Genomic DNA, 55,260 nt, shown 5'->3' on the forward strand with positions numbered 1-55,260 from the left:
GCGGGCGCCGCCAGCGCGGCCTCCGGCAGCCAGCCGACATAGCCGTCGGCCGCGAGCTGGCCCCAGGCCCAGCCCTCGCCGTTGCGATCATAGATCGTGACGCGCTCGCCCCTCAGCGCCTGCGTCGCCAGCTCGGCGCCGGAGAACGGCTGCTGGCGCAGCGGGGCGATGGAATCGGCGACCACCAGCATCTCGCCCTCGACGAAGCGCGCGGCCGTGACCTGGCCTTCGAGATGCTTCGCAGCGATGTCGCCGCGCGCAGGCGTGAGGCGCGGATCAGCCATAGCGCTCGCTCAGGAGCTTGTAGAGCGCACGCGCCGCCTGGCATTCGCCGCCCTCGGGCCGGCCCGGCTTGGCGGACGGCGTCCAGGCGAAGATGTCGAGATGCAGCCAGCTCTTCGCGTGCTCGACGAAGCGCTGCAGGAACAGCGCGCAGGTGATCGAGCCGGCGAAGCCGCCCGAGGGCGCGTTGTTGATGGTCGCGACCTTGGAGTCGAGCCACGAGTCGTACGGTGCCCACAGCGGCATGCGCCACAGCGGATCGTTCTCGGCGGCAGCGCAGCGCGCGACATCGGCTGCGAGCGCCTCGTCCTGGGTGTAGAATGGCGGCAAATCGGGACCGAGCGCGACGCGCGCCGCGCCGGTCAGCGTGCCCATGTCGATCAGCAGGTCGGGCTTGTCCTCGTCGGCCAGCGCCAGCGCGTCAGCCAGGACCAGCCGGCCCTCGGCATCGGTGTTGCCGATCTCGACCGTGATGCCCTTGCGCGAGGGAAACACGTCGAGCGGACGGAAGGCGTTGCCGGCGACCGCGTTCTCGACCGCTGGAATCAGCACGCGCAGATGCAGCTTGAGCTTGGCATCCATCACCATCTGCGCCAGCGCCAGCACGTTGGCGGCGCCGCCCATGTCCTTCTTCATCAGGAGCATGCTGCTCGACGGCTTCAGGTCGAGCCCGCCGGTGTCGAAGCAGACGCCCTTGCCGACCAGGGTCACCTTGGGATGTGATGGATCGCCCCAGACGAGCTCGATCAGGCGCGGCGCGCGGGTCGAGGCGCGGCCGACGGCATGGATCAGCGGATGGTTCGCTTGCAGCAGGTCGTCGCCGACGATGCTGGTGAAGCGGGCGCCGAAGCGGTCGGCGAGCTGCTTTGCAGCGGCCTCGAGCTCCTCGGGCCCCATGTCGTTGGACGGCGTGTTGACGAGGTCGCGCGCCAATGTCGCCGCGTCGGCAAGTCGGTTCAGCTCGGCGGCGTCGACGCCATCCGGCGGAACGAGGCGAACCTCCGGCGTCTCGGTCTTGCGGTAGCGGCCGAAGCGGTAGCTGCCGAGCGCGAAGGCGAGCGCCGCCAGCCGCGCATCATGGGGAGCATTGGCAAAGCGGTAGGTGCCCGCAGGCAGCAGGCCGGGCAGGGCGCCGGGCCGGAACAGATCGCGGTGCCCGGCGTCGTCGTCCTCGATGCCGAACAGGACCTGCGCGATGCGGCCGTCGGCGGCTGGCAGCGCCAGATAGCTGCCGGGCTTGGCGGTGTAGACGTTGGCCTCGGCGAAGTTGCGCGCTTCAACCGACAGGCTCTCCTTGATCCCCGGCCAGTTCGCCTTCGTCACGAAGGTGATCGGGATGGCGGACGTTGTGGAGGCGGTCTCGAACATCGACGGCATGCCTAATGGTTCCCTAACTGGCGCGCGGCAGCCAGACTTCGCAGAGTTTGGAGGCCGCTGCAATCGCGCCGGCCGCATCGCCTGCAAGCCGACGCAAATGTGACGGCTGCGCCTGGAACACGCCATTAACCGGCTGTTAGCGTTAACAGTTTATTGCTGGCGCGTTCAATTCGCCCGTTCGAGTCCAAGTGACATGCGTCAAGCGCCTCCCATTCCCCGGCTCCTCGCGTCCGTTGCCCTCGCCGCGCTCGTCGCTGCGGGCCTCGGCGGCTGCCAGACTATGTCCGACGTCACGGGCTCGCTGCGCAGCCGGGCCGAGCCGCCGCCGCCCGCGACCCCGCAGCGCGCGGTCGAGGTCTATGGCGAGCGCTACCGCGCCAACCCGAAGGATGCGGCCATCGCGCTCGCCTACGGCCAGGCGCTGCGCAACAACGGCCAGCGCGAGCAGGCGGTCGCCGTGCTCGAGCAGGCCACGCTCGCCAACGCCGGCAACAAGACCGTGCTCGCGGCCTACGGACGGGCGCTCGCCGACAACGGCAATTTCAAGCTGGCGTTCGACGTGCTGTCGCGCGCGCACTCGCCCGACAATCCCGATTGGAAGCTGCTGTCGGTGCAGGGCACCGTCTTGGACCAGATGGGCCGCCACGACGAGGCGCGGCGCTATTACGACAGCGCGCTGAAGATCGTGCCGGGCGAGCCCTCGGTGCTGTCCAATCTCGGCCTATCCTACATGCTGACACGGGAGCTGCCGAAGGCCGAGGAGGTGCTGCGCCAGGCCTACGGCTCGCAGCGGGCGGACGCGCGGGTGCGCCAGAACCTCGCGCTCGTCGTCGGCCTGCAGGGACGCTTCGCGGAGGCCGAGCAGATCGCACGGGCCGATCTGCCGCCGGACGAGGCCGCCGCCAACGTCGCCTATCTCAAGCAGATGATTCAGGGGCAGAGCCAGGGCAAGGGCAAGGCGCGCAACGCGGCGCCGATGGCCGCGCTCAACCCGCCGGACTGACGGCGTGCCCTATCGTGTCGCGCCTGTGAGCAGGCGGCGGCATGTGTCGACGAACACGTCGGCGCCGGTGACGATGTCGGCGTCGGCCGTGTTCTCGGTCCAGTGATGGCTGATGCCGCCGATCGACGGCACGAACAGCATGCCGGCCGGCATGATGGTGGCCAGCACCTGCGCGTCGTGTCCGGCGCCGCTCGGCATCCGCAGCGACTTGCCGCCGGCGAGATCGCGGCTGGCGGCCTCGATCGCATCCTGGAACGTGCCGTCCATCATGGCCGGCGCGCCGGTACGGATGCGTTCGACGGCGACATGGCAGGGACCTGCGTCTGACGCCTGCGCAGCCATCTCACGCAGCAGCTCCTCGAGCCGGTCGACCACGGCGGCATTGTCGTCGCGGATCTGGAACAGCATCTCGGCCTGGCCGGGGATGATGCTCGGTGCGCCCGGATCGAGCGTGATGCGTCCCGTGGTCCACACCGTGCGCGGGCCGCAGGCGGCCGGAAAGCGCGCATCGATCGCGACACAGAACTTGGCGAGCGCGAGCCCGGCATCCTTGCGCACCGCCATCCGCGTCGTGCCGGCATGGTTCTGCTCGCCGGTGAAGGTGATGCGGTATTGCCAGATGCCGACGATCGAGGTGACGACACCGATCTTGAGCCCGCTCGCCTCGAGCGTGTCGCCCTGCTCGATATGAGCTTCGAGATAGCCGATATGCCGGCCGCGCTCGGCCTGCAGGCGCGGCCGTCCGGCGAGGCCCATCTCGGCAAGCGCCTCGCGCATCGTGCGCGGGCTGCTGCGGTCGCGGGCAGCATCGATGTCGGCCTCGCTGACGTCGCCGACATAGGACCGGCTGCCGAGCATGCTGCCGAAGTGGCCCTCCTCGTCGCACCAGGAGGCGACCTCCACCGCACCGTTGATGGACGGGTCTGGATTGAGCACGCGCGCCGCCTCCAGCGCGTAGATGACGCCGAGCGGGCCGTCGAGCCAGCCGGCCCGATTCTGGCTCTCGAGATGCGATCCGGCCAGCAGCTTGGGGCCCGGCTTGGCGCTGGTGCCGAGCACATTGCCGATGCCGTCGATATCAGGCGTGAGCTGCGCGTCGGGCAGGCGCTCGGCGAGCCAGGCCAGCGACTGCCGGTGGGCGTTGGAGAAGGTCGGCCGGTGCACGCCGGTCTTGTAGGTGCCGAAGGCACGCAGCGCGTTCAGATCGGCCAGAACGCGGGCGCCATCGGCGCGGCGGAGCTTGTCGGACATCAGGCGGAGACCTCGATCATGCTCAGCCTAGCTTCCAGGGTAGAGCCGCGACCGCAAGCGAAATTTCTCGCGAGCGGTCTACGTCTACTGCATGGCCGCGACCTTGATGCCGGTCGGTCCCAGAATGACCACGAACAGCACCGGCAGGAAGAACAGGATCATCGGCACCGTCAGCTTCGGCGGCAGCGCCGCGGCCTTCTTCTCGGCCTCGTTCATGCGCATGTCGCGATTTTCCTGCGCCATCACGCGCAGCGACTGCCCAAGCGGCGTGCCGTATCGCTCCGATTGCTGGAGCGCGAGGCAGACCGACTTCACGCCCTCCAGGCCGGTGCGGCGGGCGAGGTTCTCATAGGCGACCTTGCGGTCCTGCAGGTAGGAGAGCTCGGCGGTGGTCAGCGTGAACTCCTCCGACAACGCGATCGACTGGCTCGAGATCTCGATCGCCACCCGGCGGAAGGCGGCCTCGATCGACATGCCGGACTCGATGCAGATCAGCAGCAGGTCGAGCGCGTCGGGAAAAGCGCGCTTGATCGACAACTGGCGCTTGGAGATCGCATTGCTGAGGAACAGCATCGGCGCCTGCAGGCCGAGATAGGCCATGCCGACGCAGATGCCGATCTTGACCGGCATCGACTTCTGCAGATTGGCGATCACGAAGACGTACAGCACGGAGCCGACGAACAGCACCAGCGGTGTCACCATGCGCGCGAACAGGAAAGTGATGTAGGGCGCCTGGCCGCGGTAGCCCGCCATGATGAGCTTCTCGCGGGCCGCTTCCTGGGCGAGCCATTTGGTGAGGTTGAAATCCTCCACGACACGAGAGATGAGCTGCTTCGGCGTCTGCCGCAGCGAGACCTTCTCGCCGGCGTTCAACCGCTCGCGCTCACGCTGCTTGATCCGCTCGCGTTCGCTGGCGACCGCCTTCATGCGCTTGTTCAGGTTTTCGCCCGCGAACAGCGGCATGATCAGCGTATAGACGGTGGCCGTCGCCGCGATGGCGGCGAAGAACATCGTCATGAAGTGCGGGTCGTGCAGCTTGGTGACCAGAAAGTCGACCATGGTCCACCTCAGAAATCGAAATTGATCATCTTCTTCATGACCAGGATGCCCATCGACATCCAGATCACGCAGCCGACCAGCATCAGCTGGCCGGTCGGATGGGTCCAGAGCAGCGAGATGTAGTCGGGCGTGCTCAGATAGACCAGCAGCATCACGATCGGCGGCAGCGATCCGATGATGCCCGCGGAGGCCTTGGCTTCCATCGACATCGCCTGGATCTTCTCGCTCATCTTCTTGCGGTCGCGCAGCACCTTCGAGAGGTTGCCGAGAGCCTCGGAGAGATTGCCGCCCGACTTCTGCTGGATCGCGATGACGATGCCGAAGAAGTTGGCTTCCGGCAGCGGCATACGCTCATACAGCCGCGCACAGGCCTCGCCGAGCGGCATGCCGATCGCCTGGGTCTCGATGATCGCGAGGAACTCGCTGCGCAAGGGCTCCGGCGCATCGGCGGCGACGACCTTGATCGATTCGAACAGCGGCAGGCCCGCCTTGATGCCGCGCACGATCACGTCGACGGCGTCCGGCAATGCTGCCAGGAATTTCTTCTCGCGCCGCTTCTTGAGGTAGCCGAGGATCCAGCGCGGCAAACCGAGACCTGCAGCGAAGCCGAGCCCGAGCGCGCCGAGCGGGCCGCCACCGGCGAAGAAGGCGACCGCGCAGACGACGAAGCCGAGGACGCCGGAAACGATCCAGAACTTCTGCACGGTCCAGTCGAGCCCAGCCTGCGAAATCCGCATATTCAGCGGGACTTTGCTCTGCTTCTGGGCCTTCGCCTCGAGATCCTTCAGCGACGACTCGACCTGCTCGCGGCGCGAGCGCTGACTGCGTTCGGCCTGGCGGACCACCGGCTCGGACTTGGCGACGGTGCTGCGCCGCTGCTCGGCCTTCCGCTCACCCGACAGCAGGGGATAAAGGAACACCCAGGCGATGCCGCCGATGGCGGTGGCGGCGAGGAAGGCAAGGGCGAGAGCCTGAAGCTTCATGGGGTCTCTCCTCAGTCCTTGCTCGCGACTTCGGCGGCGTCGAGTGCAGCCGCAAGCCGCTTCTCTTCGCCGTAGTAGCGCGCACGCTCCCAGAACCGCGGCCGACCGATTCCGGTCGAGCGGTGGCGCCCGATGATCTTGCCGTTCGCGTCCTCGCCGATCATGTCGTAGAGGAAGATGTCCTGGGTGATGATGGTGTCGCCTTCCATGCCCATCACCTCGGTGATGTGCGTGATGCGGCGGGAGCCGTCGCGCAGGCGCGCCGCCTGGACGATGACGTCGATCGAGGCGCAGATCATCTCACGGATGGTCCGCGACGGCAGCGAGAAGCCGCCCATCGTGATCATGGATTCGCAGCGGGACAAGGCTTCGCGCGGGTTGTTGGCGTGCAGCGTGCCCATCGATCCGTCGTGACCGGTGTTCATGGCCTGCAGCAGGTCGAAGGCCTCGGGTCCGCGGACCTCGCCGACGATGATGCGTTCGGGTCGCATACGCAGGCAGTTTCTCACCAGCTCGCGCATCGTCACCTGGCCTTCGCCTTCGATGTTGGGCGGCCGGGTTTCGAGGCGCACCACGTGTGGCTGCTGCAGCTGGAGCTCGGCGGCGTCCTCGCAGGTGATGACGCGCTCGTCGTGATCGATATAGTTGGTCAGGCAGTTCAACAGCGTGGTCTTGCCCGAACCGGTACCGCCGGAGATCAGCACGTTGCAGCGGACGCGGCCGATGATCTGCAGGATTTCTGCGCCCTCCGGCGAGATCGCGCCGAACTTGACCAGCTGATCGAGGGTCAGCTTGTCCTTCTTGAACTTTCGAATGGTGAGCGCGGGGCCGTCGATCGCAAGCGGCGGAACGATGGCGTTGACGCGCGAGCCGTCGGCGAGACGCGCGTCGCAGATCGGCGAGGATTCGTCGACGCGGCGGCCGACCTGGCTGACGATGCGCTGGCAGATGTTCAGGAGCTGCTGGTTGTCGCGGAACCGGATGCCCGTGCGCTGGATCTTGCCGTTGACTTCGATAAAGACCGTACCGGCGCCGTTGACCATGATGTCGGCGATGTCGTCGCGCGACAGCAGCGGCTCCAGCGGGCCATAGCCGAGGACGTCGTTGCAGATATCGTCGAGCAGCTCTTCCTGCTCGGCGATCGACATCACGATATTCTTGATCGCGATGATCTCGTTGACGATGTCGCGGATTTCCTCGCGCGCGGATTCGCCGTCGAGCTTGGCCAGCTGAGCGAGATCGATCGCTTCGATCAGCGCCCCGAAGATCGTCGCCTTGACCTGATAGTAACTGTCCGAACGCCGGGCCTCGACAACCGGTGGCGGCGGCGGCGGAGCCTGCCGGGTCGGAGCCAGAGGTGGCGACGGCACGGCCGGAGACGCCGCGCGTGGTGCGGCCGGCGCCGGCTCGGGCGCTGGCGCAGCCGGCCTGAGGGTCCTGGTATCGTTGTCCAATCCGCTACGCTTACCAAACACGACTTAGAACTCCACGCGTGCCTACTTCGCCCTCAGCTTGTCCAGCAGAGGCGACAGGAAGGAGCCTTTCGGCTTCTTGGTCTCGCTGCGGCCGGTGAGCCGCTGCGCAATCTGGAGAAACATCTCCGTCGTCCGATGACTGGGAGACATTTCCGCAATCATCTGGCCGTTGTTGGCGGCGGCGCCGAAGATCTGCGGCTCGAACGGGATCGTGGCGATCGGCGGGCTTTCGATCGCCTTGGCGAACTCGCTCGCATTGATCTCGGGCCGCTTGGGAACGCCGACCTGGTTCAGGCAGTAGAGCGGCATGCGATCGTTCGGCCGAGCGGCCTTGAGGAGATCGAACATGTTCTTGGTGTTGCGCAGCGAGGCGAGATCCGGCGCCGCCACGATCAGGATGTCGTCCGCGGAGATCAGCGCCCGCTTGGTCCAGCCTGCCCATTGATGCGGAACGTCGAGCACGATGCAGGGCATCGAGGCCCGCAGCGTGTCGAAGACCGCATCGAATGCCTCGGCGCCGAAATCGTAGACCCGGTCGAGCGTCGCGGGCGCGGCCAGCAGGCTCAGATGATCGGTGCATTTCGACAACAGCCGGTCCATGAAGGCGATGTCGATCCGGTCCGGCGAGAACACCGCGTCCGCGATGCCCTGCGCGGGATCCTGGTTGTAGTCGAGGCCGGCGGTGCCGAACGCCAAATCAAGGTCGGCCACGACGGAATCCATCGACAGGTTGCGCGCGATCGCCCAGGCGATGTTATGGGCGAGGGTCGAAGCTCCGACGCCACCCTTGGCGCCGACGACGGCAATGATGCGCCCGACGGCCTTGGCCTCTGGCGCCGAGAACAGGTTGCAGATCGAGCGGACGACGTCGATCGGCGTCACCGGCGACAGCACATAGTCGCTGACGCCGCGCCGCACCAGCTCGCGATACAGCGTGACGTCGTTGACGCGGCCGATCACGACGACGCGCGTGCCCGGGTCGCAAACCGTGGCGAGCTGATCCAGGCCTGCCAGGATGTCGGTGCGCGCATCCGTCTCCAGGATGATGACGTTCGGGGTCGGTGCCGACCGGTAGGCCTCGATCGCCGCCGCCATGCCGCCCATCTGAACCTTCAGATGCGCCTTGCCGAGGCGCCGGTCCTCACCGGCGGCCTGAACCGTCGCGGCGGTTTCCACCGTCTCACAGAACGCCTGCACGGACACGCGCGGCGCGGGCGCGATGTGATCGTCGGCCGGCGGCGGCACGACGTCAGGCTGCTCCTCTTGGGTCTGTCGGGCGTAGCTGATCATTTGCCTGTGTCGCTGAGTTTGGCCTTGTCGGCCTCTGGATACGTGATCGCGGTTGATTGTCCCTTGCGATATTTGTCGAACAACGCCGTGCGCCGGGTGGTATAGGACGGCGTTTCGGATCGCGGCTGCACGAGATCAGACGGGTTTGCGACCATTGCCGCCATGTTGCGCTGGTAGGCGCAGCCGTAGTTCCAGTCAGGCTTGTTGTCGAACCAGTTCTTGTTCTTGATCGACGGCCCGAGGTCGTCCGGCCAGACGCCGCAGGGCCCGACCGTGGCCGACATTTTAGGATAGCTCAGCCGGATCGCGGCCATCTGGCGCGGGTCCTTCGGCTGATAATTGCGTACGGTGATGCCGTGCGGCGGAACGCCGGCGGCGGCAAGCAGGGAGTGGATCTCCCGCATCGAGTCGGCGGCCGCCCGTGCATTGGGGGTGCCGCTCGGCACGTCGGCGCTGATCGCGCCCGTGCCTTGGCGAATCCAGCCCTGGGCCAGTCCCATCACGTCGGCGCGCTGCTCGGCGGTCAGGCCGCCACGGCCCTGGCCGACGAAGACCACCAGGGAGTCCGGGGCCTCCTGGATCGCAATCGGGTGGCGCAGCCGGTAGTCGTCCGGGATGCTCGCCGTGGTGGCAGCGTCTCTGGTGTAGTTGCAGGCGCCGAGCAGGGCTGCGGCTCCGGCGAGCGCTGCGGCAAGGGGCAGGCGGCGGTATCGAGCGGGGCTGGATGTGATGGTCATCGTTGCAGGTCCTTGTCCCGGCTCAGTCCGTGATGAAGCCATAGGTGCCGCGATAGTTGCGTCCGGGTTCGGCCCGGCCGGGTACGCCGTAGATGCGGTTGATGCTGCCCAGGAGATCGGCCTGGGGGTCGGACGCGGCCGCGAAGCCGTCGTCTGGGCGGGAGAGATCCTTCTGTGCCACGGCGCGGACGACGAACGGCGTCACCAGAACCATCAATTCGGTCTGGTTGTTGACGTAGTCGCGGCTGCGGAACAGCGCGCCGAGGACCGGCAGCTGCATCAGGCCCGGCATGCCGCTGATCGCCTGCTTGGTCTGCTGCTGGATCAGGCCGGCCATCGCCATGGCGCCGCCGGAGGGAATTTCCAGCGTGGTCTCGGCGCGCCGGGTCTTGATCGAAGGAACCGTCAACGAGTTGACCGTCGTCGAGCTGACGGCTTGCGACAGCGTGATCGAGTTCTCGTTTGAGAGCTCCGAGACCTCGGTCATCACCCGCATCGAGATCCGGCCCTCGCTGAGCACGACGGGCGTGAAGTTGAGCGAGATGCCGAACTTCTTGAAGCTGATCTGCGTCGTACAGACATGGGTCGTCGGATCGCAGGAGTAGCCGGCAGGAACCGGAAACTCGCCGCCGGCGATGAAGGTCGCGGACTCGCCCGAGATGGCGGTCAGATTGGGTTCCGCGAGGGTACGGATCACGCCCGCGTTCTCCATCGCGCGCAGCGTCGCCTGCACCGTCGGGGCCGCTCCGAACGCTGCGCTCACGGCATTGTTCGAGACCAGATTGCTGCCATAGGCCGTGAACGGATTGGAGTTGGCGAATTTGACGACGGCCGTTCCATAGTTGAGCTGGCCGGAGAGATCGATGCCGAGCTGCTTGACGATCGAGCGCTGCACCTCGGCGACCGTCACCTTCAGCATGACCTGGTCGCGGCCGCGCACGGTGATCGAGTTGACGACCTTGTCGGCGCCGCCGGCGAGCCGGGCGGCGAGTTCGCCGGCCTGCTGGGCTTCGATCTGGCTCGACGCCGAGCCGGTCAGCACGATGCTGTCGGCGAGGCCTTCGATCTGGATATCGGCATTCGGCAGCAACTGCTTCAGCGCCGCCCGCGCGCCGTTCAGGTCGCGCTTGACCGCGATGTCGTAGGCCGCGATCTGCTGGCCCTGCGCGTCGAAGAAGACGATATTGGTCTGGCCGATCGCCGCACCGATGATGTAAGCGCGCTGGGCGGAGCGCACGACGGCATTCGCGATCTTCGGATCGGCGACGAGAACGTCCTTGATGTCGCGCGGCAGATCGATGACGACGGACTTGCCGATGCCGAGCGCAAGGAAGCGTGCATTGATCTGGCCGTCCGCGGCGGCTGCGGTCGCCGGGCGGTAGTCTGCCGCGATCACCGGCGCGATCGCCGGATTGAGGGTCAGCGCAGCGGCGGCCGAAAACGACAGCGCGCGGACCAACAGGGTCCGCATCTTCCGCTGATTTTCGCTGCAGGTCATCTTGGTGGTCCTCTTGCTCACTTCTGCGTCGTCATCGTGCTGGGAATGCCGAAGCGGACGACGGCAACGCTGTCGCTGCGCTTGCGGCTGGTCTCGTCCGTGCGGTGCTCGGCCACGTTGACGTCGGCGATGCTGCGGAGCGCCAGGGACAGCGTTCCGGTTTGACGGGCACGCGCGAGCGTCTCGGCCTGTTCCGGCTTCAGCTCCAGCGTGACGGTCTTGCCGACCACCGTGGTCTGGCCGTCTTTTTCCTTCGGAGCCTGATCGATCGCCAGCACGCGGATGTTCGACAGGATGATATCGGAGCTGACGACGTCGCCCGCGTTGGGCTGATCCGGATTGCGCTCGCGCTTGGACAGGATCACGTCGACGCGGTCGTTCGGCAGGATGAAGCCGCCGGCGCCGGTCTCCGGAGAAATCTCGGTGGAAACGGCGCGCATGCCGGCCGGCAGGATCGCGGCCATGAAGCCCGAGCCGTCGGCCTTGACGAGCTTCTGTTCGCGGATGGGCTCGCCGGCAATGAACGGAGCCCGCGCGATCGTGCCCGTTATCTGCGTCTGTCCTTCGGGCCGCTCGCTGCGCCGGATGAAGCTGGAGCTGGCCGTGGCCGCCGGCCAGCTCTGCCACTGCAGATCTTCGGGCTTGAGCGATTGGCCGAGGGCGATGTCGCCCTTGGCGACGAGAACGTCGACGGTGGGCATCTGCGGCGCGGGCGCGGCAACTTGAGCCGGCCGGTCGTCGGACCCGCTCGCGAGATATGCGGCCACGCCGCCAGCGCCTACAGCGATGGTCAGAACCACAATGCGTGCGGTATTCATACGCTTCACTTTCCACATGACGCCGCGACGTTTCCGCCGCCGTGATGGGAGTTGAGCAGTTATTCGTCAAAGCATGGTTAATGAGGCGTATCTAAATCGCCTTAACACCGCGTTGACACGGTGCTTTCAGAGCAATGCAAGACGCGCAGCGTCGATCGCCTTCACCCAATCGGTCTCCGGATAGACCATCAGAGCGCCCAGGGCGAGCGCGATGCCATAGGGCACGCCGCTCTCCTTGGCGTGCAGGCGTGCAAGCCAGGGTTGCCCCGCCAGCATGTAGGGCAACGGCCATTGCCGGAACTGCATGAGGGCGAGAGTGAGCACGCCGCCGAAGATCGAGGCGTACAACAGGTAGTTCATCAGGTGGGCGAAGCCGAACCACAGCGCGGCGGCGGATGCGACCTTGGCGTCACCGCCGCCGATCCAGCCGAATGCAAAGCAGGTGAAAGCAATCACCAGCAGGGTCGCGCCGGCGCCGAGGTGCATCAGCATGTCAGCCATGCTCATGCCGCTCAGCGGCGCCAGAACCAGAAAGCCGGCGACGAGCGCAAGGGAGACCCGGTTCGAAATGGTCATCGTGAACAAATCGCTCGCCGCGGCAAAGGCCATCAGGGCCGGAAACAGCAGAAGGCGCGCGAGATCGAGGGTCATGGGCTCTCAATGGCATCGACGCGGCGCGTGGGTGCGCCGCTGCGCCAGAGTCTAGCTGCAAGAAATAAACGATCGGGAAACAGCCGGAATGGCCGGTTGGCTGTCGATCTCACCAGACGCTGACGATGCGGGCCGCGAGAGCGAGGATGGACAGGCCGAGGCCGCCGCAGATCCAACGCAAGGCGACGTCGGCCGCCCTGGGCGGGGGCCGGGACGCGGCTGCGGACAAAACGTGGTTACGCATCACTGAACGCCGCGAAGCTGAATGTGGAAATGATAAAGGCCCCGGATGTCCGGGGCCTTCTTTGCTCGGCCGTGACGACCGCTTACTTCAGCGAGGTGTTGATCGCGCCGAACTTGGAGCTCAGGCTGGAGCCGAGACCGTTCACCGCGGCAATGATCGCGAGCGAGATGCCGGCGGCGATCAGACCGTATTCGATCGCGGTCGCGCCGGATTCATCCTTCACGAAGCGAGCAAGAAGATTCTTCATAGGTAACTCCATGTACACGTGGCTGGTCGAACAAACTCTGGTCGTTGCGGCGTTCTCAGCACCGTGACCATGCGGCCACCCTAGGGGGCAGGAATTTCGGCGTAGTTAATTCGGTCGCCGAAACACGGCGACAAATGACTGTTATTGTGCAGAGTAAACATAGGATGAAGCGCGGCGCGATCATTCGAAATGATGCATGGTCGCGCCGCGGTCGGTCTCGTTGAAAAGATGAGCGCAGGGTTTCGGCGATCATGCCCGACCGGTCCATCGCGGGGCCTGCTCCGCATTCCGCACTATATGCATATGGCCGTGTCGACCTGGCTGGCGGAGCATGTGGCTCGATGTCGATCGCGCTGGGCCGATAGGCAGAGCGGTTTTGCCGGCGCCGAGGTTCACGGCTCCTTAAGCGCCAAGGAGTACCCCTCGGAACAGTTCATGAGATGAGGAATGTGATGTCCGGTCTGCCATGGGAAGTCGCGCTGATGCTCGGCCAGACCATCGAGAAGGTGTTGCCGATCACCTTGGTGCTGGCGGTGGTGTTCTCGGTGCTCAGTCACTTCTGGGCCTGCAATCCCGGCAAGCCGTGGTGGCAGAAGCGCGAGCTCGTCACCGACGTGGTCTACTGGTTCTTCGTGCCGGTGTTCGCCCGGGTGCTCCGCATCGGCTTTCTCGTGCTCGGCGCCAGCGTTCTCTTCAAGATCCGCGACGCCGACGAGTTGATCGCCTTCTATGAGAACGGGCACGGCCCGCTGGCGCAGCTTCCCGAATGGCTGCAGGGGATGCTCTTCCTCGTGCTCTCCGACTTCATGCTGTACTGGACGCATCGTCTGTTCCATGGCGGCGAGTTCTGGAAATACCACGCGGTTCACCACTCGTCGGAGGATCTGGAGTGGATTTCGGCTGCCCGCTTCCATCCGATCAACTTGATCCTCGGCACGATCGCGGTCGACGTCATCCTCTTGATGGCCGGCATCTCGCCCAATGTCATGATCTGGGTCGGACCATTCACCACGTTCCATTCGGCCTTCGTGCACGCCAATCTCAACTGGACGCTGGGCCCGCTGAAATATGTCCTCGCCACGCCCATCTTCCACCGCTGGCACCACACGTCGATGGAGCAGGGCGGCAATACCAACTTCGCCGGCACGTTCCCGATCTGGGACATCCTGTTCGGCACGTTCCGGATGCCGGCGGGGCAGTTGCCCATGGCCTACGGCAAGGACGAGGCGACGATGCCCGGTGAGTTCGGCGGCCAGCTCGCGTTTCCGTTCCGGCGATGAGGGGTTTTGCAACCGCCCCAGACCAAATGGCGACGTTTGCAGATCATTCACCAATTGAGCGCAGATTTGCCGCGTCGGGCGCCGTCACCGCTGCGTATCGCTTGAGACGGCTCGTCAATGTCCCGGGGTTTGAGTATGTCGTTCTGTGTATCGCGTCGTCCTAGTGTTTCCTTCGCATTGCGGGCAGCTGTCGCCGCGGTGCTGCTGTGGCCGGCTGCCGCCTTGGCGGAGCCTGATCCCGCCATCGCCGTGAATGTCGACCAGGCCAAGCTGGTCAAGCTGCCCGACCGGGTCGCGACCCTCGTCGTCGGCAATCCGATGATCGCCGATGTGACCTTGCAGAGCGGCGGCATCATCGTCGTCACCGGCAAGAGCTATGGCGCCACCAACTTCATTGCGATGGATCGTGGCGGACAGGTGCTGATCGATCGCCAGATCCAGGTCGCCGGGCCCACCGACCAGCTCGTGACGGTGTATCGCGGCGTCGACCGTGAGACCTATAGCTGCATGCCGATCTGCCAGCGCCGGGTGACCTTGGGCGACGGCGACAACTACTTCAAATCGGTGCTCGACCAGGCTGGAACGATGTCCAGCACGGCGAGCGGTAACGCGGCGGCGGCCTCGAAGACCAACTGAGCGCTGGCCTTGCCACGCCTGCCCGGGTCGATGGCAGCGCCTGACCGCCTCTCCACGCGTGTCCGCGCCGACGATGCGGCGAGCCTTGCCGCTGGTGCTGCGGCTGGGTCGCCCGATTCGTTTGGTTTCTCGTTTGGTTTCGATGATCGGATCGGGCGGTGACGCGCTGTCTCGAAGGGCTGGCTGCGTGCGAACCCCCAAGCACGGTTAGCGGGACGTTGATGCGGCAGGCCATACTGTCCGCATCGTGGGAAACCCTTTCCCAAGGAGTTTCCGCTATTCCTTTCGCTCAGATTGATGTGCCTTTCCAGTCCGGATGAACCCATGCAAGCCCCCGTCTCCTCGACCGCTTCGATGCGCCGGATGCTGCGCCGCTTCCGACGCAACCGGCGGGCGTCGGCCGCGCTCGAATTCGCGCTGGTCGCGCCGGTCTTCTTCGCGCTGCTGTTCGCGATCATCGAAACGGCGCTGATGTTCTTTGCCGGGCAGGTGCTCGAGACGATCACGCAGGACTCGGCGCGCATGATCCTGACCGGACAGGCGCAACAGGGCGCCTATACGCAGGCGCAGTTCGCGAGCTACGTCTGCACCCAGGTTCCCGCGCTGTTCGACTGCAACAAGATCTATATCGACGTGAAGAGCTACTCCTCGTTCGGGAGCGTCTCGATCAGCAACCAGATCGACAACAGCGGCAACTTCGTCAACAACATGACCTACAGCCCGGGTGCCGCCGGAGACATCGTCGTCGTCAGGCTGTTCTATCAATGGCCGATCTTCGTGACGGGGCTCGGCTACAACATCGCCAACCTGAGCGGCAGCAAGCGGCTGCTGGTGGGCACGGCCGCATTCAAGAACGAGCCGTATTCATAAACACGGCTCTCACGACAAGGCTCTCGCGAGCTCCTTCAGAGGGACACCAGGAATTCATCATGCCGTTGGGAAGAATGCCGGGTATGTCTTCGAGCCTGCACCTGTGGCGTCGCATCGACGCCTTTGTCGCCGATCGACGCGGTGTCGCGGCCACCGAATTCGCATTCATCGTGCCGCTGATGCTGGTGATGTTCTTCGGCACGGTCGAATTCTGCTCGGCGATCGCCGTCGACCGCAAGGTCACCTTGATGGCGCGAACCCTGTCGGATCTGACATCGCAATCGACCACGGTCGGCGATAGCGACATGTCGAACTTCTTCGCCGCCTCGACCGGCATCATGTACCCCTATTCCACCACGCCGGTGAATGCGACGATCACCGAGCTCTATGTCGATCCCACCACCAAGCAGGCGACGGTGAAGTGGAGCAAGGGGTCGACACCGCGAACCGTCGGCATGACGGTCGGCGTGCCGGCTGAATTGCTGGTGTCCGGCACCTATCTGATCTTCAGCGAGGTGAACTACCAGTACGTTCCGACGATCGGCTACGTCATGGGCAAGACGGGCGTCAATCTCAGCGACGTCGCCTATACCCGCCCGCGGCAGTCGACCTGTGTGATGTATAGCCCGGCGACCTACTGCTGAGGTGAGGGCTGCCGCAACGGAGCCCGCCCGCGCCGGGGCTGCGGTCGCACGCGCCTGCGAACCGGCGCGACATGCGGTCTTTCGGGCGAGCGGAGCGCGGCGATGGGCATTCAGGCAGCGAAAAGCAGGCAATAAAAAAGGCCGCGCAAGGCGGCCTTTCGTTGTCCAGGCGGGCAATCGCGCAGGCGATTACCCTGGCGTCGCTCAATTGGCGGCGCGGAGATTATCGGCCGACGACTTGCCCGAACGGCGGTCCGCCACGATCTCGTAGGAGATCTTCTGGCCTTCGCGCAGCGTGCCGAGACCAGCGCGCTCGACGGCGCTGATGTGCACGAACACGTCGTTGCCGCCGTCATCCGGCTGAATGAAGCCATAGCCCTTGGTTGCGTTAAACCACTTCACGGTTCCCATGCTCACGGGGGTAGTTCCCTTCTCAGATATCAAATGCGTAACCCAGATTCCTGGGCTGGTTAGATCGAATTTTTGGAAGGGTCGTCAGCGTCTGAACCGGCTGTACCGGTAATAGCTAATCTCGTCCGGCCGAAAATCGATTGCGGGATATACTATTGGAAATGCCCGCGCAAAACAATCCTGAGCTGCGCGAGGGCGCATGATTTTTTGACGCGCCGGCTCGAGGCCGACGCGCTGAATTGTCGCTGATTGCGCAAGAGTTGATCAATTCGCTGGGTTGGGCGGAACCATTGCTCCGCCCAAGGCTCTAGCGCCGCCGGAACTGGCCGCCGCGCTGCGCTGCGCCACGCGGAGGTCCGCCGGTCGAGCTGGGGCGCTCGTCCTTGTGGCGGAAGATCAGCCGGCCCTTTTCCAGATCATAGGGCGACATCTCGACGGTCACGCGGTCTCCCGCGAGCGTCTTGATGCGATTCTTTTTCATCTTGCCGGCGGTGTAGGCGACGATTTCGTGCCCCGCATCGAGTTGTACCCGGTAGCGCGCGTCGGGAAGGATTTCGGTGACCAGCCCTTCGAACTGGATCAGCTCTTCCTTAGCCATGTCTCTCTCCAGATCGATAGACGTCTAGTTTGGCCGTTGGTTGCGGTTGTGAGCGTGGTTTTTGGGTCTGCCCTCGCGATGCAGGAAAGCAACGCCTTGAATCGACCCGGCCTTGCCGCCGCCTTGCGACGGCCGCTGGGGCTCCTGACGATTGCCTGGCAGAGGCGCCATCTTAGCATTGGAACGACGGCGACGGCGAGGGCCTTTTGCGGCGGTGCCACCCTCGTTGGTCCGCGCATTCTGCATGCCAGGACGGCCGCCACGCTGAGGCGGTTTGGCCGGTGCCGCGGCCTCGCGGAGGCCCGGCGTGCGGCGATCGTCGCGCGGCAGCGAGATCTTGATCAGCCGCTCGATGTCGCGAAGGTAGGACAGCTCGTCCGCTCCGGCGACGAGCGAAATCGCGATGCCTTCAGCGCCGGCGCGTGCCGTGCGGCCGATGCGGTGGACGTAGGTCTCCGGCACGTTGGGCAGGTCGAAATTCACGACATGGCTGACGCCGTCGACGTCGATGCCGCGGGCCGCGATGTCGGTTGCGACCAGGGTTCGGATCTCGCCGGTGCGGAACGCTGCGAGGGTGCGCTCGCGGTGGTTCTGTGACTTGTTGCCGTGAATCGCCTGGGCGGGGATGCCGGCCTTTTCCAGGCTCTTCACGACCTTGTCGGCACCGTGCTTGGTACGGGTGAACACCAGCGCGCGGTTGACCGGCTCCTGCTTGAGCAACTGAGCCAGAAGGTTCGGCTTGGCCGAGTGGTCGACGTGGATCACGCGCTGGGCAATGCGCTCGACCGTCGAGGAAACGGGGGTCACCGCGACCCGCGCGGGGTCGCGCAGCATGGCGTCCGCGAGCTCGGCGATGTCCTTCGGCATGGTGGCCGAGAAGAACAGCGTCTGCCGCTTGATCGGCAGCTTGGCGACGATCTTCCGGATGTCGTTGATGAAGCCCATGTCGAGCATGCGGTCGGCTTCGTCGAGCACCAGGAACTCGACCTGGTTCAGCTTCACGGCGTTGCCCTGGACGAGGTCGAGCAGCCGGCCAGGCGTGGCGACCAGCACCTCGAGGCCCGGCATGAGCGCGCGGACCTGGCGTCCCATCGGCACGCCGCCGATCGCGAGCGCCGAGGTCAGGCGGATGTGGCGGCCATAGGTGTTGAAGCTGTCGAGGATCTGGCCGGACAGTTCGCGGGTCGGGCTCAGAACGAGCACGCGCGCCGTCTTCGGCTGCGGCTTGATCCGGTTCTGCAGCAGGCGGTGCAGGATCGGCAGGGCGAACGAGGCGGTCTTGCCGGTTCCCGTCTGGGCGATGCCGATCACGTCGCGGCCTTCGAGGGCGAGCGGGATGGTCTGTGCCTGGATCGGGGTGGGGGTGGTGTAGTTCTCTTCCTTCAGCGCGCGCGTCAGCGCGTCGGCGAGGTTAAAATCCTGAAAGGATGTCAAAAGATTGGGCTTTCCATAAGAGGATGAGGCCCGTGTCGGCAGCCAGCCGGACGCGGGTGGGTGGTTGAAGAGACACCCGCGTGTTTGGAGCGTCGAGATTGGATGGGTGAGAATGCGAAGCCAGAAGCTCTGAACGAGCTAAAGAACACGCGGCTTGCAAAGATCCGGCCGATTCGCCTCGATCTATCAGATATATGGAACAGACTGGCGGCACTTTCAAGGCCGGTGCGCAACGGATCGGCGATTGAGCCGGTACTCTGCTGCTTTAATTTTAGCCATTCAAAACAAAGTGCATAAATCGTGTGCTCGATGCCAGCCGAATGATCACCGTGCCTGCCTAAACCGGCGGCACGAGATTGCGACCTTCCGTCGCGATTGGCCCAAGTTCCAGATTGGGATCAATGGCTTACGAGATGTGAACGGCATGGCATGCTTCTTGCGATTCTTCCGCCGCAGACCGCCGGCCGCCTTGGCTGTGAAGCACGTCTGCGTCAGGGAGATATTACCTCATGCTTACTCGACTCACTCAGGAATTAACGGCGCCATTCAGCCGCCGTCGCTGGCTGGCTGCTGCTGCCGGCCTGGCGCTCGGCGTCGCCGGCTTCGGCCCGGCCATGGCTGCCGACGACACCATCAAGATTGGTGTTCTGCATTCTCTGTCCGGCACCATGGCCATCAGCGAAACCACGCTGAAGGATACGATCCTGTTTCTGATCGACGAACAGAACAAGAAGGGCGGCGTGCTCGGCAAGAAGCTCGAGGCCGTCGTCGTCGATCCCGCGTCGAACTGGCCGCTGTTCGCCGAGAAGGCGCGCGAGCTGATCACCAAGAACAAGGTCGCGGTCGTGTTCGGCTGCTGGACCTCGGTGTCGCGCAAGTCGGTGCTGCCGGTGTTCAAGGAACTCAACAGCATCCTGTTCTACCCGGTCCAGTACGAGGGCGAGGAGAGCGAGCGCAACGTGTTCTACACCGGTGCGGCGCCGAACCAGCAGGCGATCCCGGCGGTCGACTACCTGATGAAGGAAGAGAAGGTGAAGCGTTGGGTGCTGGCCGGCACCGACTACGTCTATCCGCGCACCACCAACAAGATCCTGGAAGCCTACCTGAAGTCGAAGGGCGTGGCTCAGGACGACATCATGATCAACTACACGCCGTTCGGTCACTCCGACTGGCAGACGATCGTGGCCGACATCAAGAAGTTCGGTTCGGCCGGCAAGAAGACCGCGGTGGTCTCGACCATCAACGGCGACGCCAACGTTCCGTTCTACAAGGAGCTCGGCAACCAGGGCATCAAGGCCAAGGACATCCCGGTCGTCGCGTTCTCGGTGGGTGAGGAAGAGCTCGCCGGCATCGACACCAAGCCGCTGATCGGCCATCTCGCCGCCTGGAACTACTTCGAGTCGATCAAGACCCCGGCCAACGAGAAGTTCATCAAGGATTGGCAGGCCTATACCAAGAACCCGAAGCGCGTGACCAACGACCCGATGGAAGCGCACGTCATCGGCTTCAACATGTGGGTGAAGGCGGTCGAGAAGGTGAAGTCGACAGATGCGGACAAGGTCATCGACGCCCTCCCTGGCACCGAGGCCCCGAACCTGACCGGCGGCGTGTCGAAGATGCTGCCGAACCACCACATCACCAAGCCGGTGTTCATCGGCGAGATCAAGGGCGATGGCCAGTTCAGCGTCGTCTACAAGACCAAGGATCTCGTCCCGGGCGACGCCTGGTCGAAGGAGCTCGAGGGCTCCAAGGACCTGATCGGCGACTGGGTCGGCAAGAAGTGCGGCAACTTCAACGTCAAGACCAACAAGTGCCTGGGCTCGGGCAGTTGAGATCGATCTGACGTCCAAGTCACGACTGGAGAAGGCGGTGGATAGCGCCGCCTTCTCACTTCCTCCTGCCGGGGTTGTCCAGTGCCTGCAATTGTTCGCGCGATTCTTCGTCGCATTCTTCTTTCTATTGTCCTGATTGCCGTGGCCGCGCCTGCATTCGCGGCCAGCTTCGAAGAGTCCGTCGCCAAGTTCGCCAATGACGATTTCTCCGACACCGATGATGCGGTGGGCGAGATCGCCGTGTCGGGCAATCCGCTGGCCTATCCGATCATCAGCGCGCTGCAGGATGAGCGGCTGATGTTCGATGCCGACACCAAGAAGGTCTATGTCAAGCAGACCGACGGCAAGATCATCGATGCCGCCACCGGCGCCGCCGTCGACAGGCTGCCCGACAACGCCGCGGCGGTCAGCCTCAACAACCGCCTGCGCCGCAGCGTCGACGCCGCGTTGGGCGGCCTGACCCTGCTGTCGCCGGACGTGAACACGCGCCTGTCGGCCGCCAAGTCGGTGTTCAAATCGCATGACGAGGCGACGCTGCCGACGGTGGAAACGGCGCTCGCCAAGGAAGCCAATCGTTCGGTCAAGCAGGCGCTCGCCGAAGCCCGCGCCGCAATTCTCCTGTTCAAGTCCGATGCCAGCGAGGTCGACAAGCTCGAAGCGGTAGCCACCGTGAAGGCGCGCGGCGACCAGGAGGCGCTGGCGCTGCTCACCGAGATCAGCAGTGGCGATCAGCCCGCAAGCGTCGCCAAGGCCGCGGCAGGTGCCATCGCTTCGATCCAGAGCTCGCTCGCGATCTGGTCCGGCGTGCAGAATGCCTGGTACGGCCTGTCGCTCGGCTCGGTGCTGCTGCTGGCCGCCATCGGGCTTGCCATCACCTTCGGCGTCATGGGCGTCATCAACATGGCCCATGGCGAGATGGTGATGCTCGGCGCCTACACCACCTTCGTGGTCCAGGAGGTCATCCGCACCAGCTATCCGGCGCTGTTCGACTACTCGCTCTTGATTGCCGCGCCGCTCGCCTTCCTGGTGGCCGGAGCCATCGGCGTGCTGATCGAGCGCACCATCATCCGCTTCCTCTACGGGCGGCCGCTCGAGACGCTGCTCGCGACCTGGGGCCTCTCGCTCATCCTGCAGCAGGCGGTGCGCTCCGCGTTTGGCCCGACCAACCGCGAGGTCGGCAATCCCTCCTGGATGAGCGGTGCGTTCGAGCTCGGCCAGATCACCATCACCTATAACCGGCTCTGGATCCTCTGCTTCACGATGGCCGTGTTCGCGATCCTGCTCGCGATGCTGCGCTACACCGCGCTCGGTCTGGAAATGCGCGCCGTGACGCAGAACCGGCGCATGGCGGCGTCGATGGGCATCGCCACCTCGCGCGTCGATGCGCTGACCTTCGGGCTGGGGTCGGGCATCGCCGGCATCGCCGGCGTGGCGCTGTCGCAGATCGACAATGTCAGCCCCAACCTCGGCCAGAGCTACATCATCGATTCCTTCATGGTCGTGGTGTTCGGCGGGGTCGGCAATCTCTGGGGCACCCTGGTCGGCGCCTTCACGCTCGGCATCGCCAACAAGTTCCTGGAGCCGGTGGCAGGCGCCGTGCTCGGCAAGATCGCGATCCTGGTCCTGATCATCCTGTTCATTCAGAAGCGCCCGCGCGGCCTGTTCGCGCTCAAGGGCCGGGCGGTGGAAGCATGATGCCGCATATGCTGACGAGGTCGCTGGACCGCGCCGCGACCATCTTCGTGCTGATCGTTGCCGCCTGCGGCATCCTGATCCCGCTGTCCAACCTGCTGCTGCCGGCCGGCTCGGCGCTGCAGGTGCCGACCTATCTGGTCGCGCTGTGGGGCAAATATGTCTGCTACGCGATCCTGGCGCTCTCCATCGACCTGATCTGGGGCTATTGCGGCATCCTCTCGCTCGGTCACGGCGCGTTCTTCGCGCTCGGGGGCTACGCGATGGGCATGTATCTGATGCGCCAGATCGGCACCCGGGGCGTCTATGGCAATCCGATCCTGCCGGACTTCATGGTGTTCCTGAATTATTCCAAGCTGCCCTGGTACTGGCACGGCTTCGACATGTTCTGGTTCGCAGCTTTGATGGTGCTCGTGGTGCCCGGCCTGCTCGCCTTCTGCTTCGGCTGGCTCGCCTTCCGCTCGCGCGTCACCGGCGTGTATCTGTCGATCATCACCCAGGCGATGACCTACGCGCTGCTGCTCGCCTTCTTCCGCAATGATTTCGGCTTCGGCGGCAACAACGGCCTGACCGACTTCAAGGACATCCTCGGCTTCAACGTCCAGGCGGAAGGCACCCGCGCCGCGGTGTTCGCACTGAGCTGTCTCGCGCTCATTCTCGCGTTCCTGATCTGCCGGGCCGTCGTGTCGTCGAAACTCGGCAAGGTGCTGATCGCGATCCGCGACGCCGAGTCGCGGACGCGCTTCCTCGGCTATCGCGTCGAGTCCTACAAGCTGTTCGTGTTCACGCTGTCCGCATGCATGGCCGGCGTCGCCGGTGCGCTGTATGTCCCGCAGGTGGGCATCATTAATCCGAGCGAGTTCGCTCCGGGCAACTCGATCGAGGCCGTGATCTGGGTCGCAGTCGGCGGCCGCGGCACGCTGGTCGGCGCTGCGCTCGGCGCCGTCGTCGTGAACTACGCCAAGACGTTCTTCACCTCGGGCGTGCTGGCACCGTACTGGCTGTTCATGCTCGGCGCATTGTTCGTGCTCGTCACCCTGCTGCTGCCCAAGGGCATCATCGGCACGTTCAATACGTGGTGGGATCAACTCAGCACCAAGACGCCCAACGCCGAGAGCGCCGCCCGCGAGGACGGCGTCACCGAACCCAAGATGGCGGAGTGAGCGCATGAACGTGATGGATACCCGCGCGACGTCGTCGCTGCTCTATCTCGACGGCGTGCACGTCTCCTTCGACGGCTTCCACGCCATCAACAATCTCTCGCTGACGCTCGAGCCCGGCGAGATGCGCGCCATCATCGGCCCGAACGGCGCCGGCAAGACCACGATGATGGACATCATCACCGGCAAGACCAAGCCCGACGAGGGCACGGTGCTGTTCGACGGCAAGACGGATCTCACCCGCCTCGACGAGACCCGCATCGCCGAGCTCGGGATCGGCCGCAAGTTCCAGAAGCCGACGGTGTTCGAGAGCCAGTCGGTCGAGCACAATTTGCTGCTCGCCCTCAACGTCGACCACAGCGTCAAGGGCACGCTGTTCTGGCGCGGATCGAGAAGCGAAGCCGAGCAGATCGACAAGGTGCTCGAAACCGTGCGGCTCAAGGACCTCAGGCGCAAGCTCGCCGGCAGCCTGTCGCATGGCCAGAAGCAGTGGCTGGAGATCGGCATGCTCTTGGCGCAGGACCCGAAGCTCCTGCTGGTCGACGAGCCGGTGGCCGGCATGACGGACGTCGAGACGCATCAGACCGCCGAGCTGCTCAAGGAAATCAACAAGGATCATACCGTCATGGTCGTCGAGCACGACATGACCTTCGTTCGCGAGCTCGGCGTCAAGGTCACCTGCCTGCACGAGGGCACGGTGCTGGCCGAGGGCACCATCGATCAGGTGTCGTCGAACGAGCGGGTGATCGAGGTCTATCTGGGCCGTTAGTCGGCCGGCGAATAGCGAATGACGAGTAGCGAATAGGGCAAGGGACGATGACGCAGAGAATTCAATCTATTCGCCATTCGCCATTCGCCATTCGCCCATCAGCGGCCGGAGGTCGCTGATGCTCACCGTCGACAACATTAACCTCTATTACGGCGCCGCCCAGGCGCTGCGCGGCGTCTCGATCGCGGCGGAGCCCGGCAAGGTCACCTGCGTGCTCGGCCGCAACGGCGTCGGCAAGACCTCGCTGCTTCGGGCGCTGGTCGGGCAGTATCCGCTGGCCTCCGGCACCATCACCTTCGACGGCGCCGACATCACCCATCTCAAGCCCTATGAGCGGGCGCGCAAGGGCATCGGCTTCGTGCCGCAGGGCCGCGAGATCTTCCCGCTGCTGACGGTCGAGGAGAACCTCAAGACCGGCTTCGGCCCCCTGAAGCGCGCCGACCGCAGCATCCCCGATGACGTGTTCTCGCTGTTTCCGGTGCTCGAATCGATGCTCGGTCGGCGCGGCGGCGATCTCTCCGGCGGCCAGCAGCAGCAGCTCGCGATCGGCCGCGCCATGGTGATGAGGCCAAAGGTCCTGCTGCTGGACGAGCCGACCGAGGGCATCCAGCCCTCGATCATCAAGGACATCGGCCGGGCGATTTCGTATCTGCGCAATCTCGGCAACATCGCGATCGTGCTGGTCGAGCAGTATCTCGACTTTGCCTGCGAACTCGGCGACAACTTCGCGGTCATGGATCGCGGCGCGGTAAAATTTACCTGCACCCGCGCCAACCTCGATCCAGCCGAGATCAGCCGCCAGATGGCGCTCTGATCATCACGTAGCTTCTCGACGCGGACTCGCCCCGCGTCTGGTCCCAGGGGGAGGGGATCGATGCGGGCCGATCCCGCCAACGCCGCCGCCGACATCTTCGAGGCCAACCGCGCCCGCGGCGCGGTGCGCTTCGACGTGCGGCTGCAGGACGGCATGACGCGGCGTCATCATCTGCATGAATCCGGCTCGCTGCGGGTGCGCTTTCCCTCGCCCGAGGACGACGGCCTCTCGGCGATGTTCGTCAACACCGCCGGTGGCATCGCCGGCGGCGATCGTTTCGCAATCGAGGTCGCGGCCGGCGAAGGCAGCCGCGTGACGCTCTCGAGCGCCGCAGCGGAAAAGGTCTACCGCGCGGCCGGAAAGCCGGCGGACCTCGACATTGCGCTGACGGCCGCGGCGAACGCGCACATCTCCTGGCTGCCGCAGGAGACCATCCTGTTCGACCGCGCCCGTATCCATCGCCGGATCGACATCGACCTTGCCGATACCGCCTCCCTCCTGCTCTGCGAGATCGTCGTGTTCGGGCGCACAGCCATGGGGGAGACGATGCGGGAGGGCGAGTTCGTCGATCGCTGGCGGGTGCGGCGCGGCGGTAAGCTCGTGTTCGCCGAAACGATCCGCCTCGACGGCGACATCGGCGCAAAGCTTGCGCAGCCCGCCATCGCCAAGGGCGCCGCGGCGATCGGGACCGCGCTGATCGTGCCCGGGGACGCCGCGCTGGTCGAGCGCATCAGGGAGAGCCTGCTGGCCTTCCGGGGAGAGGCCGGGCTGTCGGCCTGGAATGGATTTGCAATGGCGCGCCTCTGTGCCCAAGATGCCGCGAGTCTGCGCGCCGACATGATGGCGGTGCTCGGCTGTGCTTCGAATAAACCGCTGCCGCGGCTGTGGCTCAACTAGACGTTTACAAACCGACGATTACCAGAAGACGATCACCAGAGAGTCCGCATGAACCTGTCTCCCCGCGAAAAGGACAAGCTCTTGATCTCGATGGCGGCCATCGTGGCCCGCCGCAGACTCGAGCGCGGCGTCAAGCTGAACCATCCCGAGGCGGTCGCGATCATCTCCGATTTCATCCTGGAAGGCGCGCGCGACGGCCGCACCGTGGCCGATTTGATGCAGGCCGGCGCCCAGGTCCTGACCCGCGACCAGGTGATGCTCGGCATCCCCGAGATGATCCATGACATCCAGGTCGAGGCGACGTTTCCGGACGGCACCAAGCTCGTCACGGTGCACGAGCCGATCCGGTGAAGCGAGCCCAACTCTTTCGGTCGTCATGCCCGGGCTTGACCCGGGCATCCACGCTGTTCGATCTGAATGGAAAAACGTGGATGGCCGGGACAAGCCCGGCCATGACGCAGTGGAAACCTGCGAGGTAAATCATGATCCCCGGCGAACTCTTCATTCAGGACGGCGACATCGAGCTCAATGCCGGCCGCAAGACCGTGACCCTTTCGGTTGCCAACACCGGCGACCGGCCGATCCAGGTCGGCTCGCACTACCACTTCTTCGAGACCAATCCGGCGCTGAAATTCGACCGGAAAAAAGCGCGCGGCATGCGCCTCGACATAGCGGCCGGCACGGCCGTGCGTTTCGAGCCAGGCCAGACCCGCGACGTGCACCTGGTCGCGCTCGCCGGCAAGCGCACCGTCTACGGCTTCCGCGGCGACGTCATGGGCAAGCTGTAGACGATGCTGACCGGATTACGCCTCGTCTCCGAAGCCGCCGAACTGGCGGCGCGCCGTCACGCCGGCCAGCAGCGCAAGGGCCGCGACGAGGAGCCTTACATCAATCATCTCGCCGAGGTCGCAAACATCCTGTCGGCGGTCTGCTACGGCGAGGACGCCGAGCTCGTCGCGGCCGGCTGGCTGCACGACACCATCGAGGACACCGACACCACCCACGACGAGCTGACGCAGCGCTTCGGCCCGCGCGTCGCCGGGCTGGTGGAGGAGGTCACCGACGACATGACCCTGCCGAAGAGCGAGCGGCGCGCGGTCCAGGTCATCGCGGCTCCCGGCAAATCGGCTGGTGCCAAGCAGATCAAGATCGCCGACAAGATCAGCAATATCCGCGCGCGCATCTTCTTCGAGCCGGACCTCGAGCAGCAGCTGGAGCTGCTGGAGTATCTCGGCTGGGCCGAGCAGGTCGTCGCCGGCTGCCGCGGCGTGAACGCGCGGCTCGATGCGCTGTTCGACGAGACGGTTGCCAACGCGCGGGGGACGCTGTGAGCGGTTCGCCAGCGTCTCGAAATCAAGACAAGCAGAGCTGAGTGGGGGCCATCGATGTCCGTCAAGATCAAGCGTTCCGTCTATGCCGACATGTTCGGCCCGACCACCGGCGACAAGGTCCGGCTCGCCGACACGGACCTGATCATCGAGGTCGAGAAGGACTTCACCACCTACGGCGAGGAGGTGAAGTTCGGCGGCGGCAAGGTGATCCGCGACGGCATGGGCCAGTCGCAGGCGACCAACAAGCAGGGCGCCGCCGACACGGTCATCACCAATGCGCTGATCGTGGATCACTGGGGTGTCGTGAAGGCCGACGTCGCGATCAAGGAAGGCATGATCTCTGCGATCGGCAAGGCCGGCAATCCGGACATCCAGCCCGGCGTGACCATCGTGATCGGCCCGGGCACCGACGTGATCGCAGGCGAGGGCAAGATCCTCACCGCCGGCGGCTTCGACAGCCACATCCACTTCATCTGCCCGCAGCAGATCGAGCACGCGCTGATGTCTGGCGTCACCTCGCTGCTCGGCGGCGGCACCGGCCCGTCGCACGGGACCTTCGCGACCACCTGCACGCCCGGCCCGTGGCACATCGGGCGGATGATGCAGTCGTTCGATGCCTTTCCGGTGAATCTCGGCATCTCCGGCAAGGGCAATGCGTCGCGCCCGGCCGCGCTGGTCGAGATGGTCAAGGCCGGCGCCTGTGCGCTGAAGCTGCACGAGGACTGGGGCACGACGCCGGCGGCGATCGACAATTGTCTCTCGGTCGCCGACGACTACGACGTCCAGGTGATGCTGCATTCGGACACGCTCAACGAATCCGGCTTCGTCGAGGACACCATCAAGGCCTTCAAGGGCCGCACCATCCACGCCTTCCACACCGAAGGCGCGGGCGGCGGTCATGCGCCCGATATCATCAAGGTTGCCGCCCTGAAGAACGTGCTGCCGTCGTCGACCAATCCGACGCGGCCGTTCACGCGCAACACCATCGACGAGCATTTGGACATGCTGATGGTCTGCCACCATCTCGATCCGTCGATCGCGGAGGACCTCGCTTTTGCCGAGAGCCGCATCCGCAAGGAGACGATCGCGGCGGAAGACATCCTGCACGATCTCGGCGCGCTCTCGATGATGTCATCGGATTCGCAGGCGATGGGCCGGCTCGGCGAGGTCATCATCCGGACGTGGCAGACCGCCGACAAGATGAAGAAGCAGCGCGGCGCGCTGCCGCAGGACAAGGGCAAGGACAACGACAATTTCCGCGTCAAGCGCTACATCGCCAAATACACGATCAACCCGGCGATCGCGCATGGCGTGTCGAAGCTGATCGGGTCGGTCGAAAAGGGCAAGCTCGCCGACCTCGTGCTGTGGTCGCCCGCCTTCTTCGGCGTCAAGCCGGACTGTGTCATCAAGGGCGGCACCATCGTCGCGGCGCCGATGGGCGATCCCAACGCCTCGATCCCGACGCCGCAGCCGGTGCACTACCAGCCGATGTTCGGCGCCTTCGGCAAGTCGCTGACGGCATCGTCCGTGATCTTCACCTCGAAGGCGGCCATCACCGGCGGGCTCGCCCGCAAGCTCGGCCTTTCGAAGAAGCTCTACGCGGTGCAGAACACCCGCGGCAGGATCTCGAAGAAGAGCATGATCCACAATGACGCGACACCCAACATCGAGGTCGATCCGGAGACCTATGAGGTGCGCGCCGACGGCGAGCTCCTGACCTGCGAGCCGGCCGAGGTGCTGCCCATGGCGCAGCGCTACTTCATGTACTAAGCTTCCGCCCGGTACCAGAACCAGAAAAGTACCGGGAGGACGTGTTCGTGATCTATGTCGTTGCCACCTTGACCATCAAGCCCGAAACCCGTGCGGAATTCATCGCCGCTGCGACCGCCTGCATTGCGGGGACCCGCAAAGAACCCGGCAATATCGCCTATGATTTGCATGAGAGCGTCACCGATCCGAGCAAGATGGTGTTCGTCGAGCAGTGGGAGAACGCCGAGGCCTTGGTGCCGCACCGCGCGACCGAGCACATGAAGACGTTCGGGCGCGTCGCGGTCAAATGCATGTCGGCCCCGCCGAAGATCGAGATCATCACGCCTGAGAAGGTCGATGTCCGCTGAGCGGAAAAAGAGAATGAGGGTTTCAGCATGATCCGCGCGACACGCGTGTTTGGGCAGCATCGTTGGAACGAGGCTGCCGCCGATTCCGTCCTGCTCGATTTCGACGACCGGCATCGGCGGCGGCTGGCCATGACCGGAACGCGCGGGTTGGAGTTCCTGCTCGACCTCGAGCACGCCACCGCACTGCGCGGTGGCGATGCGCTGGTGCTGGAGGACGGCCGGCTGATCGAGGTCGTCGCGGCGGCCGAGCCGCTGCTCGAGATCCGCGCCGCCGATCCGCATCACCTGGTGCGGCTGGCCTGGCACCTCGGCAACCGGCACCTGCCGACGCAGATCCTGGCCAAGAGCCTGCGCATCCGCCGCGACCACGTGATCGAGGCCATGGTCAAGGGTCTCGGCGCGCGTGTCATCGAGATCGAGGCGCCGTTCGATCCGGAAGGCGGTGCTTACGCCGAGCCGAGCCATGCGCATGGCGATGATGATCATGATCACCACGGGCACGATCATCACGATCATGCCGGGCACGATCATGCGCATCACGGCCATGACCACGGCCACGCGCATGATCATCACGTGCATGACGAGCACTGCGGCCATGACCATCACGATCACGGTCATTCCCATGCTCACGAGCACAAATGAGCCGGAGCTTCGGCCGGCCTCGATCAGCGCCGCGGATTCGGCCGCGCTGTATCGGCTGCTGACGTGGCTGTCGCCGGCGTTTCCGATCGGCGGCTTCTCCTATTCGAGCGGCATCGAATGGGCCGTCGAGGCGGGCGACATTGGCGATGCGGCGGGGCTGCGCGGCTGGCTTGCGACGATGCTGACCAATGGCTCCGGCTTCTGCGATGCGGCTTTCCTCGCGCACGCGTATCGCGCGGTCGAGCTGGACGACAGGACCAGCCTCCGCGAGGTGGCCGAGCTCGCGGCGGCTTTCGTACCGTCGCGCGAACGTCAGCTCGAAACCACCGCGCAGGGCCGTGCCTTCGTCGAGATCGCACGGTCAGCCTGGAACAGCGCAGGTCTCGACGAGGCGGTGGCGCAATGCGAGACGATCGTCTACCCGGTCGCCGTGGGGCTGGTCGGCGCGCTTCATGGCGTTCCTCTGGCGGCCCTGCTGCACGGCTTTCTGCACGCGGTCACGTCGAACTGGATTTCCGCCGGCAGCCGTCTCGTACCGTTGGGGCAGACCGACAGCCAGCGCGTGCTCGCCGCATTGGAACCTGTCGTCGCCGCGACGGCGGACCGCGCTCTGCTCGCCTCGCTCGACGACATCGGCGGCGCAACATTCCGCGCCGATCTCGCCAGCCTTCATCACGAGACGCAATATACAAGGCTGTTTCGGTCGTGATGAAGCGGGGCAAGGGTTGCTCCGATCACGGCCCCGCGCGGTCGCGCGAACGATAGAAGGGTAGATGACATGGCATCGTCTCACGGTCCGCTCCGCGTCGGCGTCGGTGGCCCAGTCGGGTCCGGCAAGACTGCGCTGATGGATCTCCTGTGCAAATCGATGCGGGAGAACTACGACATCGCCGCGATCACCAACGACATCTACACCAAGTGGGACGCGGAGTTTCTCGTTCGCTCGGGATCGCTGACCCCGGATCGTATTGCCGGCGTGGAGACCGGCGGCTGTCCGCACACCGCGATCCGCGAGGACGCGTCCATGAACCTCGCAGCCGTGGCCGACATGCGCGCGAAGTTTCCTGGGCTCGACTTGGTGTTGATCGAATCCGGCGGCGACAACCTCGCGGCAACGTTCTCGCCGGAACTGGCCGACATCACGATCTATGTCATTGACGTTGCGGCGGGCGACAAGATCCCGTCGAAGGGCGGGCCGGGTATCACCCGCTCCGACCTTCTGGTGATCAACAAGATTGACTTGGCGCCCCATGTGGGCGCTTCTCTGGAGAAGATGGAGACGGATGCCAAGCGCATGCGCGGCGCACGGCCCTTCGTCATGACCAACCTGAAGAAGAGCCAGGGGCTTGACCGGATCATCGGCTTCATCGAAGCCAAGGGTGGTCTCAAGCCGTCGGCGTGAGCGCGGGGACTGATCTGCGTCGCACCGTTCTTCGTTGCGCGAGGTATCTGCTGCAACGGCAGACGCAAAAAAGCCTCAACCGGCCGGAACAACTTGAGCCCCTGGGTGTTGCCTCGGCCCGGGGTGCGCCTTGCTCCAAGGCGTCTCGGCGGCCGATGAACGGCCGGTATCCTGGGATCGCTTTCCGCTGATCGCTCCGATCGCTCCCGTCGCCCCGAGGTGCGTCCTTGAGTTGCAGGCCCGGTTATTGGATGACTCGTCTCCTTCGCCACCAACCCTTTACCTCAGAGTAAACGAGTGCTCCGGCTGGGTGTCATCATCGGCTTGATCGCGCTGCTCGGGACGGCGCTATCCGGCTTGGCTGCCTACCGCGTACACGACCAGGAGCTGGCGCTCGATCGCATTGCGCTGGCTCGCGCCATCGACGTCCATGCCAGCCTGGTGCAGGACCGGCTGACCGAACGTGAGCTGCTGGCCCGGGTGGCCTCCGGGCTGTTCCGCGCTCCCTCCGTGATCAAGGCCAATATGCTGGAGCCGCTGCGATCGTCGATCTACGCGTTCAAGACCGACTTCGTGGTGGCGTCGTGGATCGCACGGCTGCGGCCGGATGAGTTTTCCATTGCGCAAGCCGAGCTGCGCCAGGCCGGCTTCCCGAATCCGACCATTCGCAATTTCGATGACACGCCGCTGGGGCCGAACGTCGATCGTCCGTTGGACGTTCTGATGGATCTCGAGCCACGCAATGCCGAGACCTCCAGGCTTCCCGGTATTGCCCTCGACCGGCAGCCGATTGTCGGACCGATGCTCGCGCGGGCCATGGCTGAGGGCAAGCCGGTTGCATCCGATCCCACTCCGCTGGTGCGGAGCGATGGTCCGATCGGGATCGTGCTGGCAGCCCCGGTCGTCCCGCAAGGCGCCACTGCACCGGCGGGCTTCGTGACCTTTTCGTACGAGATCGGGCCGCTGCTGCTTACCAATGACGATCTGTCGTTGTTCTCGGTGGCGTTGAAGGACCCGCGCAACGCGTCGGACGAGCTGGTTGCCAATGATCAGGGGGCGGTGACGAGCCGGACCCGCGGGCCGGACGATCCTGCTCCGTCGTCGACCCGCACCGTGGCCTTCGGCAATCACGACTGGTCGTTGGTCTATTACGCCAAGAGCAATGCGGTCCGGCGTGCGCAACAGACCGCGGCGATCGTCGGCGTCATCGGGATGGCGCTCACCGGCATCATCTGCGGCCTGTTCGGCTACGTCGCCTACAACAATCTGCGCCTGAGCCGCGAAATCCAGGTGCGGATCGGCTTCGAGCGCCGACTGACGGCGGTCATCGACGAGCTGAACCACCGGGTCAAGAACATCCTGGCGGTGATCCAGTCCATCGTGACGCGAACGCTGCGTCATGGCAGCGACATGGACGTCGCGCGCGAGCTGCTGATCGGGCGGATCCATGCGATGTCGAACGTCGTCACGCTGCTCAGCGAGAGCCAGTGGCAAGGCGTGCAGCTGCGCGGGCTGTTCGAAGCTCGCGCCATCCCGCATGCCGAGAGGATTGCGGTCAACGGACCCGACATCACCGTGAGCGCGCGTGCCGCGCAGAGCCTTTCGCTGCTGTTCTTCGAACTCGCCTCGCACTCGGACGAGGGCCTCTCGCTGGTGGGAAAGCACCCGCACATCACCGCCAGATGGGAGGTGACGGGCGAAGAGCCGAATGCCGTCTTCCACTTCCGTTGGGAGGAATTGAATACCAGTGAAGCGACGCGGCGGCCCGACAGCGATTTCGGACTGATCCTACTCGATCGCGTTGCGCCGGAAGCACTCGGTGGCACGTCAAAACGCTTCTTCACCGAGGCGAGCTATGTCTATGAGCTGACCGCTCCGATGGAGACCGTCATCGACATGACCGAGCGCGACCGCACCGAGCAGTTCTCCGCGCCGGTGCATCCGCCGCGATAGCTCGCCGGGCTCGTCAGTGAACAGGATATCAAGGCGCACGATGCCCGGCGAAACTGTTCAACAACAACAAGTTCAACAACAAGAAGAGGCGGCTCTTTCGGGAGCCGCCTCTTTGCTGGCTTGTTTGCGACGGCTTGGCTGATCAGCCGCCGCTGCCGCCGATCACCGCCCGCACGGTTTCGTCGGGGCCGAAATCCTCGGCGCCTTCGACATAGAGCAGCGCTGCCAGCTTCGAGCGCGCGCGGTTCACGCGGCTCTTGATGGTGCCCACCGCGCAGCCGCAGATCGCTGCCGCATCCTCGTAGGAGAAGCCCGATGCACCGACCAGGATCAGTGCCTCGCGCTGGTCCTGAGGCAGCTTCTCGAGTGCCGCACGGAACTCCTCGAACTCAAGATGCGCGCCCTGCGAGGGATGCGTCTTGAGCGTCTTGGCGTAGTTGCCTTCGGCATCTTCCACTTCGCGCCGGCGTTTGCGGTAGTCGGAGCGGAACAGGTTGCGCAGGATCGTGAACAGCCAGGCAGGCAGATTCGATCCCGGTTGGAACGAGTCGATGTTGGCCAGCGCCCGGAGCAGGGTTTCCTGCACCAGGTCGTCGGCGCGATCGCTGTTACCACTTAAGGAAATCGCAAATGCGCGAAGGCTGGGGACGGCCGCGAGGATATCGTCCCGCAAGGAATCAGTGAGAGGCATTCACTCCCTCCCGTCGGTTTGGTCGTTGGATCCCCCGCCGTTTTCCACGTGGGACTGTGCTGCCGGCGCATCAAGCTTCCGCACCAACTCCGCGAAGCGGTCCGGCACTCCCTGACGGACGACGTCGTCGTACATCGCGCGGAGTTGATGACCGATCCTGGATTGAATTTCCGCGTTCAGTCCGCCGGGCTTGCGCGGTGCCGCATTCTTGCTGGCTTGAGACTTTACATCTTTCATGACCTTTTCCACGTTTCCCCGAGAGTTAAGTCCCTGAAGCTTCAAGAATTATTCTCGCCACCGAGAGGGTCTGCCGGGAACTAATGCGACGGGGCGACAAAAGTTCCACGGGTTTGGGGAACTTTTCGTCGGTTCGGGCGTAATCAGCCCATGATGGAACCCGGGCGGGAAGCCCAGATGACCGAATGGAGTGGGGATGAGCCGATCACAGCTTGTTGCTGAACATTTGCCGCTGTTGCGCCGGTATGCGAGGGCCCTCACCGGCAGCCAGGGTTCCGGAGACGCCTATGTCGGAGCGATGCTCGAGGCCCTGATTCAGGATCCGGCTCTGCTGGACGAGCGCTATGGACCGCGGGCTGCGCTGTTCCGGCTGTTCACGCAGATCTGGAACTCGGTGGCCCTCAACGACGACGCCGAAGTGGCGACCCTGCCGATGCCGCCGGAGCGGCGGCTCTCCAACATCACGCCCTTGCCACGCCAGGCCTTCCTGCTGCTCTCGCTCGAGGGTTTTCCCGAGGAGGAAGTGGCCTTCATCCTCGATATCGACGTTGCCGAAACCCGCCGGCTGGCGGATGCCGCCGGACGGGAGCTCGCTGCCGAAATCGCTACCGATGTGCTGATCATCGAGGACGAGACTTTCATCGCGATGGACCTCGAGAGCCTGGTCAAGAATCTCGGCCACAACGTCATCGGCGTGGCGCGAACCCATGCCGACGCGGTGGCTCTCGCCAAGAACAAGAAGCCCGGTCTGATCCTGGCTGATATTCAGCTCGCCGATGGTTCGTCCGGCCTGGATGCCGTGAACGAGCTGCTGCGCACCTTCGAGGTTCCGGTGGTCTTCATCACCGCCTATCCGGAGCGCTTCCTCACCGGTGAGCGGCCCGAGCCGGCGTTCCTGATCTCCAAGCCGTTCCAGCCGGCCATGGTGTCGGCAGTCGCCAGCCAGGCTCTTTTCTTCCAGCGCAACTCGCGCAACCGGATGCCGAAGCCGGCGGCCTGATCAGGTCACGGTGTACGATGTCGTCCCGGCGCGTTCGTCATGGAGCGCGCCGGCTTCGTTTGTAGCCCCAACAACAAAGGGCGAGATCAGCAGCCGCGGCAGACGCCGTCGAGCCGTGCCTTTAGCACCGCGTCGTTCGGCTTGGTCTCTCGGAACTTCAACCTGTTCTCGTCGAGCTGGAAGATTTCAGACGTCCGCCGCGGCGCGAAGACGATTGGCACGAGAAAGGTCAGATCACCATCCGCCAGCTCCGGCGGCGGTGGAGCAAATGGCTGGGCTCGCTCGACCATGGCGACCGCTTCCCGGTCGAGCGCCGGATCGCCAGTCGTTTCCGCCAGCACGGCTGAGATGAGATGACCCTCGCGGTCGATGTGAAACAGGACCTTGGCTGTTCCGCCCTCGCCCGAGGCCTGCAACGGGTAGCGGCGCTGAATCTTCAATTGCGCGACCAGACTCTTGATCCAATTGTCCCTGGCGCTTTCGGCAGCTCCAATCGCAGGAAAGAGGCCTACGAGAGCCAGAGCCAATCCAATCCCCCGCCATACGCCGACGCTATCCAACGTGCTCAGCATTTCGTCCCCACGCGCGGACCATGAAGTCAGCCGCGCCGCTCCAACATATACCTCAGACGAAATGGGGATAAAGCGCCGCGACGGGTGGGCGGAGATCTGACCGGTAGTGCTGGATCAGAAAAGAATGCGGGGCACCGCCGGCATCACCACGGCAGTGCCCCGCGTCGCCGGTCAATGGGGCAGGGGGAATAACCGGCTGCCGAGATGACGCGTGACCCGAAAAGTCGTTCCGTGTGAGACCGAATTTTTTGACGCCATAAAGCTGAAGAATGTCGCCGCAGTTTACACACGGTTAAGTGATTTGCCCAACCGAGAACCCGGTTCCTGCGACTTACGTTGGTATGCCGATCGCCTTGCGGCGAGGGGAGCAGAGACATGTCGCAGACCAAGAAAGTTGTCGTTTTGGGTTCGCTTGCGGCTTCCGCCATGCTCGTAGGCGCAATGCAACTGGCTTCCGGCCATGATCTTGGCGCCGGCCTGGCGGTTCAGAACACCACTCGCGAGACGATCGTCGCAACAGCGAATGACGTGAACCGGGCCGCCAAGTCTGACCGCGCCAACCAAAACGGTACTGCGGCGCCGTCACAGACTGTGTCGATCAAGCTGGCTGCTTTCGCGGAGACCTCCTTCCTGGTGCGGCTCCCCGTCAACCCCACGGGTGTAAGCGCGGGCTCCCCGCCGTCGCCGCAGGGATCGCAGCTCATCACCACCGGCAACGAGAGGGCCGCCAAGCACCCGGTGGCCTGCGAGCCGTCGGTGTCGGTGCTGACGGAGATCGCCAAGCGCCTGCAACCGGGACGGTGTGTGACTTAGCTACAGCAGCGCCGCGCCCGGTCCGAGGCGTAAGCAGTCGATCAACGCCGGGCAATGACGGTCAGGGCAGCCCTCACTCCGCAGGCGTTTGTTCTTCCGCCGCTTGGCGGCTGACCATGAATCCGAGCGCCAAACCGCCGACAGCCAGAATGGGAATCAGCCGTTTGATGCCGATCATGCGGACGATCTGCAGGCCGCTCGCCAGCAACATCGGGTCTGCAAAAGCGGACTGGACTGCCGACCGCGCCGTTTCCGCGGTCCGCGCGGCACGGATCGCGATCGCGCGCTTGCGCGCCATGTAGCTGATTGCGGCGATCAACGTCACCACGAAGAAGATGGCGGCACCGGTGAGGCACGCGGCCACGAGCCCGTATCGATTCAGCACGGCGACGAAAGCTGCGGCGCACAGAAAGCTCGTGGTGACGAACAGTCCGACCGCTGCAGCGATCGCGAGCGACGTGAGCCGAACGGCATGCCCGGTCGATTCCTGGAAGTCCGCAATCAGGCGCTGCAGCATGTCATTACCCTCGGCGTCTCATTCATCTGCGCAGCAAACTCAAATCGGCGCCGAAGACGCGGCGCCGAAACAAGACAAGCCTCTGGATTTCAGGGGCCGCCGCTTAGCGTCTCCAAGCGGCGCCGATGAGGAATCCAAGTCCGAGCGCAAGACCCACGGTGGCAAGTGGGCGATGGGAGATCACGTCCTCGAGGCGCTCCTCGAGTGAGTTTGCGGCATCCTGGGCTGCACCAAACATCGCGGTGCCCCGCTCGGACATGTCGTCGAACGTCTGGTCCACGTTGTCGCGTGCCTGGCGATAGCCGCTGCGGGCCTGCTTGCTGGCCTGCCCGGCGAAAGCATTGAGCGCATCGGTGATCTGTTCGGTGAGGGCTGCGATATCGTTTTTCACGGCGTGGACATCCTTCTGCAGGCGTTCGTAGTTCGCTTTGTCGACGAGATCCTTCAGGGCGGTCTCACCGTCAGTCGGTGGCATGGCAAGCTCCCGGAGCAAGGTGATTGCGTCTGCTCGACAAACGCTGGGTCTCGGCCGAAGTTCCGACGGTGGAAACCGAATTAGTCTGCCGGCAGTTGCGGCGAATCGTCCGGAAGCAGGTGCTCCTTCACGATGAGGGCGACGATCAGGAGCGGCGAGGCGAGGAAGGCTCCCATCGGGCCCCACAGCCAGGTCCAGAATGCCAGCGCGATGAACACCGCGAGTGCGTTGAGCGCAAGGCGCCTGCCGATGATGGTCGGCGTGACGAAGTGGCCTTCCATGAAGGTGATCACGGCGAAGATGGCGGGCGCGACCATGCCGGCGCTCAAGGTCGGGAATGCGATTGCGCCGACCAGGACGAGCACCGCGAACATGGCGATGGGCCCGATGATGGGGATGAAGTTCAGCGTCGCCGCAAGCGCCCCGAGGCCGGCGGGATTGGGCATGCCGGCGATGGCGCAGGCGAGACCGGCCGCAATGCCGACACCGGTGTTGATGAGCGTCACCGTCAGGAGGTAGTTGCCGAGGTGCAGCTCGAGCTCGTTGAGGATGCGGAGCGTCCGCAGCCGGACCTCGTGATCACCGAAGGTCATGATCAGCGCCCGCCGTAGATCGCGCCAGCTTGCGATGAACAGCACGAGCGTGGCGAAGAACAGTAGGAATTCGGTGAAGGTCGGCGACAGGAATTCGATCGTCGGCTGAACCCAATCGAATTTGGGCAGCTCCAGGCTGGCCGAGGCCGGTGCGCTTCCGCCGCCGATGGCCGCCTGCATTTCGTGCCACAGCGCCAGCGGCCGATCGAAGACGTGCAGCTTCGACTTGAGCGTGGCGGCAAGCTCGGGAAGGCGATTGGTCCAGTCCAGCACCGGCGCCGAGATCAGGCCGATGATGAAGGCGAGCCCTGCCGCAACCGCGAGCACGATCAGCACGGCGCCCACACCGCGCGGCACGTGGAAGCGTTCGAGAAAGTTGGCGGCCGGCGACAGCATGGTGCCGACCACGAAGGCCATCACGATCGGGAGAAAAAATCCACGGGCGACATAGAGGACACCCGTCACGCAGACGGCCGTGAGGATGATGAGAGCGATGGCGACGACGTCAACCCGTCTGATCACGGGAGGTAATTCTTGGCGACTTTCATTCGGGGCTGAATCGTCGTTCCCGCTGGCGAGCAGCCGCTCGGTGGGAAGTACACGCACCATGAATCTCCCGATCGAGTCGTTCGCGCACAGCTCGCGTGGCTTGTCATCCAACAGCCGGGGGGCCATCCGGTTCCGTCGCGCAAACGTGAGAGCTCACACGCTTGACTGACGCAGGGCGACCACACCGAAGCCGGAACTACGACGAGACGTTCGGCGTTTGGAAGGTAATCACGCATCGCACCGCGATGCTCGCATGACAGGGGCATTCCATGACACAGCTCGCTTCCGGCCATCGCCGCAATTCGCGGCGGACGGCTTCGCTGATCGCCGGCGTCGCGGTCCTCTTGCTCGCAGGTGCAACTGCATCTCACGCCCAGATTCTCGGATATGCGCCGGTCAAACAGCAGGCATTTCCGCCGGACGAGGCGACGGCATCTGCGGTGGAGCAGGATGAGGACAGCCGGCTGCCGGACCGTCTGCGCCGCACGATCGTCAACCTCGATACGCGGGAAGCGCCGGGGACGATCATCATCGATACGAGCAACACCTATCTGTACTACGTGCTCGGCGGCAGCCGTGCGTTGCGCTACGGCGTCGGCGTCGGGCGCGAAGGCTTCACCTGGGCCGGCGTGCAGACCGTGACACGCAAGGCGGAGTGGCCGGACTGGCATCCGCCGGCGCAGATGATCGCGCGGCAGCCCTATCTGCCGCGTTTCATGGCCGGCGGCCCGGGCAATCCGCTCGGCGCGCGGGCCATGTATCTCGGCTCCAGCGAGTATCGCATCCACGGCACCAACGATCCCACGACAATCGGCAAATTCGTGTCGTCGGGCTGCATCCGCCTGACCAATGAGGACGTCTCCGACCTGTTCAGCCGGGTGCAGGTGGGGACGAAGGTCGTCGTGCTGCCGAAAGCCGCCTCGCTGCAGGCGCGCACCAATGCCGGCCGTGCGCCGCGCGTGACGTCGCTGCCGTCGGGGCGGCAGGCGATGTCGCTGCCGGTTGCGGCCGTCAACTAAGCGGGGAGTTGTGTCATGAACGGCCGACGTGCCCTCGCTGCCACCGCAGTGGCAACCATGGCAACCGCGGGCGCGTTGGCAGCGCCGACCACGGCGGGAGCGCAGGATTTTATCTCCGCGCTGTTCGGCGGCTTCAATGCGCCGCAGCGCCAAGCGCCCTATATCCGGATGCCGTTCGCCGACGAGGCGCCGCCGGTGCAGCGTCCAGCGCCGCGCAGCCAGCCGGTCTATTCCGGTGGCGGCAGCACCGCGTGGTGCGTGCGCACCTGTGATGGCCGCTATTTCCCGCTCGGCGCCACCGGTGACCAGAGCAAGGAGGCCGCCTGCAACAGCTTTTGCCCGGCGGCCAAGACCGAGATCGTCTATGGCAGCTCGATCGACGGCGCCGAGACGGATGGCGGCAAGCCGTATTCGGCGCTGCCCAACGCATTCAAGTATCGCACCGAAATCGTCGACGGCTGCACCTGCAACGGCAAGGACCATTTCGGCCTCGCCAAGGTGTCGATCGCCAACGATCCGACCTTGCGCAAGGGTGACGTCGTTGCCAGCGACGACGGCCTCAAGGTCACCAACCGGACCAGCAGCGGCAAGCGCGCCGAGCTGAACTTCTCGCCGGCGCCCGCGGCGCTGCGCGCGAAGTATGAGCGCGCGCCGGTGATGGCGTCCGACTGATCCTGCGAGACCGTCAGGCGGCGCGGATCTTGCTGAGGAAGTCCCTGACCAGATGACCAAGATTTCTGCTCTGGCTCTCCAGCGTCTCTGAGGCATTGCGCACGTTGTCGGCGGCGGCCGCAGCCGCGTCTGCGTCCGACTTCACGCCGGTGATGTTGTCGGAGACGTTCTTGGTGCCATCTGCAGCGAACTGGGTGCTGCGCGAGATCTCCTGTGTCGCCGCGCCTTGCTCCTGCACGGCAGCGGCGATCGCGGTCGCCACCTCGTTGACCTCGCCGATGATGCCGCCGATCCGCTTGATGGCGTCGATCGCGTCATTGGCGACACGTTGAATGTCGGCGATCTGCTCGGAAATCTCGTCGGTCGCCTTCGCGGTCTGGCTCGCGAGCGTCTTCACCTCGGAGGCGACGACGGCGAAGCCCTTGCCGGCCTCGCCGGCGCGCGCCGCCTCGATGGTGGCATTCAGCGCCAGCAGATTGGTCTGCGAGGCGATGCTGTTGATCAGCCCGACAACCTCGCCGATCCGGTTCGCCGATTGCGCCAGCCCCTGCACCGTGTCGTCGGTCATGCGGGCCTGTTCGACCGCGCGGCTGGCGATGCCGGCGGCATGGGAAGCCTGCTTGGAGATGTCCGCGATCGACGCATTCAGCTCCTCCGCCGCGGAGGCGACCGTCTGCACGCTCATCGAGGCGTCGTTCGAAGCCCTCGCGGCGACCTCGGCGCGGGTGTTGGTTTGCCGCGACACGTTGGTGAGGCCGGCCGACGTGGCCTGCATGTCGGTGGAGGCCTGGCCGAGCTGCTCCAGCGACCCGCGCACCAGACTTTCGAACTCCGCGACGTAGGACTCGATCGCGCGCTGGCGCGCAACTGTCGCGGCGTTGCGCTCGCGCTCCTGGGCCTCGATCGCGAGCTTGTCCTTGGCCTGCTGCTTGAACGTCTCGAGCGCGTTGGCAAGCGCGCCGATCTCGTCCTGCCGCTGGGTGTAGCCGGTGTCGACGCCGAGATCGCCGCCCGCGACCGCGAGCATGGCATCGCGCATCCGGTGCAGCGGCCGGATCACCCGGCCGCTCACGGCGGCGATCGCTGCGCCGCCCAGTGCGACGGCCAGGAGCAGCAGCGTCAGCTGGAGCATCAGAGACTCCATCGCCGTGCTCTGCTGCGCGCTGGAATGGTCCTTGGCCGCGTCGAGCGCCGCCTCGGCCAGGGCGACCGCGCTCGTCATCTTGTTCACGGAGAACGGACTCCACTGATATGGCGTCAGCTCGGGCTTCTCGCCCTTTTGCACCGCTGCCAGCAGACGTTCGCGCAGGCCGGCATACTCCGGCGTGAAATAGGCCTGCTCCGTGCCCGACATCGCTGCGGAGAGCGCCGGCGGCAAGCTCATGCCGGAGGTGGCGAGCTGGACCGCCTTCCACGCGGCATCGACGCCGCCGACCTGCTTGGTGTAGGCCAGCACCGCTTCGGGCGACACCTTGCCGGCCGTCAGCGCATTGCTGACGACGAGCGATGCTTCACCAGCCGTGTTGCGCATCAGCCAGGCCATCTGCTTGATCATCAATAGCTGATCGACGGTCGCACTCTGATGATTGACGCTGGCGGCGATATTGACCGTGATCTTGTCGAGCAGGACCAGCAGCGCGTCGAACGTCTCGCCATACTCCTTGGGCAGGCCGGCGCGGCGGGCCGCCTTCGGCTTGACGATCTCGGTCCAGAACTCGCTGTGCTCCGCGGTCAGCGTCTTGTTGAGCCGGTCGAGGTCGGCAACCAGGCTCTGGTTCTGTTGGAAGTCGATGCCTTGCAGCAGATCGAGACTGCGGTCCAGCGCAGGGACGTAGATGCCACGGGCGGAGCGCAGGAATTTCTCGGTGTCGCCGTCCATGGCCTGATCGGCATTCAGCACGCGGATCGTGGTCGAACGATCGCTGCGCATGCTGTTCATGGCCTTGAACAAGACGCCCGAGACTTCGGCAACGCGTGCGATCCGCTGGGCAGATTGCAGCCTGCTCCAGGAATTCCAGGCGTTCAGCGAGAAGAGGGCGACGACGGCGAGGGCGGCGGTGGCGATGACCGTCTTCAGCAATGAAGAAATGGTCAGGCGATTCAACATTTTGATCTCCGGTTCCCGGCATTCGACCGCAAACCGGTAAAGAACTGAATGCGAGGTGGGTCCGTGGAACTACGGAGAAAACGGAGTGGCCAAAGTTCCGACCCGGGAACTGCAAGCCGCCGAGCGGGTTAGCTCCACAGCGCCAGCGCATTCTTCATCTCCCAGGGGACTCCCATGCTCATCAGTGCTCTCGTCACCTTCCTCGTCGTCATCCTCATTCTGTATTTGATCAATCTGTTGCCGATCGACGGCCGCGCCAAGCAGATCTGCCGCGTCGTCGTGATCGTGCTCGGCGTGATCTCGCTGCTTCGCTACATCGCGGTCATATGATCTGAGGATCATGTTACCTCTCGCCTGATCAAAAAAAGCCCCGGCGGATCGCCGGGGCTTTGTGACGTCTGGCCTAAGCCTTCTCGTTCTGCTTGGCCTCGCGGCGCCGGGCGGTGAGGATGTACTCGGTGTAGCCGTTCGGCTGGGTGCGGCCTTCGAACACGAGGTCGCAGGCTGCCTTGAAGGCGACGCCGTCGAACGACGGCGCCATCGGCTGATACAGCGCGTCGCCGACGTTCTGCTTGTCGACCACGACGGCCATGCGCTTCAGCGAATCCATCACCTGCTCCTTGGTGACGACCCCATGGTGAAGCCAGTTGGCGAGATGCTGGCTGGAGATCCGCAAGGTGGCGCGGTCCTCCATCAGGCCGACGTCGTGGATATCAGGCACCTTGGAGCAGCCGACGCCCTGGTCGATCCAGCGTACGACATAGCCGAGGATGCCCTGGCAGTTGTTGTCGATCTCCTGGCGCACGTCGTCCGGTGCCCAGTTCGACTGCGACACCGGAATGGTGAGGATGTCGCCGAGCTTGGCGCGCGGTCCGCCCTTGGCGAGCTCGTCCTGGCGGGCGTGCACGTTGACCTGGTGATAGTGCAAGGCGTGCAGCGTCGCTGCCGTCGGCGACGGCACCCAGGCGGTGGTGGCGCCGGCTTGCGGGTGGCCGATCTTCTGCGCCAGCATGTCGGCCATCTTGTCCGGCGCGGCCCACATGCCCTTGCCGATCTGGGCATGGCCGGGCAGGCCACAGGTCAAGCCGTTGTCGACGTTCCAATCCTCATAGGCCTTGATCCAGGGCTGCGCCTTCATCTCGTTCTTGCGGATCATTGGACCCGCTTCCATCGAGGTGTGGATCTCGTCGCCGGTGCGGTCGAGGAAGCCGGTGTTGATGAAGACGATGCGCTTGGACGCCTGCTGGATGCAGGCCTTGAGGTTCACCGTGGTGCGGCGCTCCTCGTCCATAATGCCGACCTTCATGCTGTTTTCCGGCAGGCCGAGCAGCTTCTCGACGCGCGAAAACAGCTCGACCGTGAGCGCCACCTCGTCCGGGCCGTGCATCTTCGGCTTGACGATGTAGATCGAGCCGGTGCGGCTGTTCTTAACCTTGGAGTTGCTCTTGAGGTCGTGGATCGCCAGGAGGCCGGTGACGGCGGCATCGAGAATGCCCTCCGGCACCTCCTCACCCTTGGCGTCGAGCACGGCGTCGGTGAACATGTGGTGCCCGCAATTGCGGATCAGCAGCAGGCTGCGGCCGTGCAAGGTGAGCGTCCCGCCGGACGGCGTGGTGTAGCTGCGGTCGCTGTTCAGCGCGCGGGTGAGCGTCTTGCCGCCCTTCTCGAAATCGGCCGACAGCGTGCCGTTCATCAGGCCGAGCGTGTTGCGGTAGACCAGCACCTTGTCCTCGGCGTCGACGGCGGCGACCGAGTCCTCCATGTCGAGGATGGTCGAGACTGCGGCCTCCAGGATCATGTCGGAGACGCCGGCCGGATCGTCCTTGCCGATGATGTGGCTGCGGTCGATCACGACCTCGACGTGGAGGCCGTTGTTGGCGAGCAGGATCACGGAGGGGGCGTCGGCCGAGCCCTGGTAGCCGGCGAACTGGTCGGCGTTCTTGAGCGCGGTGGCGTTGCCGCTCTTCAGCTTGGCGGAGAGCTGGCCGGCGATCACGCTGTAGGCGGTCACGTCGGTGTGGCTGCCGGTGGCGAGCGGTACGGCGGCGTCGAGGAACGCCTTGGCCTTGGCGATCACCTTGTCGCCGCGGGCCTTGTTGTAGCCCTTGCCGGACTCGCTCGGATCGTGCGGGATGGCGTCGGTGCCGTAGAACGCGTCATACAGCGAGCCCCAGCGCGCATTCGCCGCGTTGAGCGCGTAGCGGGCATTGGTCAGCGGCACCACCAGCTGCGGGCCGCAGATCTTGCCGATCTCCTCGTCCACATTGGCGGTCTCGACCTTGTGGGTCGCGGGCTCCGGCAGCAGGTAGCCGATCTCCTTCAGGAACGCGGTGTAGGCGCCGAGGTCGAAGGCCTTGCCCTTGTTGGCGAGGTGCCAAGCGTCGATCTTGTCCTGCAGGGCATTGCGGAGGGCGAGCAACTCGCGGTTCTTCGGGGCGAGATCGCGCAGGATCGCGCTGAGGCCGGCCCAGAACGCGTCCGGATCGATCCCGGTCTTCGGCGCGGCCTCCTTGGCGATGAAGTCGAACAAAACGGGGGCGATCTTCAGTCCATGGACGTCGATACGGGTCATGATGAGACGTTTCTCTCGAATAAGGGCGACGTTGCGCGTGTCTTGGCGTGCTGAAATGGCCGCCTCGAAGGCGGCGTGTGCAGTGCATTTAGCGCCAAAGCGGGGGCCACGAAAGGGGGGAGGGGTATCGCAGTTGGTCGGGGGGCAGCGGACAGGCGGGCTGGTTCCGGGCGGAGTGATGCCAAGTAATTTCGCAGGACCGCCTCAGAGTTCGGCCGCGAGCCCACAACCGTGCGGAGCTCTCGGATCGGGCACGCTGCCACCCTCCCCTGGAGGGGGAGGGTCGACTCGCAACGAGCGAAGCGAGATGCGAGGCGGGGTGGGGTGATCTCTCCACGAGCGCCGGTGCGCGTGGCATCACCCCACCCCGCCGCGCATCGCTGCCGCGACGCGCGCCGACCCTCCCCCTCCAGGGGAGGGTGACAACGCAAAGCGTGCCGCAAATGGCGTTCCGAGGTACACCAAACGGCTGCGGACAACTCAACGAAGGTGATCGCTCGTGGAGGTGATGGCTCATGCGACTTCGTCCTCGCGGCGCGTGATCGCGTCCGAGCTTTGCTGACGTGCCGCCCCTCGATGACGAGAGGCGCAGGGAAGGCCGGGTGCAGGCTGCACCCATGGCCCGCCTGCAGAAAAAAATGCAGGCGGCAGGAACCACAGGTACGAGCCGGACATCCGGCCTTCCCTGCGCGATGGCTCTACGGTTGCTCCGTGGTCTCCCCGGTGCGCCGGGCTTTCTGGTCACCGTTGCCCGCGCGACGCATTGGCGTCATCGCAAGCGTGGCATCAGCATCGGGATGCCAGGACCCCACGGCTTGGCCGTGCGCCTCGGGACTGTCCGTCGACATGATTGCTCACGCCGCAGCCCAAAGCGCCCACCGCATCCCGCACCCGACGTCCGTGACGGTCGCGAACTGTCCCTCGTGTGGGACGGGATGCGCAGAGATAAGCATGAATTCGGAAAAAAGGAAAGAGGAATATTTTTGGGCCGAGGACTGGATAGGGCAAATCAGCTTGGCCGGACGAGGGAAACAGGCTTTTCCGTGCGAGAGGTACGCGTTGAAATCTGTAGCACCTGGTGCTATATAAAGCCATGGCTGGCCAATTCAAGCGAGTTTTCAAAACCGCATGGTTCTCGAAGGCGGCACGCAAGGCTCGTATCAGGGACATCGAGCTCTGCGAGGCCGTCGAGGCAGTCATCAAGGGCCAGGCTGACGATCTGGGAGGTGGGGTCTTCAAGAAGCGTCTGAACAAGAACATGCACCGGAGCATCATCCTCGCCAAGAGCGGTCGATACTGGATCTACGAATATCTATTCGCCAAGAAGGATAGAGCGAACATCGACGATGATGAGCTGGAAGACTTCCGAACTCTCGCAAAGAGCTATGCCGCATTGAATAGCGCACAACTCGCGCAACTCCTGGCGGACGAAGACTTGGTGGAGATCTGTCATGACGAAAAAAAATAGGTTCAAGAGCGACCTCTCGGAAGCGCTTCATTCGTCCGCCACGATGCTTCACAAAGTCGGCGCGCTCGACAAGGCGACGATGCGGGACTTCGATTCCCGTCATCTAGCCGTCGCCAGTGAAATGAAGCCTGCTCAGATCAAGCGGCTCCGTGAGGCCAACAATGTCAGTCAGCCGGTGTTCGCCCGATATCTCAATACGAGCGAAAGCACCATCGAGAAATGGGAGACTGGAGCCAAGCGGCCGAGCGGCATGGCGCTCAAGCTGCTGACAATCGTCCAGAAGCACGGGTTGAAGATCCTCGCCTGATGCAGTCAGTACCTCGTGGCGGGCGGCTAAACCAGCGTGAACGGGGCGATATATAGGTCTGGCCTTCGGTATCGCTGTTGCTGATACGGAGCTACACGTGTTCCGCACTTTCCGAGCCTGCCTTGCGAGCCTCCGGCGGCGGAAGCGGCTGTTCAGGGAGTACGACGTCGTTCGTCTTCGGAGGTTGGTGCCAACCATACCTCTTCCGATCGGCGCGCAAGGTACCATCGTGATCGATCATCGTTCCAGGCCGCCGGCATATCTGGTCGAGTTCTTTTCTGACGGAGAGCATGCCGGGCTTTATGACGTCGTGCCTGAGGACATCGAGTTGATGATCCCATACGAAGGATGGTTCGTGAAAGGGAGCCCGCGTGAGCTCTCGCGACACGCGGTGCCTGCTCGAAGTGATTGGCGACTGAAATGATCGGCGCGCGTCGTCTCGCCGGCTCTACGGTCTGTGGAGTTTGCAGCGCAATCTTGCTTACTCAAGCGGGCCTCAAATAGAGTATTCTCGCAGCAGACTCGATAAATCGTAGAAATTGACAATGCGCGCCAGAATCTCGAGTGAAATAAAGAGACTTGCGGAGGCTAACGGCGGTCAGGCTCCAGGTGTTCGCGCGTTCGAGAGCGCAACCGGCATTACCGAGGGGACTTGGCGCGGCCTGTATTGGGCTCGTTGGAGTGATGCCCTAGCCGAGGCTGGCTACGCGGCGAACAAGTTTCAAGGTAAGTCTGAGGCCGATCATATTCTGGCGAGCTTCGTGGAAGCGGCCCGATACTATAAGCGGCTGCCGACCATTATGGAAATTCGGATGTTCAGGCGGCAGCGCGAGGACTTCCCGAACGAGAAGACAATCCACTCTTATTTTGGATCAAAAGAGGGATTGATCTCGAACCTCAGGGCATGGTTGGAGGGCAGGCCGGGATACGACGATATCGTCCAGATGCTCGGCCAGAAAGTGGAGGCCGAAACTCCGACCAACTCGAGGGAAGGTCTAGTTTATCTCATAAAATCCAGTACCCACTACAAAATTGGCCGCAACGATGAATTGGAACGCCGAGTCAAAGAAATTCGTATCGCTCTTCCCGAAGCCGCAACGCTTGTTCACTCGATCCGCACCGATGATCCCGCAGGCATCGAGGCATATTGGCATCGTCGCTTCGTAGACAAGCGAGCGAACGGTGAGTGGTTTAAGCTGACTAACGCGGACGTAGCGGCGTTTAAGAAGCGAAGATACCAGTAGCGCATCATCGTCAGGCACTGGATGTCGCCCCGTTCATCCCGGCTACGCGCCGTTGTGAGGCCACCGCCTGAGCCGTGCCGCCTCGACCGGCATTCCGATCGTCAAGGGCTGCCGTAGGTGGCGCAAGCTGAGAAGCCGTAGGACAAACCCGGTCAACGTGAAGCCCTCCGGTCCAAAATGACGGTCGAACGCGAAGTCGGGCAGGTCGACTTCGAACTGCCGTTGAAATGCAAGCAGGAATTCGCGCGCATCCTCGCCGTCCACGCCGAGGTCGCGGGCGACGTCGGTCTCGTCGAAGAGCGGCCTGCGCGTCGCCGTCTGCGCCGCGACGAACTGCAGGACGGATTGACGGAGCAGGTCTGTTGTCTGTTGCATCATCTCGTGCCTGACTCTGCATGCTGCCACGCGCCGACTGCCAAAGTCGCTTTTGCCCTCCTACGCAACAATGGATCTATGCCCACGCCATCCCAATCACGATGGCCGGACCGTCGCTTTCCTTGTTGGATCCCTTGGTCACGGGCCTCCGGACGCTTGTGCCGCGCTCGCGCCGATGCCGGCCATCCAAGCGGCGCGCCGCTGTCGCCAGGCTGTTCGCCAGGCGTCCGATCGACGCGGTCGCCTGCTTGATGAGAAACAGGATCGTCGTGAGGCGGCTGAGGATGCCGACCAGGAGCAGGACGGAGAAGACATCGATATAGGCCAGGATATCGCCGACCAGCATCAATTCGGGCGGGATCGGAATGCTGTGATAATACGCCACAACGAGGATGATGACCGGCAGGAAGGCGATGATCCGCCGCAGCGTCAGCCGGTCCAGGAAGGCCGCGAGCTGGACGACAAAGACGTCCCACAACCAGTCACCCAGGAGGGCGGGTCTGTCGATCGTCCATGTCCGCCAAAGCGCCTTCCACATCGAGCGACTCCATATGCGAGATAGGGCAAGCACTCGCAAGATAGCATGCGTTGCGATGCGCGGATATTTCCGGGATGTCGCATGTCCAACCGGCGGGCGGTGTGAATCGCCGTTGCTGTGGCTACAACGCGCCGAAGGTGACGAGCCGGAGCTTCAACCAATCCGAGGGCGGCACATCGCTGGCTTGTCCGATCGGCCCAGTTGCGATCGACGGCCGTATGCTTCCGTCCTGCTCCCCTCATGCCCTTGACGGCGCCAGGCGGAATTCGACCACGTCCTCGGCCGTGGACAGGTCGCGGGCCATCTGGGCGGTCTCGAACCGGCCGGCGGCCTGCAGCACGAGCTCGAAATGGAATTGCCGCTTCGCCTCGCTGTATTCGTAGCACCAGTCCAGCACGTCGAAGCCATAGGCCCGCATGCATTCGCGCAGTTCGGCCTCGCTCGGTTGCAGGCCATGGCGATAGACGACCGACAGCGACAGCGTGGTCTGATGCGGCAGCCATTGTTCGACCTTGCCGAGCAGGGTCATCGCGGCCAGGGACAAAGCCGTGGCGCAAAGCGCAGTGCCGTAGAAGCCGATGCCGATGATGATGCCGATCGCCGACGTCATCCAGATCGAGGCGGCCGTCGACACGCCGCGGATGGTGAAGCCGTCCTTGATGATGACGCCGGCGCCGAGGAAGCCGATGCCGGTCATCAGGCCCTGGATCACGCGCGTCGGATCGGAGACGGTCGGCGACACCGCCATGCCGCCATACCAGCTGCCGGGAAAGCCGTTGATCGCCGTCAGCAAGGTCGATGCGACGCAAACCAGCGCGTAGGTCCGCATGCCGGCCGCGCGTCCGTGATAGGTGCGCTCGTAGCCCAGCAGCAGGCCGACGGCCGCTGCACCCATCAGGTGCAGCAGCAGAATCCCGTTCGTCTCCAGTTCTGCCCTCGACCAATAGGCCGCCAGATGCTCCATCCTGCGCCTCGACCGCGTTGCTGCGCGTGCCGTGAACTGTGCGGATCAAGTGCTAATTTCTGCTTGCAGATCGTACGGCGGCCCCATGGGTAGGCTTGGCGTCCAAGAGCGAATCGGCGCACTCCCCCGTAGTTCTTCGGGGAGAAGGTGACCACGCTTGGCTGCGGCTGTCGCTCTGCTCGCCGATGTCGCGCGTGACGTCACGAGGCCGAATTTGAGCCAGGCTGCGGGCGGCACCTCGGGTGAGGTGTGTGCGGTCGACGATGTCGATCAAGCCGGGGTCGATGTCCCTCTCGCGCAAGATAGCGCGACCTGCTCACCATGAGACATGGTCAGGCCGGCACGATGCTGTCGCTCAATCCCGCGCGCGCCGATTCATTGCCCCCGCACAGTCCCACTTCGGACGCAAAAGCTATCGATAACTACTTGCATCTAGGGGGGAGGCGCATCATGTCGTTCACTGGGCTGCGGTCGATCATCCTGTGCCTCGGCCTGCTCGCCTTGCCCGCCCTCGCAGCCGACAAGTCGACAGCACCGTACCTGCACGCGGCTGAGAGAAACGCGGCTCCGTACAAGCCGACCCTGCTGCAGATGCTGGTGGCCGCGTTGAAGCCGAGATCCGTCCACGCGGCCGAGCCCGCCCACAAGCCCAGGGTCAGGCACGCTGCAACCACAGCAAGGAGGCCGAAGGCCCCGCCCGCCGCTGCAGCGACGGAGCCGCCCGTGGCGCCGCCCACCACGGTCGGCGCCGCCGCGACTCCACCTGCACCCCTCTCCGAGGCGGACCCCGCCGCTAAGGGGCTGGCGCTGTTCAACGACGTGAGCCTGTCGGACGGTGGCAAGGCGTCCTGCGCCACCTGCCACTTCTCGACCGGGCATACCAACAACAAGACCTATGTCGGGCTCGACGTCGTCGCCGACGGCGACCCCAACGGCAGGAATACGCCGACCCTGTGGGGCGTCGGCGAGCGCTCGGTGTTCGGCTGGGCCGGGCAGGCGGCGACGCTGGAGGACAGCATTCGCGGCATCATCGTCAACCGCATGAAGGGGCCGGAGCCGTCGAAGGAGAAGCTGGCGGCGCTGGTCGCCTATGTGCGGACGCTGAACTATCCGGCGAACTGGCAGGTCAAGGACGACGGCACGCCGAGGGAGGATGCCAGCGCGGCCGTGAAGCGCGGCTATGAGCTCTATGTCGGCGATGGCGGCTGCGGCACCTGCCACGTGCTGCCGAGCTTCGACAAGAAGAGCCGCGACGACATCGGCACCGGCGGCAAGTTCAAGGTGCCGACCCTGCACGCGGTGGCGTCGACGGCGCCGTATTTCCACGACGGCCGCACCGCCTCGCTGCGCGACGCCGTCAAGCTGATGTGGGAGGTCTATGCCAAGAAGATGGATTCGCGACTGCCGACCGACGCCGAGCTCGACGATCTCACCGCCTATGTCGGCGCGCTGTAGCGTGGCACGGACAAGAAGCTGGCGGTCGTGTCTTCACCGTCATTCCGGGCGATTGGCAATGCGGAGGCGCGAAGCGGTTTCGCATTGACGATCGAACCCGGAATCTCGAGCTTGTCAAGAATGGACGCAAGACAATGTCGAGATTCCGGGTTCAAGGCCTGCGGCCTTGCCCCGGAATGACAGTGCGTATCACGAGCCTGACAGGCAAACGTGAGAGGCTTGATTATCTGCCAACCCTGTCATGGACCGCGCGTGCGCGGTCCATGATCATGCAGTGACGACGCAATCAGATGTTGGCGCCGAGATCCGCGATATCGTCGAACAGCACACCTGTCCGCGACAGCAGCGCCTCGAGCTCGTCGGTGGCGTCCGCAATCCCGCGCGTCGCGGTGTCGATCACCAGCTCCGCATCGAGCGGCGGCTCGTAGTCGGTGCCGATGCCGGTGAAGTTCTGCAGATTGCCGGCACGGGCCTTGGCGTAGTGGCCTTTGGGATCGCGGCTCTCGCAGATCTCGGCGGCCGTCGCGACATAGACCTCACGGAACAGGTCGCCGGCGACGCGACGGGCGGCCGCGCGGTCCTCGCGCGCGGGCGACACGGCGGCCACGATCGCGATGTGGCCGTTGCGAGCGAGATGGGTCGCGACCTCGGCGAGGCGACGGATGTTCTCGGCGCGGTCCTCCGGCGTGAAGCCGAGATCCTTGTTGAGGCCGGCGCGGACGGTGTCGCCGTCGAGCAGCACGGGCGCGCCGCCGCGGCCGAACAGCCGCCGCTCCAGGGCGCGGGCGAGCGTCGACTTGCCGGCGCCGGGCAGGCCGGTCATCCACACCACCGCGCCCTTGTGGCGGTAGCGGTCGGCGCGCTCCTGCGGCTGCAGCGCCGATTCCACCGGCATGATGTCGACCGGCGCGGCGCGCTTGCCGGCGTCGACCGTGAGCACCAGACCGCCGCCTGCAATGCGGCCCTGGACCTCGATGACGAGGCGGCCGGTGCGCGCGTTCTCGGCGTAGGGATCGATGGCGACCGGCTGGGTCAGCGCGATCTCGATCTCGCCGACATGGTTGCGCGCGATCGCGGCATTCTGCTCGTTGGAGAGCGAGCCCGGATCGACCGCCTTCTCGATCGCGACCACGCTGCCGCGCGCCTCGCGGGTGCCGAGCCGCACCAGGATGCTGTCCCCCTTGGCGAGCGGCTGGTCGTGCAGCCAGAAGATGCGCGCGTGCAGGCGTCGAGCCGCCTGCGGCTCGCGGCCGACATGGGCGATGACGTCGCCGCGCTCGATGAACAGCTCGCGGTCGAGCGTGATGCCGACCGAGCGGCCGGCGCCCTGCGGCGCCGTCACCGGCGTCTGCGGCCAGCCCTCGACGGTCTTGATCTTGGCGATCTTGCCGGCCGGCATGATCACGATCTCGTCGCCGGTCTTGAGCTCGCCAGCCTCGACGCGGCCGGCGACGATGCGACGGTCGTCGAATTTGTAGATCGCCTGCACCGGCAGGCGCAGCGGCAGGCTCGACAGCGGCCGTGCCGGCTCCAGGCCGTCGAGGGCCTCGACCACGGTCGGGCCGCCATACCAGCCGATCCGCGAGGTCAGCTGGGCGACGCCGTCGCCGTCGCGCGCCGAGATCGGAATGATCGCGACCGGCTCGACGCCGAGGCCCTCGAGATGCGCGGAGATCTCGGCCTTGATCGTGTCGAAGCGCTCCTCGCTGAAATCGACGCGGTCCATCTTGTTGACGACGACCGCCACCTGCTTCACGCCGAGCAGATGCAGCAGATAGCCGTGGCGCCGGGTCTGGTCGCGCACGCCTTCGAGCGCGTCGATGATCAGCACTGCGCCGTCGGCCTGCGAGGCGCCGGTGATCATGTTGCGCAGGAATTCGGCATGGCCGGGCGCGTCGATCAGCACGACCTCGCGCGCATTGGTGCGGAAGCGGATCTGCGTGGTGTCGATGGTGATGCCCTGGTCGCGCTCGGTCTGCAGCGCATCGAGCAGGAACGACCATTCGAACGGCATGCCGCGGCGGGCGGAGACCGCCTGCAGCATTTCGAGCTTGCCCTCGGGCAGGCTGCCGGTCTCATGCAGCAGGCGGCCGACCAGCGTCGACTTGCCGTGGTCGACGTGGCCCACGATCACGATGCGGACCTGCGGACGGGTGGTGCCGTTCGGCGTGGCGGGGGCGGCTGACGGGACTCGCATGTTCATGGCCTCGTCCCCGCTCACAGATAGCCGGCGACGCGCAGGCGCTCGAAGGCGTCCTCGGTCTCGTGGTCGAGCGCGCGGCCGGCGCGCTCCGGCACCTTGGTGCTTTCGAGCTCGGCGAGAATCTCGGGGATGTTGGAGGCGTTGGATGCCACGGGGAACGTGATGTCCTGATCGCCGAGCGAGCGATAGCGCTTGCCGTTCCTGGACAGATACAGCGGAATGATCGGGATGTTCTCCCGCGCCGTGTAGGCCCAGATGTCGGCCTCGGTCCAATGCAGGATCGGATGGATGCGCAAGTGAGCGCCCTGCGGCGGCGAGGCGTTGAAGTGATCCCAGAACTCAGGTGGCTGATCGCGCACGTCCCAATGGCCTTCGGCGCCGCGCGGCGAGAACACGCGCTCCTTGGCGCGCGTCGCTTCCTCGTCGCGGCGGATGCCGGCGATCAGGCCGTCGAAGCCGTGCTTGGCGAGCGCCATCTTCAGGCCTTCGGTTTTCCGCGCAGCCGAGCGCGCCGCGGGGGGCAGGGTCGGATCCACCGCGTCGATCGGCGGGCACGGCTCGACCTTGAGATCGAGGCCCCATTCCTTCGCGTAGGTGTCGCGGAAGGCGTACATCTCCGGAAACTTCTTGGCCGTGTCGACATGCATGGCCGGAAACGGCACGCGGCCGAAGAACGCCTTGCGCGCCAGCCAGATCATGACGTTGGAATCTTTTCCGAGCGACCAGAGCAGCGCGAGCTTCTTCAGCCGTGCAAAGGCCTCGCGGAGAATGTAAATGCTCTGCGCCTCGAGCTGATCGAGATGATCCATGGTCGGTGCGGCGCTGAGGACGCGCGGCATGGAAGATGCTTGCTCGATCTCGGAAGAGGGCAACCGATCTCTGGAAACGTCGTTGGTGAGAATGTGCATGCTATCAGCCATCGCCTGCTTGGGAGAAAATTCTATGGCGAAGCCAAGGAATAATTTTCTCTTTACGTGTGCGGCGTGACACTTATATAGAAAATAATTCCAGTCAACCCCGAAGAGTCGAAACCGAAGAGCGCGATGCAATATCTGCCGGTGTTTCTCGATCTGAAGACCGGCCCCGTGCTGCTGATTGGCGCGGGCGAGCTCGTGCGCGCCAAGCTTCGCGTGTTGCTGTCCGCGGGCGCGCGCATCCGCTGGTTCGCCACCGACGGCGACTTCGATCTCGCGGGTCTGCGCGATGAGCACGGCCAGATCGAGCGCGCCGAAGGCGACCCGCTGAGCGCCGATCTCACTGGCGTCATCGCCGTGCTGTGCGCGGGCGCCGGCGACATCGGCGTTGCGATGTCGGCGCGGGCACGCAGCGTTGGTCTGCCCGTCAACGTGATGGACGACCTCGCGCATTCCAGCTTCATCTTTCCGGCGATCGTCGATCGCGGCGACGTCGTGGTGGCGATCGGCACCGGCGGCTCCTCGCCCGTGGTGGCACGCCGCGTGCGCGAGCGCATCGAGGCGCTGCTGCCGGCGCG

59 protein-coding genes (2 of these 59 cut by a window edge) are annotated in these 55,260 nt (G+C 64.8%); 31 read left to right on the forward strand and 28 right to left on the reverse strand.

Annotated features, from left to right (window positions below):
* Positions 1-284, reverse strand: the beginning of a protein-coding gene (locus tag QX039_RS24490) for an NlpC/P60 family protein (protein ID WP_315734638.1). 556 nt of this gene lie to the left of the window's left edge; 284 of the gene's 840 nt are visible here — the first part of the coding sequence; it begins with the start codon at positions 282-284; its stop codon lies off the left edge, out of view.
* Positions 277-1,659, reverse strand: a complete 1,383-nt coding sequence (locus QX039_RS24495) for a leucyl aminopeptidase family protein (RefSeq protein WP_315734636.1) — start codon at positions 1,657-1,659, stop codon at positions 277-279. Before QX039_RS24495 ends, QX039_RS24490 begins: the two co-directional genes overlap by 8 nt.
* 193 nt (positions 1,660-1,852) lie before the next feature.
* On the opposite strand from QX039_RS24495, the gene QX039_RS24500 reads away from it, so the two are divergent.
* Positions 1,853-2,662 (forward strand): tetratricopeptide repeat protein, encoded by an 810-nt coding sequence (locus QX039_RS24500; protein WP_315772612.1) that lies wholly within the window; start codon positions 1,853-1,855, stop codon positions 2,660-2,662.
* Positions 2,663-2,671: 9 nt separating this feature from the next.
* On the opposite strand, the gene QX039_RS24505 is transcribed toward QX039_RS24500, so the two are convergent.
* From QX039_RS24505 to QX039_RS24550, 10 genes are all read right to left on the reverse strand, one after another.
* Positions 2,672-3,913, reverse strand: coding sequence for a Zn-dependent hydrolase (locus QX039_RS24505; protein ID WP_315734632.1), 1,242 nt, complete (start codon positions 3,911-3,913; stop codon positions 2,672-2,674).
* Between the two features lie 84 nt (positions 3,914-3,997).
* On the reverse strand, positions 3,998-4,972 hold the full coding sequence (locus QX039_RS24510; RefSeq protein ID WP_315734630.1) for a type II secretion system F family protein: 975 nt from the start codon (positions 4,970-4,972) through the stop codon (positions 3,998-4,000).
* Positions 4,973-4,980: 8 nt separating this feature from the next.
* Entirely contained in the window at positions 4,981-5,955 is a 975-nt protein-coding gene (locus tag QX039_RS24515; RefSeq protein WP_315734628.1) for a type II secretion system F family protein, read from the reverse strand.
* Between the two features lie 11 nt (positions 5,956-5,966).
* Positions 5,967-7,430: a CpaF family protein gene (locus QX039_RS24520; RefSeq protein ID WP_315734626.1), complete on the reverse strand. Its 1,464-nt coding sequence runs from the start codon at positions 7,428-7,430 to the stop codon at positions 5,967-5,969.
* 21 nt (positions 7,431-7,451) lie between these two features.
* Positions 7,452-8,720 carry a CpaE family protein gene (locus QX039_RS24525; protein WP_315734624.1) on the reverse strand — a complete coding sequence of 423 codons (1,269 nt, stop codon included), beginning with the start codon at positions 8,718-8,720 and terminating at the stop codon, positions 7,452-7,454.
* Positions 8,717-9,457, reverse strand: a complete 741-nt coding sequence (locus QX039_RS24530) for a CpaD family pilus assembly protein (RefSeq protein WP_315734622.1) — start codon at positions 9,455-9,457, stop codon at positions 8,717-8,719. Before QX039_RS24530 ends, QX039_RS24525 begins: the two co-directional genes overlap by 4 nt.
* 22 nt (positions 9,458-9,479) lie before the next feature.
* Positions 9,480-10,955: a type II and III secretion system protein family protein gene (locus QX039_RS24535; protein WP_315735683.1), complete on the reverse strand. Its 1,476-nt coding sequence runs from the start codon at positions 10,953-10,955 to the stop codon at positions 9,480-9,482.
* A gap of 17 nt (positions 10,956-10,972) precedes the next feature.
* Positions 10,973-11,773 (reverse strand): Flp pilus assembly protein CpaB, encoded by an 801-nt coding sequence (gene cpaB / locus QX039_RS24540; RefSeq protein ID WP_315734619.1) that lies wholly within the window; start codon positions 11,771-11,773, stop codon positions 10,973-10,975.
* Between the two features lie 126 nt (positions 11,774-11,899).
* On the reverse strand, positions 11,900-12,424 hold the full coding sequence (locus tag QX039_RS24545; protein WP_315734617.1) for a prepilin peptidase: 525 nt from the start codon (positions 12,422-12,424) through the stop codon (positions 11,900-11,902).
* Between the two features lie 326 nt (positions 12,425-12,750).
* On the reverse strand, positions 12,751-12,915 hold the full coding sequence (locus QX039_RS24550) for a Flp family type IVb pilin (protein ID WP_231317342.1): 165 nt from the start codon (positions 12,913-12,915) through the stop codon (positions 12,751-12,753).
* Positions 12,916-13,367: 452 nt separating this feature from the next.
* Here QX039_RS24550 and QX039_RS24555 point away from each other — a divergent pair, with 452 nt between their 5' ends.
* From QX039_RS24555 to QX039_RS24570, 4 genes are all read left to right on the forward strand, one after another.
* A complete protein-coding gene (locus QX039_RS24555) occupies positions 13,368-14,195 on the forward strand; it encodes a sterol desaturase family protein (protein ID WP_315734615.1) in 828 nt (275 codons plus the stop codon).
* Positions 14,196-14,330: 135 nt separating this feature from the next.
* Entirely contained in the window at positions 14,331-14,831 is a 501-nt protein-coding gene (locus QX039_RS24560; RefSeq protein WP_315734613.1) for a pilus assembly protein N-terminal domain-containing protein, read from the forward strand.
* Positions 14,832-15,155: 324 nt separating this feature from the next.
* The gene (locus QX039_RS24565) at positions 15,156-15,701 is read left to right on the forward strand and encodes a TadE/TadG family type IV pilus assembly protein (RefSeq protein ID WP_315734610.1); all 546 of its coding nucleotides are present in this window, start codon (positions 15,156-15,158) and stop codon (positions 15,699-15,701) included.
* 83 nt (positions 15,702-15,784) lie between these two features.
* Complete coding sequence (locus tag QX039_RS24570; RefSeq protein ID WP_315734609.1) at positions 15,785-16,345, forward strand: TadE/TadG family type IV pilus assembly protein; 561 nt, start codon at positions 15,785-15,787, stop codon at positions 16,343-16,345.
* A gap of 204 nt (positions 16,346-16,549) precedes the next feature.
* Here the strand turns inward: QX039_RS24570 and QX039_RS24575 are convergent, their stop codons facing one another.
* The 3 genes from QX039_RS24575 to QX039_RS24585 form a co-directional block, all read right to left on the reverse strand.
* The gene (locus tag QX039_RS24575; RefSeq protein WP_006612155.1) at positions 16,550-16,762 is read right to left on the reverse strand and encodes a cold-shock protein; all 213 of its coding nucleotides are present in this window, start codon (positions 16,760-16,762) and stop codon (positions 16,550-16,552) included.
* Between the two features lie 301 nt (positions 16,763-17,063).
* Positions 17,064-17,354: a translation initiation factor IF-1 gene (gene infA / locus QX039_RS24580; protein WP_315734606.1), complete on the reverse strand. Its 291-nt coding sequence runs from the start codon at positions 17,352-17,354 to the stop codon at positions 17,064-17,066.
* A gap of 24 nt (positions 17,355-17,378) precedes the next feature.
* Complete coding sequence (locus QX039_RS24585; protein WP_315734604.1) at positions 17,379-18,788, reverse strand: DEAD/DEAH box helicase; 1,410 nt, start codon at positions 18,786-18,788, stop codon at positions 17,379-17,381.
* A gap of 509 nt (positions 18,789-19,297) precedes the next feature.
* On the opposite strand from QX039_RS24585, the gene urtA reads away from it, so the two are divergent.
* The 15 genes from urtA to QX039_RS24660 all read left to right on the forward strand — a co-directional run bounded on the left by urtA (position 19,298) and on the right by QX039_RS24660 (position 33,397).
* On the forward strand, positions 19,298-20,620 hold the full coding sequence (gene urtA / locus QX039_RS24590; RefSeq protein ID WP_315734602.1) for an urea ABC transporter substrate-binding protein: 1,323 nt from the start codon (positions 19,298-19,300) through the stop codon (positions 20,618-20,620).
* A 132-nt stretch (positions 20,621-20,752) separates the two neighbouring features.
* Positions 20,753-22,315: an urea ABC transporter permease subunit UrtB gene (gene urtB, locus QX039_RS24595; RefSeq protein WP_409998892.1), complete on the forward strand. Its 1,563-nt coding sequence runs from the start codon at positions 20,753-20,755 to the stop codon at positions 22,313-22,315.
* Positions 22,312-23,475, forward strand: a complete 1,164-nt coding sequence (gene urtC, locus QX039_RS24600) for an urea ABC transporter permease subunit UrtC (protein ID WP_315734598.1) — start codon at positions 22,312-22,314, stop codon at positions 23,473-23,475. Before urtB ends, urtC begins: the two co-directional genes overlap by 4 nt.
* Before the next feature lie 4 nt (positions 23,476-23,479).
* The gene (gene urtD / locus QX039_RS24605; RefSeq protein WP_315734596.1) at positions 23,480-24,241 is read left to right on the forward strand and encodes an urea ABC transporter ATP-binding protein UrtD; all 762 of its coding nucleotides are present in this window, start codon (positions 23,480-23,482) and stop codon (positions 24,239-24,241) included.
* Positions 24,242-24,359: 118 nt separating this feature from the next.
* Entirely contained in the window at positions 24,360-25,055 is a 696-nt protein-coding gene (gene urtE / locus QX039_RS24610) for an urea ABC transporter ATP-binding subunit UrtE (protein WP_315734594.1), read from the forward strand.
* Between the two features lie 60 nt (positions 25,056-25,115).
* A complete protein-coding gene (locus tag QX039_RS24615) occupies positions 25,116-25,952 on the forward strand; it encodes an urease accessory protein UreD (protein ID WP_315734591.1) in 837 nt (278 codons plus the stop codon).
* 48 nt (positions 25,953-26,000) lie between these two features.
* Positions 26,001-26,303, forward strand: a complete 303-nt coding sequence (locus QX039_RS24620) for an urease subunit gamma (protein WP_315734589.1) — start codon at positions 26,001-26,003, stop codon at positions 26,301-26,303.
* 131 nt (positions 26,304-26,434) lie between these two features.
* Entirely contained in the window at positions 26,435-26,740 is a 306-nt protein-coding gene (locus QX039_RS24625; RefSeq protein WP_315734586.1) for an urease subunit beta, read from the forward strand.
* 3 nt (positions 26,741-26,743) lie between these two features.
* The gene (locus tag QX039_RS24630; protein ID WP_315734584.1) at positions 26,744-27,283 is read left to right on the forward strand and encodes an HD domain-containing protein; all 540 of its coding nucleotides are present in this window, start codon (positions 26,744-26,746) and stop codon (positions 27,281-27,283) included.
* Between the two features lie 54 nt (positions 27,284-27,337).
* Entirely contained in the window at positions 27,338-29,053 is a 1,716-nt protein-coding gene (ureC, locus tag QX039_RS24635) for an urease subunit alpha (protein WP_315734582.1), read from the forward strand.
* Between the two features lie 47 nt (positions 29,054-29,100).
* A complete protein-coding gene (locus tag QX039_RS24640; RefSeq protein ID WP_315734580.1) occupies positions 29,101-29,400 on the forward strand; it encodes a putative quinol monooxygenase in 300 nt (99 codons plus the stop codon).
* 27 nt (positions 29,401-29,427) lie between these two features.
* Complete coding sequence (locus QX039_RS24645) at positions 29,428-30,042, forward strand: urease accessory protein UreE (protein WP_315772611.1); 615 nt, start codon at positions 29,428-29,430, stop codon at positions 30,040-30,042.
* Complete coding sequence (locus QX039_RS24650) at positions 30,023-30,751, forward strand: urease accessory protein UreF (RefSeq protein ID WP_409998891.1); 729 nt, start codon at positions 30,023-30,025, stop codon at positions 30,749-30,751. Before QX039_RS24645 ends, QX039_RS24650 begins: the two co-directional genes overlap by 20 nt.
* Before the next feature lie 69 nt (positions 30,752-30,820).
* On the forward strand, positions 30,821-31,444 hold the full coding sequence (gene ureG, locus QX039_RS24655; RefSeq protein ID WP_315753407.1) for an urease accessory protein UreG: 624 nt from the start codon (positions 30,821-30,823) through the stop codon (positions 31,442-31,444).
* A 297-nt stretch (positions 31,445-31,741) separates the two neighbouring features.
* Positions 31,742-33,397: an HWE histidine kinase domain-containing protein gene (locus QX039_RS24660; RefSeq protein ID WP_315772608.1), complete on the forward strand. Its 1,656-nt coding sequence runs from the start codon at positions 31,742-31,744 to the stop codon at positions 33,395-33,397.
* A gap of 142 nt (positions 33,398-33,539) precedes the next feature.
* Here QX039_RS24660 and QX039_RS24665 read toward each other — a convergent pair whose 3' ends face one another.
* Together QX039_RS24665 and QX039_RS24670 are read right to left on the reverse strand one after the other, a co-directional pair.
* On the reverse strand, positions 33,540-34,088 hold the full coding sequence (locus QX039_RS24665; protein ID WP_006612137.1) for a sigma-70 family RNA polymerase sigma factor: 549 nt from the start codon (positions 34,086-34,088) through the stop codon (positions 33,540-33,542).
* Positions 34,089-34,325, reverse strand: coding sequence for a NepR family anti-sigma factor (locus QX039_RS24670; RefSeq protein WP_315734569.1), 237 nt, complete (start codon positions 34,323-34,325; stop codon positions 34,089-34,091). It lies immediately after the preceding gene.
* 196 nt (positions 34,326-34,521) lie between these two features.
* Here QX039_RS24670 and QX039_RS24675 point away from each other — a divergent pair, with 196 nt between their 5' ends.
* The gene (locus tag QX039_RS24675) at positions 34,522-35,325 is read left to right on the forward strand and encodes a response regulator (RefSeq protein ID WP_315713838.1); all 804 of its coding nucleotides are present in this window, start codon (positions 34,522-34,524) and stop codon (positions 35,323-35,325) included.
* A gap of 86 nt (positions 35,326-35,411) precedes the next feature.
* On the opposite strand, the gene QX039_RS24680 is transcribed toward QX039_RS24675, so the two are convergent.
* Complete coding sequence (locus tag QX039_RS24680; RefSeq protein WP_315772607.1) at positions 35,412-35,852, reverse strand: energy transducer TonB; 441 nt, start codon at positions 35,850-35,852, stop codon at positions 35,412-35,414.
* A 420-nt stretch (positions 35,853-36,272) separates the two neighbouring features.
* Here QX039_RS24680 and QX039_RS24685 point away from each other — a divergent pair, with 420 nt between their 5' ends.
* On the forward strand, positions 36,273-36,710 hold the full coding sequence (locus QX039_RS24685) for a hypothetical protein (protein ID WP_315734565.1): 438 nt from the start codon (positions 36,273-36,275) through the stop codon (positions 36,708-36,710).
* 73 nt (positions 36,711-36,783) lie between these two features.
* Here QX039_RS24685 and QX039_RS24690 read toward each other — a convergent pair whose 3' ends face one another.
* From QX039_RS24690 to QX039_RS24700, 3 genes are all read right to left on the reverse strand, one after another.
* The gene (locus QX039_RS24690; protein WP_315772605.1) at positions 36,784-37,227 is read right to left on the reverse strand and encodes a hypothetical protein; all 444 of its coding nucleotides are present in this window, start codon (positions 37,225-37,227) and stop codon (positions 36,784-36,786) included.
* Between the two features lie 103 nt (positions 37,228-37,330).
* Positions 37,331-37,702 carry a YqjD family protein gene (locus QX039_RS24695; protein ID WP_315734561.1) on the reverse strand — a complete coding sequence of 124 codons (372 nt, stop codon included), beginning with the start codon at positions 37,700-37,702 and terminating at the stop codon, positions 37,331-37,333.
* Positions 37,703-37,782: 80 nt separating this feature from the next.
* The gene (locus tag QX039_RS24700; protein ID WP_315772604.1) at positions 37,783-38,901 is read right to left on the reverse strand and encodes an AI-2E family transporter; all 1,119 of its coding nucleotides are present in this window, start codon (positions 38,899-38,901) and stop codon (positions 37,783-37,785) included.
* A 212-nt stretch (positions 38,902-39,113) separates the two neighbouring features.
* Here QX039_RS24700 and QX039_RS24705 point away from each other — a divergent pair, with 212 nt between their 5' ends.
* Together QX039_RS24705 and QX039_RS24710 are read left to right on the forward strand one after the other, a co-directional pair.
* Positions 39,114-39,863 carry a L,D-transpeptidase gene (locus QX039_RS24705; protein WP_315772603.1) on the forward strand — a complete coding sequence of 250 codons (750 nt, stop codon included), beginning with the start codon at positions 39,114-39,116 and terminating at the stop codon, positions 39,861-39,863.
* 15 nt (positions 39,864-39,878) lie between these two features.
* A complete protein-coding gene (locus tag QX039_RS24710) occupies positions 39,879-40,535 on the forward strand; it encodes a DUF2865 domain-containing protein (protein ID WP_315772601.1) in 657 nt (218 codons plus the stop codon).
* Between the two features lie 13 nt (positions 40,536-40,548).
* Here the strand turns inward: QX039_RS24710 and QX039_RS24715 are convergent, their stop codons facing one another.
* The gene (locus tag QX039_RS24715) at positions 40,549-42,642 is read right to left on the reverse strand and encodes a HAMP domain-containing methyl-accepting chemotaxis protein (protein WP_315772599.1); all 2,094 of its coding nucleotides are present in this window, start codon (positions 42,640-42,642) and stop codon (positions 40,549-40,551) included.
* Between the two features lie 174 nt (positions 42,643-42,816).
* On the opposite strand from QX039_RS24715, the gene QX039_RS24720 reads away from it, so the two are divergent.
* Positions 42,817-42,972, forward strand: a complete 156-nt coding sequence (locus QX039_RS24720; protein ID WP_315734551.1) for a Thivi_2564 family membrane protein — start codon at positions 42,817-42,819, stop codon at positions 42,970-42,972.
* A 73-nt stretch (positions 42,973-43,045) separates the two neighbouring features.
* Here the strand turns inward: QX039_RS24720 and QX039_RS24725 are convergent, their stop codons facing one another.
* Positions 43,046-45,214: a malate synthase G gene (locus QX039_RS24725; RefSeq protein ID WP_315734549.1), complete on the reverse strand. Its 2,169-nt coding sequence runs from the start codon at positions 45,212-45,214 to the stop codon at positions 43,046-43,048.
* 1,093 nt (positions 45,215-46,307) lie between these two features.
* Between QX039_RS24725 and QX039_RS24730 the strand changes: the two genes are divergently transcribed.
* The 4 genes from QX039_RS24730 (at position 46,308) to QX039_RS24740 (ending at position 48,233) form a co-directional block, all read left to right on the forward strand.
* The gene (locus QX039_RS24730) at positions 46,308-46,682 is read left to right on the forward strand and encodes a type II toxin-antitoxin system RelE/ParE family toxin (RefSeq protein ID WP_315734547.1); all 375 of its coding nucleotides are present in this window, start codon (positions 46,308-46,310) and stop codon (positions 46,680-46,682) included.
* Positions 46,666-46,989, forward strand: coding sequence for a DNA-binding transcriptional regulator (locus QX039_RS24735; RefSeq protein WP_315734545.1), 324 nt, complete (start codon positions 46,666-46,668; stop codon positions 46,987-46,989). The genes QX039_RS24730 and QX039_RS24735 overlap by 17 nt, the downstream gene beginning before the upstream one ends.
* Before the next feature lie 97 nt (positions 46,990-47,086).
* Positions 47,087-47,413 carry a DUF4926 domain-containing protein gene (locus tag QX039_RS33095; RefSeq protein WP_409997682.1) on the forward strand — a complete coding sequence of 109 codons (327 nt, stop codon included), beginning with the start codon at positions 47,087-47,089 and terminating at the stop codon, positions 47,411-47,413.
* Positions 47,414-47,534: 121 nt separating this feature from the next.
* Positions 47,535-48,233, forward strand: a complete 699-nt coding sequence (locus QX039_RS24740) for a GIY-YIG nuclease family protein (protein WP_315734543.1) — start codon at positions 47,535-47,537, stop codon at positions 48,231-48,233.
* 42 nt (positions 48,234-48,275) lie between these two features.
* On the opposite strand, the gene QX039_RS24745 is transcribed toward QX039_RS24740, so the two are convergent.
* The 3 genes from QX039_RS24745 to QX039_RS24755 form a co-directional block, all read right to left on the reverse strand.
* Entirely contained in the window at positions 48,276-48,611 is a 336-nt protein-coding gene (locus QX039_RS24745) for a DUF1493 family protein (protein ID WP_315734541.1), read from the reverse strand.
* 73 nt (positions 48,612-48,684) lie between these two features.
* Positions 48,685-49,146, reverse strand: coding sequence for a hypothetical protein (locus QX039_RS24750; RefSeq protein WP_315734538.1), 462 nt, complete (start codon positions 49,144-49,146; stop codon positions 48,685-48,687).
* Between the two features lie 238 nt (positions 49,147-49,384).
* Complete coding sequence (locus QX039_RS24755) at positions 49,385-50,110, reverse strand: MgtC/SapB family protein (RefSeq protein WP_315734536.1); 726 nt, start codon at positions 50,108-50,110, stop codon at positions 49,385-49,387.
* Between the two features lie 450 nt (positions 50,111-50,560).
* Between QX039_RS24755 and QX039_RS24760 the strand changes: the two genes are divergently transcribed.
* Positions 50,561-51,565, forward strand: a complete 1,005-nt coding sequence (locus tag QX039_RS24760) for a cytochrome-c peroxidase (protein WP_315734534.1) — start codon at positions 50,561-50,563, stop codon at positions 51,563-51,565.
* A 286-nt stretch (positions 51,566-51,851) separates the two neighbouring features.
* Here the strand turns inward: QX039_RS24760 and cysC are convergent, their stop codons facing one another.
* Both cysC and cysD read right to left on the reverse strand, forming a co-directional pair.
* The gene (gene cysC / locus QX039_RS24765; protein WP_315734532.1) at positions 51,852-53,768 is read right to left on the reverse strand and encodes an adenylyl-sulfate kinase; all 1,917 of its coding nucleotides are present in this window, start codon (positions 53,766-53,768) and stop codon (positions 51,852-51,854) included.
* Between the two features lie 14 nt (positions 53,769-53,782).
* A complete protein-coding gene (gene cysD / locus QX039_RS24770; protein WP_315735681.1) occupies positions 53,783-54,577 on the reverse strand; it encodes a sulfate adenylyltransferase subunit CysD in 795 nt (264 codons plus the stop codon).
* A gap of 234 nt (positions 54,578-54,811) precedes the next feature.
* Here cysD and cysG point away from each other — a divergent pair, with 234 nt between their 5' ends.
* On the forward strand, positions 54,812-55,260 hold the 5' portion of the coding sequence (gene cysG, locus QX039_RS24775) for a siroheme synthase CysG (protein WP_315772597.1). 982 nt of this gene lie beyond the right edge of the window; the window shows 449 of its 1,431 coding nt (coding positions 1-449); its start codon is at positions 54,812-54,814; the stop codon falls past the right edge of the window.

It is taken from the genome of Bradyrhizobium sp. SZCCHNR1043 (assembly GCF_032489675.1).
Classification (GTDB): Bacteria; Pseudomonadota; Alphaproteobacteria; order Rhizobiales; family Xanthobacteraceae; genus Bradyrhizobium.

Excerpts from the sequence above, each read along its gene's own strand:
- QX039_RS24495 (WP_315734636.1), bottom strand. The coding sequence starts at position 1,659 with ATGCCGTCGATGTTCGAGACCGCCTCCACAACGTCCGCCATCCCGATC.
- QX039_RS24500 (WP_315772612.1), top strand. The coding sequence starts at position 1,853 with ATGCGTCAAGCGCCTCCCATTCCCCGGCTCCTCGCGTCCGTTGCCCTC.
- QX039_RS24505 (WP_315734632.1), bottom strand. The coding sequence starts at position 3,913 with ATGTCCGACAAGCTCCGCCGCGCCGATGGCGCCCGCGTTCTGGCCGAT.
- QX039_RS24510 (WP_315734630.1), bottom strand. The coding sequence starts at position 4,972 with ATGGTCGACTTTCTGGTCACCAAGCTGCACGACCCGCACTTCATGACG.
- QX039_RS24515 (WP_315734628.1), bottom strand. The coding sequence starts at position 5,955 with ATGAAGCTTCAGGCTCTCGCCCTTGCCTTCCTCGCCGCCACCGCCATC.
- QX039_RS24525 (WP_315734624.1), bottom strand. The coding sequence starts at position 8,720 with ATGATCAGCTACGCCCGACAGACCCAAGAGGAGCAGCCTGACGTCGTG.
- QX039_RS24530 (WP_315734622.1), bottom strand. The coding sequence starts at position 9,457 with ATGACCATCACATCCAGCCCCGCTCGATACCGCCGCCTGCCCCTTGCC.
- QX039_RS24535 (WP_315735683.1), bottom strand. The coding sequence starts at position 10,955 with ATGACCTGCAGCGAAAATCAGCGGAAGATGCGGACCCTGTTGGTCCGC.
- cpaB (WP_315734619.1), bottom strand. The coding sequence starts at position 11,773 with ATGAATACCGCACGCATTGTGGTTCTGACCATCGCTGTAGGCGCTGGC.
- QX039_RS24545 (WP_315734617.1), bottom strand. The coding sequence starts at position 12,424 with ATGACCCTCGATCTCGCGCGCCTTCTGCTGTTTCCGGCCCTGATGGCC.
- QX039_RS24550 (WP_231317342.1), bottom strand. The coding sequence starts at position 12,915 with ATGAAGAATCTTCTTGCTCGCTTCGTGAAGGATGAATCCGGCGCGACC.
- QX039_RS24555 (WP_315734615.1), top strand. The coding sequence starts at position 13,368 with ATGTCCGGTCTGCCATGGGAAGTCGCGCTGATGCTCGGCCAGACCATC.
- QX039_RS24560 (WP_315734613.1), top strand. The coding sequence starts at position 14,331 with ATGTCGTTCTGTGTATCGCGTCGTCCTAGTGTTTCCTTCGCATTGCGG.
- QX039_RS24565 (WP_315734610.1), top strand. The coding sequence starts at position 15,156 with ATGCAAGCCCCCGTCTCCTCGACCGCTTCGATGCGCCGGATGCTGCGC.
- QX039_RS24570 (WP_315734609.1), top strand. The coding sequence starts at position 15,785 with ATGTCTTCGAGCCTGCACCTGTGGCGTCGCATCGACGCCTTTGTCGCC.
- infA (WP_315734606.1), bottom strand. The coding sequence starts at position 17,354 with ATGGCTAAGGAAGAGCTGATCCAGTTCGAAGGGCTGGTCACCGAAATC.
- urtA (WP_315734602.1), top strand. The coding sequence starts at position 19,298 with ATGCTTACTCGACTCACTCAGGAATTAACGGCGCCATTCAGCCGCCGT.
- urtC (WP_315734598.1), top strand. The coding sequence starts at position 22,312 with ATGATGCCGCATATGCTGACGAGGTCGCTGGACCGCGCCGCGACCATC.
- urtD (WP_315734596.1), top strand. The coding sequence starts at position 23,480 with ATGAACGTGATGGATACCCGCGCGACGTCGTCGCTGCTCTATCTCGAC.
- urtE (WP_315734594.1), top strand. The coding sequence starts at position 24,360 with ATGCTCACCGTCGACAACATTAACCTCTATTACGGCGCCGCCCAGGCG.
- QX039_RS24615 (WP_315734591.1), top strand. The coding sequence starts at position 25,116 with ATGCGGGCCGATCCCGCCAACGCCGCCGCCGACATCTTCGAGGCCAAC.
- QX039_RS24620 (WP_315734589.1), top strand. The coding sequence starts at position 26,001 with ATGAACCTGTCTCCCCGCGAAAAGGACAAGCTCTTGATCTCGATGGCG.
- QX039_RS24625 (WP_315734586.1), top strand. The coding sequence starts at position 26,435 with ATGATCCCCGGCGAACTCTTCATTCAGGACGGCGACATCGAGCTCAAT.
- QX039_RS24630 (WP_315734584.1), top strand. The coding sequence starts at position 26,744 with ATGCTGACCGGATTACGCCTCGTCTCCGAAGCCGCCGAACTGGCGGCG.
- ureC (WP_315734582.1), top strand. The coding sequence starts at position 27,338 with ATGTCCGTCAAGATCAAGCGTTCCGTCTATGCCGACATGTTCGGCCCG.
- QX039_RS24645 (WP_315772611.1), top strand. The coding sequence starts at position 29,428 with ATGATCCGCGCGACACGCGTGTTTGGGCAGCATCGTTGGAACGAGGCT.
- QX039_RS24650 (WP_409998891.1), top strand. The coding sequence starts at position 30,023 with ATGCTCACGAGCACAAATGAGCCGGAGCTTCGGCCGGCCTCGATCAGC.
- ureG (WP_315753407.1), top strand. The coding sequence starts at position 30,821 with ATGGCATCGTCTCACGGTCCGCTCCGCGTCGGCGTCGGTGGCCCAGTC.
- QX039_RS24665 (WP_006612137.1), bottom strand. The coding sequence starts at position 34,088 with ATGCCTCTCACTGATTCCTTGCGGGACGATATCCTCGCGGCCGTCCCC.
- QX039_RS24670 (WP_315734569.1), bottom strand. The coding sequence starts at position 34,325 with ATGAAAGATGTAAAGTCTCAAGCCAGCAAGAATGCGGCACCGCGCAAG.
- QX039_RS24675 (WP_315713838.1), top strand. The coding sequence starts at position 34,522 with ATGAGCCGATCACAGCTTGTTGCTGAACATTTGCCGCTGTTGCGCCGG.
- QX039_RS24685 (WP_315734565.1), top strand. The coding sequence starts at position 36,273 with ATGTCGCAGACCAAGAAAGTTGTCGTTTTGGGTTCGCTTGCGGCTTCC.
- QX039_RS24690 (WP_315772605.1), bottom strand. The coding sequence starts at position 37,227 with ATGCTGCAGCGCCTGATTGCGGACTTCCAGGAATCGACCGGGCATGCC.
- QX039_RS24695 (WP_315734561.1), bottom strand. The coding sequence starts at position 37,702 with ATGCCACCGACTGACGGTGAGACCGCCCTGAAGGATCTCGTCGACAAA.
- QX039_RS24705 (WP_315772603.1), top strand. The coding sequence starts at position 39,114 with ATGACACAGCTCGCTTCCGGCCATCGCCGCAATTCGCGGCGGACGGCT.
- QX039_RS24710 (WP_315772601.1), top strand. The coding sequence starts at position 39,879 with ATGAACGGCCGACGTGCCCTCGCTGCCACCGCAGTGGCAACCATGGCA.
- QX039_RS24715 (WP_315772599.1), bottom strand. The coding sequence starts at position 42,642 with ATGTTGAATCGCCTGACCATTTCTTCATTGCTGAAGACGGTCATCGCC.
- QX039_RS24720 (WP_315734551.1), top strand. The coding sequence starts at position 42,817 with ATGCTCATCAGTGCTCTCGTCACCTTCCTCGTCGTCATCCTCATTCTG.
- QX039_RS24725 (WP_315734549.1), bottom strand. The coding sequence starts at position 45,214 with ATGACCCGTATCGACGTCCATGGACTGAAGATCGCCCCCGTTTTGTTC.
- QX039_RS24730 (WP_315734547.1), top strand. The coding sequence starts at position 46,308 with ATGGCTGGCCAATTCAAGCGAGTTTTCAAAACCGCATGGTTCTCGAAG.
- QX039_RS24735 (WP_315734545.1), top strand. The coding sequence starts at position 46,666 with ATGACGAAAAAAAATAGGTTCAAGAGCGACCTCTCGGAAGCGCTTCAT.
- QX039_RS24740 (WP_315734543.1), top strand. The coding sequence starts at position 47,535 with ATGCGCGCCAGAATCTCGAGTGAAATAAAGAGACTTGCGGAGGCTAAC.
- QX039_RS24745 (WP_315734541.1), bottom strand. The coding sequence starts at position 48,611 with ATGATGCAACAGACAACAGACCTGCTCCGTCAATCCGTCCTGCAGTTC.
- QX039_RS24750 (WP_315734538.1), bottom strand. The coding sequence starts at position 49,146 with ATGTGGAAGGCGCTTTGGCGGACATGGACGATCGACAGACCCGCCCTC.
- QX039_RS24755 (WP_315734536.1), bottom strand. The coding sequence starts at position 50,110 with ATGGAGCATCTGGCGGCCTATTGGTCGAGGGCAGAACTGGAGACGAAC.
- QX039_RS24760 (WP_315734534.1), top strand. The coding sequence starts at position 50,561 with ATGTCGTTCACTGGGCTGCGGTCGATCATCCTGTGCCTCGGCCTGCTC.
- cysC (WP_315734532.1), bottom strand. The coding sequence starts at position 53,768 with ATGAACATGCGAGTCCCGTCAGCCGCCCCCGCCACGCCGAACGGCACC.
- cysD (WP_315735681.1), bottom strand. The coding sequence starts at position 54,577 with ATGGATCATCTCGATCAGCTCGAGGCGCAGAGCATTTACATTCTCCGC.